The sequence below is a fragment of the Streptomyces sp. NPDC020917 genome, assembly GCF_044333795.1.
GTDB lineage: Bacteria > Actinomycetota > Actinomycetes > Streptomycetales > Streptomycetaceae > Actinacidiphila.
Genome location: NZ_JBIRRR010000011.1, coordinates 40,013 through 97,683 on the forward strand (window position 1 = coordinate 40,013; position 57,671 = coordinate 97,683).

The 57,671-nt window shown below is 74.1% G+C and carries 43 protein-coding genes (1 of these 43 cut by a window edge); 28 read left to right on the forward strand and 15 right to left on the reverse strand.

Translation table 11 applies throughout. The features are described from left to right. Positions 1–269: 269 nt before the first annotated feature. The 4 genes from ACH4TG_RS23255 to ACH4TG_RS23270 all read left to right on the forward strand — a co-directional run bounded on the left by ACH4TG_RS23255 (position 270) and on the right by ACH4TG_RS23270 (position 4,118). Positions 270–1,202, forward strand: a complete 933-nt coding sequence (locus ACH4TG_RS23255) for an aldo/keto reductase (RefSeq protein WP_398244527.1) — start codon at positions 270–272, stop codon at positions 1,200–1,202. A 136-nt stretch (positions 1,203–1,338) separates the two neighbouring features. After that, positions 1,339–2,691, forward strand: a complete 1,353-nt coding sequence (locus ACH4TG_RS23260; protein ID WP_398244366.1) for a glutamine synthetase — start codon at positions 1,339–1,341, stop codon at positions 2,689–2,691. 115 nt (positions 2,692–2,806) lie between these two features. Beyond that, positions 2,807–3,574 (forward strand): amidohydrolase family protein, encoded by a 768-nt coding sequence (locus ACH4TG_RS23265; protein WP_398244367.1) that lies wholly within the window; start codon positions 2,807–2,809, stop codon positions 3,572–3,574. A gap of 85 nt (positions 3,575–3,659) precedes the next feature. Next, positions 3,660–4,118, forward strand: a complete 459-nt coding sequence (locus ACH4TG_RS23270; protein WP_398244368.1) for a nucleoside deaminase — start codon at positions 3,660–3,662, stop codon at positions 4,116–4,118. A gap of 95 nt (positions 4,119–4,213) precedes the next feature. Here ACH4TG_RS23270 and ACH4TG_RS23275 read toward each other — a convergent pair whose 3' ends face one another. Further along, positions 4,214–8,281 (reverse strand): discoidin domain-containing protein, encoded by a 4,068-nt coding sequence (locus ACH4TG_RS23275; protein WP_398244369.1) that lies wholly within the window; start codon positions 8,279–8,281, stop codon positions 4,214–4,216. Positions 8,282–8,560: 279 nt separating this feature from the next. On the opposite strand from ACH4TG_RS23275, the gene ACH4TG_RS23280 reads away from it, so the two are divergent. Together ACH4TG_RS23280 and ACH4TG_RS23285 are read left to right on the forward strand one after the other, a co-directional pair. Further along, a complete protein-coding gene (locus ACH4TG_RS23280; RefSeq protein ID WP_398244370.1) occupies positions 8,561–9,250 on the forward strand; it encodes a DUF899 domain-containing protein in 690 nt (229 codons plus the stop codon). Between the two features lie 268 nt (positions 9,251–9,518). After that, positions 9,519–10,364 carry a hypothetical protein gene (locus ACH4TG_RS23285; RefSeq protein ID WP_398244371.1) on the forward strand — a complete coding sequence of 282 codons (846 nt, stop codon included), beginning with the start codon at positions 9,519–9,521 and terminating at the stop codon, positions 10,362–10,364. Between the two features lie 63 nt (positions 10,365–10,427). Here the strand turns inward: ACH4TG_RS23285 and ACH4TG_RS23290 are convergent, their stop codons facing one another. Then, positions 10,428–11,393: an SDR family NAD(P)-dependent oxidoreductase gene (locus tag ACH4TG_RS23290; protein WP_398244372.1), complete on the reverse strand. Its 966-nt coding sequence runs from the start codon at positions 11,391–11,393 to the stop codon at positions 10,428–10,430. Positions 11,394–11,622: 229 nt separating this feature from the next. Here ACH4TG_RS23290 and ACH4TG_RS23295 point away from each other — a divergent pair, with 229 nt between their 5' ends. Then, on the forward strand, positions 11,623–11,829 hold the full coding sequence (locus ACH4TG_RS23295; protein ID WP_398244373.1) for a hypothetical protein: 207 nt from the start codon (positions 11,623–11,625) through the stop codon (positions 11,827–11,829). Between the two features lie 172 nt (positions 11,830–12,001). Here the strand turns inward: ACH4TG_RS23295 and ACH4TG_RS23300 are convergent, their stop codons facing one another. Beyond that, complete coding sequence (locus ACH4TG_RS23300) at positions 12,002–13,153, reverse strand: acyl-CoA dehydrogenase family protein (protein ID WP_398244374.1); 1,152 nt, start codon at positions 13,151–13,153, stop codon at positions 12,002–12,004. A gap of 125 nt (positions 13,154–13,278) precedes the next feature. Here ACH4TG_RS23300 and ACH4TG_RS23305 point away from each other — a divergent pair, with 125 nt between their 5' ends. The 4 genes from ACH4TG_RS23305 to ACH4TG_RS23320 all read left to right on the forward strand — a co-directional run bounded on the left by ACH4TG_RS23305 (position 13,279) and on the right by ACH4TG_RS23320 (position 19,015). Then, positions 13,279–13,977: a TetR family transcriptional regulator gene (locus tag ACH4TG_RS23305; RefSeq protein ID WP_398244375.1), complete on the forward strand. Its 699-nt coding sequence runs from the start codon at positions 13,279–13,281 to the stop codon at positions 13,975–13,977. Positions 13,978–14,199: 222 nt separating this feature from the next. After that, complete coding sequence (locus ACH4TG_RS23310; protein ID WP_398244376.1) at positions 14,200–14,994, forward strand: class II fructose-bisphosphate aldolase; 795 nt, start codon at positions 14,200–14,202, stop codon at positions 14,992–14,994. Between the two features lie 347 nt (positions 14,995–15,341). Beyond that, positions 15,342–17,045 (forward strand): ricin-type beta-trefoil lectin domain protein, encoded by a 1,704-nt coding sequence (locus tag ACH4TG_RS23315; protein ID WP_398244377.1) that lies wholly within the window; start codon positions 15,342–15,344, stop codon positions 17,043–17,045. A gap of 146 nt (positions 17,046–17,191) precedes the next feature. Next, on the forward strand, positions 17,192–19,015 hold the full coding sequence (locus tag ACH4TG_RS23320) for a peptide-N4-asparagine amidase (RefSeq protein ID WP_398244378.1): 1,824 nt from the start codon (positions 17,192–17,194) through the stop codon (positions 19,013–19,015). Positions 19,016–19,267: 252 nt separating this feature from the next. Here the strand turns inward: ACH4TG_RS23320 and ACH4TG_RS23325 are convergent, their stop codons facing one another. Then, a complete protein-coding gene (locus ACH4TG_RS23325; RefSeq protein WP_398244379.1) occupies positions 19,268–20,005 on the reverse strand; it encodes an SDR family oxidoreductase in 738 nt (245 codons plus the stop codon). A gap of 128 nt (positions 20,006–20,133) precedes the next feature. Here ACH4TG_RS23325 and ACH4TG_RS23330 point away from each other — a divergent pair, with 128 nt between their 5' ends. Beyond that, positions 20,134–20,709 carry a TetR/AcrR family transcriptional regulator gene (locus ACH4TG_RS23330; protein WP_398244380.1) on the forward strand — a complete coding sequence of 192 codons (576 nt, stop codon included), beginning with the start codon at positions 20,134–20,136 and terminating at the stop codon, positions 20,707–20,709. 63 nt (positions 20,710–20,772) lie between these two features. Next, complete coding sequence (locus ACH4TG_RS23335) at positions 20,773–21,294, forward strand: hypothetical protein (RefSeq protein WP_398244381.1); 522 nt, start codon at positions 20,773–20,775, stop codon at positions 21,292–21,294. 352 nt (positions 21,295–21,646) lie between these two features. Here the strand turns inward: ACH4TG_RS23335 and ACH4TG_RS23340 are convergent, their stop codons facing one another. Continuing rightward, entirely contained in the window at positions 21,647–22,432 is a 786-nt protein-coding gene (locus ACH4TG_RS23340; RefSeq protein ID WP_398244382.1) for a GNAT family N-acetyltransferase, read from the reverse strand. Between the two features lie 372 nt (positions 22,433–22,804). Then, complete coding sequence (locus ACH4TG_RS23345; RefSeq protein WP_398244383.1) at positions 22,805–23,932, reverse strand: DUF3533 domain-containing protein; 1,128 nt, start codon at positions 23,930–23,932, stop codon at positions 22,805–22,807. Positions 23,933–24,302: 370 nt separating this feature from the next. Between ACH4TG_RS23345 and ACH4TG_RS23350 the strand changes: the two genes are divergently transcribed. After that, positions 24,303–25,439, forward strand: a complete 1,137-nt coding sequence (locus tag ACH4TG_RS23350) for an N-acetylmuramoyl-L-alanine amidase (protein WP_398244384.1) — start codon at positions 24,303–24,305, stop codon at positions 25,437–25,439. Positions 25,440–25,512: 73 nt separating this feature from the next. Here the strand turns inward: ACH4TG_RS23350 and ACH4TG_RS23355 are convergent, their stop codons facing one another. Next, positions 25,513–27,024, reverse strand: a complete 1,512-nt coding sequence (locus ACH4TG_RS23355; protein ID WP_398244385.1) for a glycoside hydrolase family 3 protein — start codon at positions 27,022–27,024, stop codon at positions 25,513–25,515. A 456-nt stretch (positions 27,025–27,480) separates the two neighbouring features. Here ACH4TG_RS23355 and ACH4TG_RS23360 point away from each other — a divergent pair, with 456 nt between their 5' ends. Genes ACH4TG_RS23360 through ACH4TG_RS23380 form a run of 5 tightly spaced genes read left to right on the forward strand, consistent with a single transcriptional unit; the run spans position 27,481 to position 32,854 of the window. Then, entirely contained in the window at positions 27,481–28,545 is a 1,065-nt protein-coding gene (locus ACH4TG_RS23360) for a phytanoyl-CoA dioxygenase family protein (RefSeq protein WP_398244386.1), read from the forward strand. Continuing rightward, positions 28,527–29,846 carry a DUF6271 family protein gene (locus ACH4TG_RS23365; protein ID WP_398244387.1) on the forward strand — a complete coding sequence of 440 codons (1,320 nt, stop codon included), beginning with the start codon at positions 28,527–28,529 and terminating at the stop codon, positions 29,844–29,846. Before ACH4TG_RS23360 ends, ACH4TG_RS23365 begins: the two co-directional genes overlap by 19 nt. Before the next feature lie 7 nt (positions 29,847–29,853). Further along, positions 29,854–31,080 (forward strand): type III PLP-dependent enzyme, encoded by a 1,227-nt coding sequence (locus ACH4TG_RS23370; RefSeq protein WP_398244388.1) that lies wholly within the window; start codon positions 29,854–29,856, stop codon positions 31,078–31,080. Then, a complete protein-coding gene (locus tag ACH4TG_RS23375; RefSeq protein ID WP_398244389.1) occupies positions 31,077–31,646 on the forward strand; it encodes a GNAT family N-acetyltransferase in 570 nt (189 codons plus the stop codon). Before ACH4TG_RS23370 ends, ACH4TG_RS23375 begins: the two co-directional genes overlap by 4 nt. A 5-nt stretch (positions 31,647–31,651) precedes the next feature. Then, a complete protein-coding gene (locus tag ACH4TG_RS23380) occupies positions 31,652–32,854 on the forward strand; it encodes an MFS transporter (RefSeq protein WP_398244390.1) in 1,203 nt (400 codons plus the stop codon). A gap of 213 nt (positions 32,855–33,067) precedes the next feature. Here ACH4TG_RS23380 and ACH4TG_RS23385 read toward each other — a convergent pair whose 3' ends face one another. Beyond that, positions 33,068–33,259, reverse strand: coding sequence for a DUF6381 family protein (locus ACH4TG_RS23385; protein WP_398244391.1), 192 nt, complete (start codon positions 33,257–33,259; stop codon positions 33,068–33,070). Positions 33,260–33,461: 202 nt separating this feature from the next. Here ACH4TG_RS23385 and ACH4TG_RS23390 point away from each other — a divergent pair, with 202 nt between their 5' ends. The 3 genes from ACH4TG_RS23390 (at position 33,462) to ACH4TG_RS23400 (ending at position 35,475) form a co-directional block, all read left to right on the forward strand. Further along, a complete protein-coding gene (locus ACH4TG_RS23390; protein ID WP_398244392.1) occupies positions 33,462–34,103 on the forward strand; it encodes an NAD(P)-dependent oxidoreductase in 642 nt (213 codons plus the stop codon). A gap of 5 nt (positions 34,104–34,108) precedes the next feature. After that, positions 34,109–34,921 carry a nucleotidyltransferase domain-containing protein gene (locus ACH4TG_RS23395; protein WP_398244393.1) on the forward strand — a complete coding sequence of 271 codons (813 nt, stop codon included), beginning with the start codon at positions 34,109–34,111 and terminating at the stop codon, positions 34,919–34,921. A 152-nt stretch (positions 34,922–35,073) separates the two neighbouring features. After that, positions 35,074–35,475, forward strand: a complete 402-nt coding sequence (locus ACH4TG_RS23400) for an SRPBCC family protein (RefSeq protein ID WP_398244394.1) — start codon at positions 35,074–35,076, stop codon at positions 35,473–35,475. Between the two features lie 38 nt (positions 35,476–35,513). On the opposite strand, the gene ACH4TG_RS23405 is transcribed toward ACH4TG_RS23400, so the two are convergent. Then, positions 35,514–37,016, reverse strand: a complete 1,503-nt coding sequence (locus ACH4TG_RS23405) for an FAD-binding protein (RefSeq protein WP_398244395.1) — start codon at positions 37,014–37,016, stop codon at positions 35,514–35,516. A 564-nt stretch (positions 37,017–37,580) separates the two neighbouring features. Here ACH4TG_RS23405 and ACH4TG_RS23410 point away from each other — a divergent pair. After that, positions 37,581–38,618 (forward strand): alpha/beta fold hydrolase, encoded by a 1,038-nt coding sequence (locus ACH4TG_RS23410; protein ID WP_398244396.1) that lies wholly within the window; start codon positions 37,581–37,583, stop codon positions 38,616–38,618. Positions 38,619–38,754: 136 nt separating this feature from the next. On the opposite strand, the gene ACH4TG_RS23415 is transcribed toward ACH4TG_RS23410, so the two are convergent. Next, on the reverse strand, positions 38,755–40,260 hold the full coding sequence (locus tag ACH4TG_RS23415) for an MFS transporter (RefSeq protein ID WP_398244397.1): 1,506 nt from the start codon (positions 40,258–40,260) through the stop codon (positions 38,755–38,757). Positions 40,261–40,388: 128 nt separating this feature from the next. Between ACH4TG_RS23415 and ACH4TG_RS23420 the strand changes: the two genes are divergently transcribed. Further along, the gene (locus ACH4TG_RS23420; RefSeq protein WP_398244398.1) at positions 40,389–41,000 is read left to right on the forward strand and encodes a TetR/AcrR family transcriptional regulator; all 612 of its coding nucleotides are present in this window, start codon (positions 40,389–40,391) and stop codon (positions 40,998–41,000) included. Positions 41,001–41,072: 72 nt separating this feature from the next. Here ACH4TG_RS23420 and ACH4TG_RS23425 read toward each other — a convergent pair whose 3' ends face one another. Then, entirely contained in the window at positions 41,073–44,309 is a 3,237-nt protein-coding gene (locus ACH4TG_RS23425) for a family 78 glycoside hydrolase catalytic domain (protein WP_398244399.1), read from the reverse strand. Between the two features lie 67 nt (positions 44,310–44,376). After that, positions 44,377–48,294 carry a family 78 glycoside hydrolase catalytic domain gene (locus tag ACH4TG_RS23430; RefSeq protein WP_398244400.1) on the reverse strand — a complete coding sequence of 1,306 codons (3,918 nt, stop codon included), beginning with the start codon at positions 48,292–48,294 and terminating at the stop codon, positions 44,377–44,379. Between the two features lie 533 nt (positions 48,295–48,827). On the opposite strand from ACH4TG_RS23430, the gene ACH4TG_RS23435 reads away from it, so the two are divergent. From ACH4TG_RS23435 to ACH4TG_RS23450, 4 genes are all read left to right on the forward strand, one after another. Next, positions 48,828–51,647 (forward strand): discoidin domain-containing protein, encoded by a 2,820-nt coding sequence (locus ACH4TG_RS23435; RefSeq protein WP_398244401.1) that lies wholly within the window; start codon positions 48,828–48,830, stop codon positions 51,645–51,647. 213 nt (positions 51,648–51,860) lie between these two features. Continuing rightward, positions 51,861–52,805, forward strand: coding sequence for a serine hydrolase (locus tag ACH4TG_RS23440; RefSeq protein WP_398244402.1), 945 nt, complete (start codon positions 51,861–51,863; stop codon positions 52,803–52,805). After that, positions 52,798–53,592, forward strand: coding sequence for a hypothetical protein (locus ACH4TG_RS23445; RefSeq protein ID WP_398244404.1), 795 nt, complete (start codon positions 52,798–52,800; stop codon positions 53,590–53,592). Before ACH4TG_RS23440 ends, ACH4TG_RS23445 begins: the two co-directional genes overlap by 8 nt. Positions 53,593–53,646: 54 nt before the next feature. Continuing rightward, on the forward strand, positions 53,647–55,719 hold the full coding sequence (locus tag ACH4TG_RS23450) for a prolyl oligopeptidase family serine peptidase (protein WP_398244405.1): 2,073 nt from the start codon (positions 53,647–53,649) through the stop codon (positions 55,717–55,719). 15 nt (positions 55,720–55,734) lie between these two features. On the opposite strand, the gene ACH4TG_RS23455 is transcribed toward ACH4TG_RS23450, so the two are convergent. The 3 genes from ACH4TG_RS23455 to ACH4TG_RS23465 all read right to left on the reverse strand — a co-directional run. After that, on the reverse strand, positions 55,735–56,541 hold the full coding sequence (locus ACH4TG_RS23455) for a trypsin-like serine peptidase (protein WP_398244406.1): 807 nt from the start codon (positions 56,539–56,541) through the stop codon (positions 55,735–55,737). 274 nt (positions 56,542–56,815) lie between these two features. Next, complete coding sequence (locus tag ACH4TG_RS23460; protein ID WP_398244407.1) at positions 56,816–57,319, reverse strand: DUF1990 family protein; 504 nt, start codon at positions 57,317–57,319, stop codon at positions 56,816–56,818. A 239-nt stretch (positions 57,320–57,558) separates the two neighbouring features. Beyond that, positions 57,559–57,671: the 3' end of a lectin gene (locus ACH4TG_RS23465; RefSeq protein ID WP_398244408.1), read on the reverse strand. 3,256 nt of this gene lie beyond the right edge of the window; only the last 113 of its 3,369 coding nucleotides appear in the window; the start codon falls outside the window, past its right edge — the gene reads right to left on this strand; the stop codon is at positions 57,559–57,561.

The window sequence follows — 57,671 nt, forward strand, 5'->3', positions numbered from 1 at the left end:
CCCCCGCCGCCGCCCCCGCCCCGCCCGCCCCCCCCCCCGGGGGGGGGCCCCCCCCCCCCCCGGGGGGGGGCGGCCCCCCCGCCCCCCCCCCCCCCCCCCCGCCCCGCCGCCCGCCCCCCCCCCCCCCCCCGCGGCGGTGGCCGGGACGGCGCCTGCCGGGCATCGGCGGCCGGGCGGGCTACGGTGATCATGCGGGACCCGTCCGCCCCCACGACCGTAAGGAGCCGCCCGTGGCCGCACCCACGCCCCCCGCGTCCGGGGTCCGCCGGATGGGCCTCGGCCTGGCCGCGGTCGGCCGGCCCGGCTACATCACCCTCGGCCGCGACCGCGACCTGCCGCCCGACCGCAGCGTGGCGGCGCTGCGGCAGCGCGTGCACGACCTGCTCGACGCCGCCTACGCCGCGGGCGTGCGCCGGATCGACGCCGCCCGCTCCTACGGCCGGGCCGAGGAGTTCCTCGCCGGCTGGCTGGCCCGCGCGGGCGACCGGCCCGGCCTGGTGATCTCCAGCAAGTGGGGCTACACCTACACCGCGGACTGGCAGGTCCACGCGGAGGCGCACGAGATCAAGGATCACGGTGTCGCGACGTACGAGCGCCAGCTCGCCGAGACGCGCGCCCTGCTCGACGGCCACCTGGACGTCTACCAGATCCATTCGCTCACCCCGGACAGTCCCGCCCTCACCGATAGGGACCTGCACCGCAGGCTCGCCGAGCTGGCCGCGACGGGCGTCACCGTCGGCGCTTCGGTCAGCGGGCCCGGGCAGGGCGAGGCGATCCGGGCGGCGCTGGCCGTCGAGGTCGACGGGCGGCCGCTGTTCCGCAGCGTCCAGGCCACCTGGAACGTGCTGGAGCCGTCGGCCGGTCCGGCCCTGGCCGAGGCGCACGCGGCCGGCTGCACCGTGATGGTCAAGGAGGGCGTCGCCAACGGCCGTCTGGCGGTGCCCGATCCGGAGCTGGACCGCGTCCTGCTCCCCCTCGCCGAGGCCGCCGGCACCACCCGGGACGCGCTCGCGCTGGCCGCCGCCCTCCACCAGCCGTGGGCCGACGTGGTCCTGTCCGGGGCCGCCACCGTCGACCAGCTCACCTCCAACCTCCGCGCCGCCGACGTCCATCTGTCCGCCGACGCCCTCGACGCCCTGTCGTCCCTGGCCGAGCCCCCGGCCGCGTACTGGGCCCACCGCTCCGCGCTGCCCTGGCACTAGACACAGGCACCGCGCGGCGGCAGGCGGGGCAGCAACGGGATGACAGTGGCGCCCGGCCGCGTGGGCGCCTTCGGGGGCGGGGCCCGGTCCGCTAGCGTGCGCGGAGGTCTTGCTCGCTTTCGGACTGGAGGCCCGTGTGCCGCTCACCGATTCCATGCCCGTGCTGACCGGCGCCGCGCTGACCGCGCGCCTGGCGGATCTGACCGGGAACGGCGTGCGGGTGCTCGTCGGTTCGGTGGTGGACATGGCCGGGGTGGCACGCGCCAAGACCGTGCCGCTGCGGCGGGCCGCGGCGTTCCACTCGGCGGGGATGGGCGCCGCCCCGTCCTGGAACGTCTTCTGCGCCGACGCCGCGATCGCCTTCACCGACCGGCTCGGGGTCGTCGGCGACCTACGGCTGCGCGCCGACCTGACGGCGGCGCGGGTGATCGGCGGCGGCTACGCCTGGGCGCCCGCGGAGTTCTTCGGGCAGGACGGCGAACCCTACGCGCCGTGCGCGCGGGGGCAGTTGCGCCGGGTGCAGTCCGCCGTGGAGGCGGCCGGGCTCAGCGCGTCGGTCGGCCACGAGCTGGAGTTCGTGCTCACCGACGCCGACGGGCAGCGGCTGCCGGAACGCCACTGGCAGCCCTACGGGCTGGGCGCGGTGCTGGAGCGCGGCGGGTTCGCCGCGGACCTGACGGGTGCGCTGGAGGACGCCGGGCTGCCGGTCGAGCAGCTCCACGCGGAGTACGGCACCGGGCAGTTCGAGGTGTCGCTCGGACCGGCCGAGCCGCTGGCCTCGGCCGACGCGGTGGTGCTGGCGCGGCTGCTGGTCGGCCAGGTGGCCCGCCGGCACGGCCTGCTGGTCTCGTTCTCCCCGCTGCCGTTCGCCGGCGGCGCGGGCAACGGCGCCCATCTGCACCTGTCCTTGCGGCGGGACGGCCTCCCGCTGCTGTCGGGCGGCGACGGCCCGCACGGGCTGACCGCGCAGGGGGCTGCCGCGATCGCCGGGATCGTGCAGGGACTCCCGGGCACGCTCGGGGTGTTCGCCGGGTCGGCGCTGTCGCCGCTGCGGCTGCAACCGGGCCGGTGGTCCGGGGCGTTCGCCTGCTGGGGCCTGGAGAACCGGGAGGCCGCGGTGCGGCTGGTGGCCGCGACCCGCGGCACCCCGCACGGCGCCAGCGTCGAGCTGAAGTGCGCCGACCCGTCCGCCAACGTCTACCTGGCGACGGCCGCGCTGCTCGGCCTGGCGCTGGACGGGATCGCCCGCGGCGCGCAGTTGCCGCCGGAGGTGACCGTGAACCCCGCGCAGGACCCGGCGGCCGAGCGCCTGCCGCAGGACCAGCAGGCGGTACTGGAGGCGCTCGCCGGCTCCGGCACCGCCCACCGGATCCTCGGCGACGAGGTCATGGCCGCGCTGCTGGCGGTCCGCCGCCACGAGCTGGACGCCTACGCGGGCACGGGTGTCGGCGACCTCACCGACCGCTTCCGGTTCGCCTGGACCGTGTGACCGGCCCGGCCCGTCGGCCCGCGCCGGCTCGACCCGGATCGCCCGCAGCCACGGCCACCGCTGCCACCGCCGCCATCGCCGCAATCGCCGCAATCGCCGAGGGAAGGACCCCGCCATGACGCTGGACGCCTACGCGGCGGAGCTGCGGCTGGTCGACCACCATGTGCACGGTGCGTTCGCCGCGGCGCCGGACCGCGCGGGGTTCGAGGAGGCGTTCCGCGAGCTGCTCCACGAGGCGTCCCGGGACGCCGTCGCCGTCAAGACGGTGGCCGCCTACCGGGCGGGCCTGGACCTGGACTGGAGCGCGCCGGAGCCGGCTGCGGTGCGGGCCGCCGCCGGGCGCTGGCTCGCGGAGGCAGAGCCGCGGCCGCGGCTCTGCGATCCGGTGCTGCTGCGCCACGGCGTCCACTGCGCGGTCGAGCGCGGGCTGCCGATCCAGGTCCACACCGGCTTCGGCGACCGCGACCTGGACCTGCACCGGGCCAACCCGCTGCTGCTCACCGGCCTGCTGCGGCAGCCCGCGGTGGCCGCGGTCCCGGTGATGCTGCTGCACTGCTACCCCTTCCACCGCGAGGCCGGCTATCTGGCGCAGGCCTTCGACCAGGTGTACTGCGACGTGGGGTTGGCGGTGAACCACGTCGGGGCGCGTGCGACCGCGGTGGTCGCCGAGTCGATGGAGCTGGCCCCGTTCGCCAAGCTCCTCTACTCCTCCGACGCCTGGGGTCCGGCCGAACTGCACTTCCTGGGGGCCGCGTTGTGGCGGCGGGCGACGGCGGCGGCCGTGCAGGCGTGGGTGGACGCGGGCGACTGGTCGGAGCCGGACGCCCGCCGGGTCGTGCGGATGATCGGCCGGGAGAACGCCCTGCGCGCCTACCGCCTGTGACCCGCGGGCCGGGCCCGCCGCCGTCCGCGACGCCGGCCGGCGTGTGTGCGTTGCGACCGGGCGCCGGCGCCGCGACAGTGGGGGCATGAGCGGATCTGCTGCACCCGACGACGCGGCGATGCTGGCCGTGGCCTTGGAGGAGGCGCGGGCCGGGCTGGCCGAGGGCGGTGTCCCGGTCGGCGCGGCCCTGTTCGGGCCGGACGGCCGGCTGCTGGGCCGCGGCCGCAACCGGCGGGTGCAGGACGGCGATCCGTCCGCGCACGGCGAGACGTCGGCGTTCCGGGCCGCGGGCCGGCTGCGCGGCTACGGGGACACCACGATGGTGACCACGCTCTCGCCGTGCTGGTACTGCTCGGGCCTGATCCGGCAGTTCGGGATCGGCGCGGTGCTGATCGGCGAGGCGCGCACCTTCCAGGGCGGGCACGAGTGGCTGGCCGAGCACGGCGTGCGGGTGACCGTGCTGGACGATCCGGCGTGCACGGCCCTCATGCGGGACTTCGTCGCCGCCCGGCCCGATCTGTGGTTCGAGGACATCGGACGGTGACGGCCACCCCGGCGCCGGGGTATGCGCCGGCGCCGGGGTGGGTCGGGGGGGAGCCCGCGGTCAGTGCCGCGGGGCTCTTCCGGCGGGCGGGGCCGTCAGCTCCGCACCACCGTCCTGCGGACGTTGTAGCCGTCCACGCGCAGCGACGGCTGTCCGGCGGTCAGGGCGGCGGCCGGCCAGGACAGGTCGACCGTGCGGGACTCGCCGGGCAGCAGCCACAGGTAGTTGTCGCCGTAGAGCGTCGGCAGCACCCGCTCGCCGCTGGTGCCGTGCAGCAGCGACAGCCGGACCATGGCCGCGACCGCGGTGCCGCGGTTGCGCACGGTCGCGGTCGCCGAGCGGCGGTCGCCGGAGCCGGTGACCCGGCCCAGCTCCGCGGTGACCTTCACCTGCGGGGCGCTGTTGAGCGCCCGCATGGCCGCCGCGTCGCGGTACCGCCAGTAGGTGTTCTCCGACAGGGTCGTGCCGGCCGCGTCCTGGAGGGTGAGCCGCAGCAGGTGCAGGTCCGGCAGGCCCGCGGTCCACCCGGCGGTGAACGCGGCGGCGCTGCCGGACGCGCCGACGTCGAGGGTGGTGCGCCGCGCGGTGCCGAGCTGCCGCCCGGACAGGTCCAGCAGGCGTGCGGTGACGGTGGCGCCCTTGAGCGCCCGCGGGGTGTGGTTGACGGCGAGGACCTGCCAGCCGACCGGGTCGGCCTGCACGTGGACCGCCTCGCAGCCCTTGCGCGCCCCGTAGTAGGTGCCGTTGACGTCGAAGTCGTAGTCGTAGGTCTGCCACACCGTGCTGTGCCACGCCGGGTGGGACATCCACAGCATCAGGCCGCTGGCGTCCTGCCACAGCCGGGCGTTCCACGCCTCGAACATCGCGCGGGTGTTCTCGTAGTTGACCAGCTGAGCCTTGCGGGCGAGGTCATCGAGGTCGCGGACGGTGTCCAGCCGGGCCTCGACGGCGGCCAGGTAGTTCTGCGGCGCCTGGTTCCCGCGGGTGCTCCAGTCGTGGTAGTACCAGGCGTCGCCGATCGGCCACTCCGGGGTGCCCGCGGTCATCGCGCGCAGGCTCTCGGCGGTGGAGACGACGGGCATACCGATCTCGGTGTGGAAGCCGAAGCTGCCGCTGCCGTAGGTGGCGGGGTCGAAGTACCGCTCGGGCGCCACCCATCCGTAGGGGCCGCCGCCGGTGACGACGCCGCCGGCCGAGTTGTTCTGGTACAGGATGCCGGGTGCCTCCTGCTGGACGGCGGTGCGCATGCCGGTGTCGATCGCGGCCGGCGGGTTGCCCTCGTTGGCACCGCACCACACGGCGACGCAGGGGTGGATCCGGTAGCGGCGCACGGTGTCCCGGGCCTGGTCGTTGAAGACCTGGTGGTCCGGCGGGTCCATGCCCCAGGCGTTGGGGAAGTCGTTCCACACGAGCAGCCCGTGCTCGTCGCAACTGGCGTAGAACTCCTCGCGGTTGCTGCAGCCGACCCAGTTGCGGATCATCGTGAAGTTCATGTCGCGGTGCATCCGCACGGCCGCGTCCATGCGGGCCGCCGGCATCCGGCGCAGCAGCTCGTCCCAGCCCCAGTTGCCGCCGCGGCAGAACACCCGGACGCCGTTGACGCTGATCTTCAGCGGGACGGGCGCGTTGTCGACGGTCGTCACGTCCGTCCAGGACGCGCCGTCGTCGGACACCTGGATCGTGTACGTCTTCGGGTACGCCGCCTCCCAGACGACGACCACCCGGTCGAAGGTCCGCGCCGAGCCCAGGTCCACCTGGATCCACTGGTCGTCGAGGTAGTCCGAGGACCAGCGGGTGCCGGAGTCGCCGTCTGTGGCGTTCGCCGCGGGGTTCGACGGGTCCTGGGTCGAGGCGGTGACGGCCTGGTGCAGCGCGAGGTCGGTGCCGGGGTTGCCGCTGTCGAGCACGGACAGGGTCCACAGCGAGTTGCCCCAGCTGGTGGCGCGGCTGTGGCACTGCAGCCGCACGTAGCGGGCGGTGCGCGCGGTGAAGTCCTCGGTCTGCAGGCTGGCGTCCCCGGTGTTGAACGGCAGCGGGACCGCGGTGTTGTCGACGGTCCGGACGTCCGTCCAGGTGCTGCCGTCGGCGGAGACCTGCACCACGTAGGTGCGGGCGTACGCCTGCTCCCACGTCAGGTCGACGCGGTCGAAGGCGGCCTGCGCGCCGAGGTCGACCGCGATCCACTGGTCGTCGTCGAAGGAGGACGACCAGCGGGTGCCGGGGTCCCCGTCGGTGACGTTGCCGGGCTGGTGGTCGGACTCGTCCACCGAGGAGGCGGTGGCCGGCCGGTGCAGCGCCAGGTCGGTGCCGGGGACCGTGCTGTCCACGACGGACAGGCTCCACAGCGACGAGCCCCACCCGGTGGCCCGGGTCAGGCAGCGGACCCTGACGTGCCGGGCCTGCTGCGCGCCCAGGGTGACGGTCTGCGTGTACGCGTCGGTGCCGGCGACGAACGGCAGCGGCGTGTCGTACTCGTAGCCGAACTGCCGGATGCCGAACCGGGTGGTGCGCCGGTCGCTCTGCCGGCCGCCGACCGAGGCGGTCAGCGCCAGGTCGTGCAGCTCGGGGCTGCCGTAGCCGTTGGGCCACCACAGGCGGGGGTTGCGGACGCGGAGGGCGGCGAAGGCGTCCGGGGCGAAGGTGACGTCGGCGCTCGCGCCGGCCCCGACGGTGACGGTCCGGGAGACCCGCACGTCGTCGAACGCTGCGGTGACGGTGATGTCGTGGTCGGCGGAGTCGGCGTTGCGCACCGGGACCACGATGGTGAGTTCCGCGGTGCCGGTGTCGGGCAGCGCGGGCAGCACGGTGTCGACCCGCGGGTCGCCGATGACGGCGTGCCCGGTGGAGCGCAGCCGCGCGTGATTCCAGATGCCGGCCGCCCGGTCGCGCACCGCCGGCATCCAGTCCCAGCCCGAAGAGGCCAGGTACGTGGGCGAGTTGCGGTTCATCGTGTTCGCGCCGGCGTCCACGAACGCCAGGCCCTCCGGCCCCTTGTCGCCGGGGCTGCCGGGGACCGGCATGGGCGTGATCTGCACGGCGAGCACCTGCTCGCCGGCGGCCAGCAGGCCGGTCACGTCGAGGGCCGCGCGGGCGAACGGGTGGGCGACCGCGCCGGCGTGCCGGCCGTTGAACCACACGTCCGCCTGGTGGTTGACGCCGTCCAGCTCCAGCCACACGTGCCGGCCGGCGCCGGTGTCCAGGCCGCGCGGGAGGGCGAACGCCCGCCGGTACCACCAGGCGTGGCGGGACAGCGCCTCGGGGACGTGCAGGTTGTTCAGGCCGGCCACCGGGTCGGGCAGGTGGCCCTGGTCGACCAGCGTGGCCAGCACGGTGCCGGGGACCGTGGCGGGCAGCCAGCCGCTGGTGTCGACGCCCGCGGCGGACAGGGCCGCGCCGTCCCCTCCGGCGCGGTCGTCCAGGGTCAGGGTCCAGCCCGACTCCAGGGGCACCGTCCCGTCGGCGGCGACGGCCAGGGCGGGTGCCCGGTGGTCGTGGGTGCCCCAGTCGGTCCAGCCGGTCGCGTCGGGGCGGTGGCCGGACGCGGTGCCGTACACCTCGAAGCCGTTCAGGCCCAGGGGGTTGGCGTTGGAGCGCTTGCGCACGGTCAGCCGCACCCAGCGGGCGGGGACCGGCGTGTCCAGGGCGATGTCCACGACGCCGCCGGTGCCGGAGGTGGTGCGGTGGATCGTGGTCCACGAGGTGTGGTCCAGCGACGTCTCGACGGTGAAGTCCACCGCGCAACTGGACAGGACCTCCTGCCCGGTGGTGCTGTCCCGCGGGTTGCCGCCCGAGGAGGGCACGAACACCGGGTCGTTCGCGGTGGCCTCGAACGTCAGCCGGACCGCGTCCACGGCGCACGGCCCCTGAAGGTCCACCGAGATCCACTGCGGGTCGCCCGCGCCGGCCCGCCACCCGCTGCCCTTCACCCCGGTCGAGGTGAGGGTGTCCACCGCGAACTCCCCCGGCGTCGGGGCATAGTCCGTGGACGACACCGCGACCGGGCGGTACGCGGCGAGCTCGGCGCGTCCCGCGGGCCGGGCGGCAGGGGCAGCCGCGGCCGCCCCTGCCGGCGCCGCGCCGAAGCCGAGGCCGAGCCCGGCGAGCAGGCCGGATCCTGCGGTGACGACAGCCCGGCGGGAGGGGCGGGGCGAGGGGTGCGGCATGTACGGCGGTCCATTCCCGAAGAGGCGCTGGGCTGCGCTCTGACAACGTTGCCATAGGCTCGTCCCCCGCTGGTGCCGCTGTCAAGAGCCGTTCTCCCGGCGGACAGTGGCCCGCCATCCGCGACAGCCCGCGCGGGGGGCGTCCGCGCACCGCGGAACCACGGGCGGCGGGTGCGCCGCGGAGGCCCGCGGACCCGTTGCGGCGGCACCGATGAGTTCGGCGTCGCGGACCGGTCTACCGCTCACAGTGCAAGCACTCGACCTGTTCAGTGAGGGACCATGACCACCAGCGCCCTACCGCCCGTCGTCGACACGGACACCTGGCAGCGGCAACTCGACCGGCTGCGCGCGCGGGAGAAGGCCGCGACGCGTGAACTCGACGCCATCGCGGCCGAGCGCCGCCGGCTGCCGATGGTGAGGATGCCCGACTACACCCTCGAAGGCGAGGCGGGGCCGGTCCGGCTCGCCGACCTCTTCGAGGGGAAGAAGCAGCTGATCGTCTACAACCACATGTGGTTCGAGGGCAAGGAGTGGCAGTGCCCGGGGTGCACGGGCTTCACCTCCCAGTTCACCCGGCTGGAGTTCCTGGACGCCTACGACGCGCGGTTCGTGATCGTCACCCAGGGCCCGATCGACGAGGCCCTCGCCTACAAGCACCGGGTCGGCAACAGGATGGCCTGGTACTCGACGGCGAACAGCACCTTCGGCTCCGACGTCGGCGCGCCGCCCGGTGGCGGTTTCGCCGTGAACGTCTTCCTGCGCGACGGGGACGCCGTCTACCGCACCTGGCACACCGACGGCCGCGGCACCGAGCAGATCAGCCACGCCTTCCCGCTCATCGACCTGCTGCCGTACGGACGGCAGGAGGAGTGGCAGGACTCCCCCGACGGCTGGCCGCAGTCGCCCACCTACAGCGGGTGGGCCTCCTCCCAGGACATCGCCGCGCTCTACGGCCCGGACAAGTCCTAGGGTCCGGACAGGCCATGGGGGTCTGGGCGGGGGTCTGGGGTCTAGGCGGGGCCTGGGTGTCCGGACGTGTCCTGAGGTCCGCCTGATGGCTCCCGCCGGGCCGGCGCGCAGGAGGGGCGCCCGGCCCGGCGGGTGAGTGAGCGTCACATGCCGGGCGTTCAGGCGGAGTTCGGGTTGGGGCCGTAGTGGCGGGTGGGGCGTCCGGGCTAGGGTGCTGGGTGCTTCGGGCCGCGGTGCCGGGCGGCCCCGACCACCCCTGGGGGTTTCCTTGAGCGCAACCGCACTGGGCCGCCGCACCGCCGTCCTGCTTCTCGCGGCCGCCGCCGTCACCGCCGCCGGACCCGGCTCCGCACGGGCCGACTCACCCGGCGGATGGCAGAACTCGGGCTCGTCGCTGGTCAGTTCGCTCACCGGCGGCGAGGGCCTCGCCACCCGGGCGGACGGCTCGCTGCTCACCCGCGGCCTCGGCTCGATCCCGCTGGGCCTGCGGATCAAGGGCTGGAACCACGTCGGCGACCCCGACATCGCCGGCGGCTACACCTTCGACGCCTACCAGGGCGGCGACAGCGCCACCTCCAAGATGTTCGAGGTCACGACGCCGTCCGGGCAGAGTTACGACTACACGCACCCGCTGGACGCCGGCGAGGCGCTCAACAACTCCTTCGCGGCGGTCTCGCCCGACGCCCAGTGGCTGGTGGCCGGGGAGTGGGGCACGATGAACCGGCTCCAGGTCTTCCCCGCTCCCCTCACCAACCCCGCCACCCCGGCCGAGGGCGGCACCCTCGCCCAGGCCGGCCAGATCTCCCTGGACCAGCCCGTCCAGGACGTCCAGGGCTGCGACTTCGTGTCCGCCACGCGCCTGGTGTGCGCGTCGGACGACGCGGCGAAGGACGTGCTGCAGGTGGACCTGCCGCACGCGCTCGACGGCACTCCGGTGGCCGGGCACGTCAGCACCCTCTTCCAGCTGCCGCAGGACAGCATCTGCTCGGGCACGTTCGAGTCCGAGGGCATCGACTACGACCCGGCCGCGCGCGTCCTGCGGGTGGAGATCGTCTCGCCCAGCGTCTGCGCGGTCACCACGACCGTCTACAGCTACCGCCCGGCCACGGGCTGACACCCGCGCCGCACCGCGGCCGCCCCCGGCTGTCCGCCGCCGAGGGCGACCGCCGGCCGGCCGCTACGCGGCGAAGGCGTCGACGCCGGTCAGCTCGGCGGACAGGGCCCACAGCCGGGCCGCCTGCTCGGGGTCGATCGCGTAGTCCTTGACGCCGCCGCGGCCGCCCTCGGCAGCCGCCGGACCGGCGACGTCGCAGTCCTCCAGGTAGACCCCGCCCATGCCGTCGAGCTGCGGGGAGGTCGCGGCCCAGACCTGGGTGGCGGCGCCCTGCGCGGGCGTCTTGAAGCCGGCCGGGTTCAGCGGGTTCCCGTCCTCGTCGATCCAGCCCCGCTCGACCATCTCGGACTTCTCCAGGTGCCGCTGCAGCGGGGTGAGAATGCCGCCGGGGTGGAGTGCGAACGCCCGCACGCCGCGGTCCCGGGCGAGCGCGTCGAGCTGGACCGCGAACAGCACGTTGGCCGTCTTCGACTGCCCGTAGGCGATCCACTTGTCGTAGCCGCCCTGCGCGAACTGCGGGTCGTCCCAGCGGATGCCGGACCGCTGGTGACCGCCGGAGGACACCGACACCACCCGGCCCGCGCCGCGCTCGATCGCCGGCCACAGGCGGTTGACCAGTGCGAAGTGCCCGAGGTGGTTGGTCGCGAACTGGCGCTCCCAGCCGGGGCCGACGCGCGTCTCGGGGCACGCCATGACGCCGGCGTTGTCGATCATGAAGCGGATACCGCGTCCCGAGGCGAGGAACCGGTCGGCGAAGGCCCCGACGCTGTCCAGGTCCCCGAGGTCGAGTTGGTCCACCTCGACCCCGTCGATGCCCGCGACGGCCTGCTGCGCGGTCTCGGGCCGCCGGGCGGGCACCACCACCTGCGCGCCGGCCCGCGCCAGCGCCCGCGTGGTCTCCAGACCGAGCCCGGAGTAGCCGCCGGTGACGACGGCGAGCGAACCGGTCAGGTCGATCCCGGCGAGGACCTCGTCGGCGGTGCTCTGCGCGCCGAATCCCGATCCGATGGACTTCTGAGGTGTGGTCATGGGACCGAGGCTAGGAGCTGGAGTCCTCTCGAAGGCAAGTCCAGGGCGGCGCCGAGGGGGCGCGCAGGCGCGCGTGCACGCCGTGCCGCGGCGGCCGGCCGCCCTCCGCTGCCGGTCCCGCCCCGGGTGACCTGGGGTGTCGCAGCGCCGGTGAATTGAAGGTCGGTGCATCCGGTGGCAGGCTGACATCCATACGGCACCGCCCACAGCACGACGAGGTGAGAAGGGCGTGGTGGACAAGCACGCCGAGCAGGTGATCGGCCGGGTCATGGCCGCCCGCGCGGCGCTGGAGGAGGCGGCCGCGGCGCCGGACTCCCCGGTGCTGCGGCAGGCGCTGGACGAGTTGGAGAACGCCCTGCGGCTGGCCCGGGAGAGCGGAGTGGAGGTTCCGCCGGCCGGGGAGGTCCGCCAGAGCGCCGGCGGAGCAGGGAACTGAGGACCCTTCCGATGCCGTGGCACCGGAAGGGCGGCGACGCCCTTGACCTGCACATCCGCTGCCAGTACCCCGGGAGCACCCGGGGTACTGAGTGCCGTGCGGTGCGCGCCGGGCCCGGTCCGCGGGCCGGCCGGGGTGCGCGGGCGGGCTCAAGGGGGGCGCAGGAGCGGGGTCAGGGCAGGTTGCGGGCCATGACGATGCGCTGGACCTGGTTGGTGCCCTCGTAGATCTGGGTGATCTTCGCGTCGCGCATCATCCGCTCGACCGGGTAGTCGCGGGTGTAGCCGTAGCCGCCGAGGAGCTGCACCGCGTCCGTGGTGATCTCCATGGCGGCGTCGGAGGCGTAGCACTTGGCCGCCGCGCCGAAGAAGGTCAGGTCCCCGTCGCCGCGCTCGGACTTCGCGGCCGCCGCGTAGGTGAGCTGCCGGGCGGCCTCCAGCTTCATGGCCATGTCGGCGAGCATGAACTGGATGCCCTGGAACTCCGCGATGGCCTTGCCGAACTGCTTGCGCTCGGCGACGTAGCCCTTGGCGTAGTCCAGCGCGCCCTGGGCGATGCCCAGCGCCTGGGCGGCGATGGTCACCCGGGTGTGGTCGAGCGTGCGCATCGCGGTGCCGAAGCCCGTCCCCTCCTCGCCGATCATCCGGTCGGCGGGGATGCGCACCTGGTCGAAGTACACCTCGCGGGTCGGCGAGCCCTTGATCCCGAGCTTGCGCTCGGGCGCGCCGAAGGACACGCCCGGGTCGTCCTTCTCGACCACGAACGCCGAGATGCCCTTGGAGCGCTTGTCGGGGTCGGTCACGGCCATGACCGTGTAGAACTCCGAGACGCCCGCGTTGGTGATCCAGCGCTTCACGCCGTTGAGCACCCACTCGTCGCCGTCGCGCACCGCGCGGGTCTTCATGCCCGCGGCGTCGGAGCCGGCCTCGGGCTCGGACAGGCAGTACGAGAACATGCCCTCGCGGCGGGCCAGCGCGCCCAAATAGCGCGTCTTGAGCTCCTCGGAGCCGGACAGCTGCACCGGCAGCGAGCCCAGCTTGTTCACCGCGGGGATCAGCGAGGAGGACGCGCAGACGCGGGCCACCTCCTCGATCACGATGACCGTGGACAGCGCGTCGGCGCCGGCGCCGCCGTACTGCTCGGGGATGTGCACCGCGTGCAGGTCGGCCGCCTCCAGCGCGTCGCGCGCCTCCTGCGGGAACCGGCCCTGCTCGTCCACCTCGGCCGCGAACGGCGCGATCTTCGACTCGGCCAGCGCGCGCACCGAGTCGCGGAGCATCTCCTGCTCCTCCGAGACACGGAAGAGGTCGAACGAATCGGACATCACGGGCTCCTCGTTTCGGCGTGGCGCATCCACGGTCACGGTCAGGGTACTCAGTTCCTAGTGAAATGCACACTCAGTGCCGTACTCGACGTTCGCGACCGCCTTCCTGGTGCTACGGTCCAGGCATGACGTCGGCACCCAAGCCCCCGATGCGCGACACGCTCGTCGCGGCCGCGCTCCAGCTCTTCACCGAGCACGGCTTCGAGCAGACCACGGTCGACGACATCGTGGCCCTGGCCGGCGTGGGGCGGCGGTCGTTCTTCCGCTACTTCCCCTCCAAGGAGTCGGTGGTCTTCCCCGACCACGAGGGCTGCCTGCGGGAGATGACCGAGTTCCTGGCCGACCCCGAGGGGGACGCCGCCGATCCGGTGGACCGGGTCGGGGACGCGGCCCGGCTGGTGCTGCGCATGTACACCGGCGACCCGGAGTTCTCCGTCCGCCGCTACGAGCTGACCCGGCAGGTCCCGGCCCTGCGCTCGCACGAGCTGTCCGTGGTCCGCCGCTACGAGCGCACGCTCGCCAACTACCTGCGGGCCCGGTTCGCCGCCCGCCCGGACGGCAGGCTGCGGGCCGACGTGATCGCGGCGGCGGTGGTCGCCGCGCACAACCACGCGCTGCGCACCTGGCTGCGCTCGGGCGCCACGATCGACCCGGACACCGAGGTCGACCGCGCCCTCCAGTACGTGACCGCGACCTGGTCGGACCGCGAGGACCGGGAGCCCGAGGGCGGCGACGTGCCCGACGACGACGTGGTGGTGATGGTCGCCCGCCGCGGCACCCCGATGTGGCGGGTGGTGCAGGGCGTCCAGGGCGTCCTGGAGTAGACCGCGGGCGCTGTCGACCCGAACCGACCCCGCCCCGAACCGGACCGGTGGGCGGGCCTGCACACGCCCGGAGCGCGCAACAATCTTGGCCTGCATGCTTGAAGTTGCTCAAAACACGGTTCTACGATGCAGGTGCGATCACGGCGGCGCTCGAAACGACGTGACGCCGGCACGACCTCACGATCACGCCTGAGCCTCCTGGGCCCTCACCACGGAGCACCCATGCCTCTCGCAGCCACCGGTTCCCTGCTCGGTGCGGCGGCCCGGCAGCGCCGCGCCGTCGCCGCCTTCGACGTCGTCACGCTCGACCACGTCCAGGCCGTGGTGTCGGGCGCGGAGGCGGCGGACGCGCCGGTCATCCTGCAGATCGGCGAGTCCGCGGTGCAGTACCACGACGGGCTCCTGCTGCCGCTGGCGCGGGCCGCCGCGGAGGCCGCGCGGGCCGCGGCCGTCCCGGTGGCGCTGCACCTGCACCGGGTCCGGCGCACCGCGCTGCTGGCGCAGGCCGCGCACTGCGGCTTCAGCTCGGTGATGTACGACGCCGCCCACCTGCCGTACGCCGACCATGTCGCCCACACCCGCGACGCGGTGAGCTGGGCGCACCAGCAGGGCCTGTGGGCGGAGGCCGAGTTCGGCCGGGGCGCGCGCACCGACCCGGCGGCGGCGCGCGCCTTCGTGGCCGCGACCGGCGTGGACGCCCTGGCCGTCGACGTCTGGCCGGACCGCCAGCTGCTCGCCCGGCTGCGGGCCGCCGTCGGCGTGCCGCTGGTGCTGCGCGACTCCGCGGGCCTGGCCGACGAGGACCTGGGCCGGGCCGCGGCCGCCGGGATCGCCAAGGTGGCGATCGGCCCGGCGCTGGACCTGGCCATGACCGCGGCCGTCCGCGCCCGCCTCGCCGCCGACACCGCCGCGGCGCCCCGCGACTGGCTCGGCGACGGCCGCCGAGCCATGGCCACCGCCGTGACCCGTCTGCTGACCGCACTGCCCCCACGCCTCCCGGCCACCGCCGCCCCCTGACCGGCGGCGGCCGGGACCCGCACCACCGCACCACCGTTCGCCGGACGCAACGCCCCACCGCGCGCCCGCCGTTCACGCACGACCACATCACCGCACACCGCACCACCGCACCACCGCACCACCGCACCACCGCACCACCGTTCGCCGGGCCCAACGCCCCACCGCGCGTTCGCCGTTCACGCACGACCGCACCCGCACGACGGCACACGCACACACACCCGCACCCGCACCCGCACGACGGCACACGCACCTCCGCGCAGGCGACAGGCCCGCGCACCTCCGCACAGGCGACAGGCACCTCCGTACGCGCGCTTCCGCGCGCCCCCCACCTTCCCGAGGAGTCCTCCGTGCCACGATCCCGATCTCCCCGTCGCGCCTCGGTCCTTGCCGCGGCCGCCGCCGCTCTGCTCCTGCTGCCGTTCGGCACCGCCTCGACCGCGCACGCCTCCCCCACCGCGACGTCCGGCGACGGCAAGGCGCTGGCCCTGACCCCGCCGATGGGGTGGAACGACTGGGCCCACTACCAGTGCGGCGTCACCGAGTCGATCGTCACCGCCAACGCCGACGCGCTGGTGTCGTCCGGGCTCGCCGCCAAGGGCTACGACACCGTGACCGTGGACGACTGCTGGATGACGCACGCCCGGGACGCGAGCGGCGCCCTGGTCGCCGACCCCGCGAAGTTCCCCCACGGCATGGCCTGGCTCGGTTCCTATCTGCACGCGCGCGGGCTGAAGTTCGGCATCTACGAGGACGCGGGCTCGTCGACCTGCGGCGGCTACCCGGGCAGCGGGCGCCCGCAGGGCGGCGGGGCCGACCACTTCGCCCAGGACGCCGCCACGTACGCCGCCTGGGGCGTGGACTACCTGAAGCTGGACGGCTGCAACGTGTACACCGCGTCCGGCCAGACGCAGGAGCAGGCGTACCGGCAGGCCTACGACGCGCAGGCCGCGGCGCTGCGCGGCTCCGGCCGCGACATCGTGTTCTCCGAGTCGGCGCCTGCGTACTTCCAGAGCGGCGAGTGGGGCAACGCCACCTGGTTCGACGTGCTGTCCTGGACCGGTTCGGACGGCCAACTGTGGCGCGAGGGCTGGGACATCGCGACCTTCGACGCGGCCCACCCCGCCAACAGCCGCTGGTCGAGCGTGCTCTCCAACTACGGGTACGACCGGTGGATCGGCCGCTACGCCGGTCCCGGCGACTGGAACGACCCGGACTTCCTGATCGCCGGCGCGGGCGGCATGACCGACGACGAGTCCCGCAGCCAGGTCGCCCTGTGGTCGATGCTGGCCGCCCCGATGATCCTGTCCTCGGACGTCTCGGCGCTCACGCCCGCCGCGAAGTCCGCCCTCGGCAACACCGACCTGATCGCGCTCGACCAGGACTCCCTCGGCCGCCAGGCCGGCGTGGTGTCCACCGACGGCAGTACCGACGTGCTGGCCCGCCCGCTGGCCGGCGGCGGCCGCGCCGTCGCCGTGCTCAACCGCGGCACGGCGGCACGCAGCATCACGACCGCGCTCGCCGACGTCGGCCTGCCCGGCTGCACCGTCACCGCCAAGGACCTGTGGACCGGGGCGAGTTCGACGGTCAGCGGCAGCCTCACCGCGACCGTGCCGGCCCACGGCACGGCGATCTGGCGGCTCACCCCGGGCAGCGGATGCGGCGCCGCCACGCCCACCGGCCAGCTCACCGGCAACGGCGCCAAGTGCGCCGACGTCACCGGCAGCGGCACCGCCGACGGCACCCCGGTGATCCTCTACGGCTGCACCGGCAACGCCAACCAGCGCTGGGCCCTGGCCGCGGACCACACGGTCCGCACGCTCGGCAAGTGCCTGACCGCCGGCGGTACAACGGCGGGCGCCTCGGCCGTCCTGTCGGCCTGCACCGGCGCCGCCGCCCAGCAGTGGACGGCCGCCGCGGACGGCACGCTGGTCAGCGCGGCCTCCGGACTGTGCCTGGACGTCCACGGCGGCGGCACCGCCGACGCGACGCCGCTGGACGTCTGGACCTGCGGCCACCTGCAGGCCAACCAGGTCTGGTCGCTGCCGTCCTGACGCACTGTCATGGCAGACCAGTGGGGGTGGCCCGCACCCCGGGAGTACGATCCGGCGACCCTGTCGATCGTCCACCGGTGGCGCGAACCACCCCCACCGCCCTGCCTGTTGCGGCGATCACACCCGAACTCCCGTGAAGGAGAGGCATGCCAGAGCGCACACCAGCCAGCAGCCCGGCCGCCGCGACCCGGCGGAACACGGCGCGCGGCACCGGGCGGGCGACCGCCGCCCTGCGCGGTCTGCGGCGCACCGCGCGCACCCTGCTCGCCGCCGGCGCGGTGCTGGCCGCGGCGACCGCGGGCCTGACCGCCGCACCCGGACCCGCGTCCGCCGCGTCCCCGGCGGACACGCCACCCTCGTACGTGGAGAGCGGCTACCAGGACCCGGTCACCGCGCTCCCCCCGGTAAGCCGCCCCGACACCCCGCACTGCTCGGTCACCGTGATGCGGCACGACTTCGCCAACTCCTACGGGCAGCCGTACACCGGCACCGTCACCCCGCCGTCCGCCTGCCCGGGACCGTGGGCCAAGGTCGTCCTCACCTGGTCCGGCAGCGTCGCCGGGCGCCAGTACGACCGGCTGGCCGGGGTGTGGATCGGCGGCGCGGAGGTCCTGCGGACCAGCACGCCCGAGCCCGACGACGACGGCATCACCTGGCACGTCGACAAGGACGTCACGTCGTTCACCCCGCTGCTCCGCGACCCGCAACCGCTCGTCGCGGACCTGGGGAACATCGTCAACGGCACCTACACCGGCGTCTACCACATGACGCTGACCCTCACCTACTACCAGGCGGACCACCGGCATCCGGCGCCCGCCGTGGCCGACCAGGTGCTCCCGCTGTCCACCGGCTCCTCCCCCGGCTGGTACAGCCTGTCCCCGGGCCAGTCGGCGACCCGGAGCGTCGTCTTCCCGCGCAACCTGGTGCACGCGCGGCTGGAGGTGTATGCGCGCGGCGGCGGCTGCGACGAGCAGTGGTTCGACGCGTCGCCCGACGACCTGGCCGCGAAGTACCCCGACTACCTGTGCGGCGGCGGACCGTACCGGGAGGTGCAGGTCTCGGTGGACGGCCGGCCCGCGGGCCTGGCCCAGCCCTACCCCGTGGTCTACTCCGGCGGCATCGTGCCCACCCTGTGGCGGCCCATCCCGGCGGTGGACCAGTTCCTCACCCTGCCCTACGACATCGACCTGACGCCGTTCGCCGGGCTGCTCGTCGACGGGCAGCCGCACGCGATCACCCTCACCCCGTACGGCGCGGCCGACACCTGGACCGTGGACGGCACGCTCTTCCTCGACACCGACCACCACGCGGCCCGCACCTCCGGCGCGCTCACCGGCGACACCCTCGGCGCGGACCCGCACGTCGCCACGACCGAGCAGCCGGGCGACGGCGGCGCCGCCGTGCACGTGTCCGCCACCCGCGACTGGTACACCGAGGGCTACCTCAACACCTCCGCGGGCCGGATCACCACCCGCGTCCAGCAGCACGTCGCCTACACCAACGACAACACCGTCACCGGCGGCGGGCAGCACCAGGTGGTGGCCCAGCGCGACGCCGGGACGACGACGGTCACCACCACGACCGCGCCCTCGCACGGCGCCGGCCACGGCTCGGTGCGCGCCGCCCGGCACACCTGGTCGTACCCGATCGACGTCGACATGTCGATACCGGTCTACACCGACGGCAACAACTACGACCTGCGCGGCGCGGTCCGGCAGCAGCGCGTCCTCTCCGACCTCACCCGCAACGGTCCGGCCGGGCCCTGGCGGCCGCTCTCGCAGACCGACGACACCGTCACCGCCACGGGCGTGCTGGCCCGCACCGGCGGAACGGTCGTGTCGTCCGACGGCACCGGCAGCGAGAGGTTCGTCGGGACGACGGACACGGGGGGCTGCTACCAGCGAGTGCTCGCGGCAGAGCATGGCTGGGTGACCAGTGATGTGGTTCGGGGGTGCGGTGTGCTCGGGTAGTCCCCGGGTGCCCGTCGGCAACCGGGGTGCCCCGCGGGGTGCTTTGCCGCCTGCGGCGTCGTCTCGGCTGTTCGCGCAGTTCCTCGCGCCCCTGGCGGTGCACCTTCGGTGGGGGGGGCCGCCACGGGAGTGTCTCCTCGGAACTGTGCGTGCGGCCCTTTCCGTGAAGTGGGGCGGGGGGATGCACAGTTCCTGCGGGGACACTCCCGCACCGTCCCCTCCGGGGGGACCCCGGGTGCGGGTGGGCGGGGGTCAGGCTTGGGCGGTGGGGCGGACGACGACCTCGCTGATGTCGACGCCGGCGGGCTGGTCGATGGCGAAGGCGATCGCGGAGGCGATGGCGGAGGGCGGGATGGCGATCTCGTCGCGCTGGCGGACCATCGCCGCCGCCGTTTCGGGGCTCGCTCCCTTGCCCACGCCCTCGGTGTTGGTGAACCCCGGCGAGACGAGGGTGACCCGGAGGTCGGGCCCCGACTCCTGGCGCAGGCCCTCGGTCAGGACCTTGACCGCCGTCTTGGTGGCCGCATAGACGGCCTGGGGAGACTTCACCACGTACGCGGCGGTGGAGGCGACGTTGACGAACTGGCCGGAGCGCTGCCGGCGGAAGACGGGAAGCGCCGCCCCGATGCCGTTCAGCAGGCCGGTGATGTGGGTGGCGACCATGGCGTCCCAGTCGTCCTGGCGCAGCTCGTCGAACGGGGACACGGCCATCGTGCCGGCGTTGGAGACCAGGACGTCGAGCCGGCCGAAGCGGTCGACCGCCGTGTCGGTCAGGCGCTGGAGGTCCTCCCGGCGCGTCACGTCCACGACGGCCCCGACGGCCGAGCCGCCCTTCGCCGTGATCTCCTCCACCACCTCGTTGAGCCGGTCCTCGCGACGGGCCCCGAGCACCAGCCGGGCGCCCTTCTCGGCGAGGTGGACCGCCGTCGCCGCTCCGATGCCGCTGCTGGCACCTGTGATCGCCACGACCTTGCCCTCGATTCCTGACATGATCGACGTCCTTCCAGGGGATATACGCAGGTCACACCATGACCTAAAGTGAAATGGGGCCGTCACCACTTACGCCAGACTAAGTGGGGGCACCTCCGTTTAGCAACAGGAGAAGGGAGCGGGAACCGGTGACGGACGGCAGTGCACCCCGCCCGCTGCGCGCTGACGCGCGGCGCAACAGGGACAAGATCCTCGCGGCCGCGGTGCGGATGTTCGCCGAGGAGGGGCTGGACGCCCACCTGGAGCGCATCGCCAAGGAGGCGGGTGTGGGCAGCGCGACGCTGTACCGGAACTTCCCCACCCGGGAGGCGCTGATCGAGGCCGTCTACCGCAACGAGGTGGTCCAGCTCTGCGACGCCGTGCCCGACCTCCTCGCCGCCAAGCCGCCCTTCGAGGCCCTGCACGCCTGGACGCGCCTCTTCCTGGACTACGTCACCGCCAAGTCGGGCATGGCCGACGCCCTGCGGGCCATCGCTGCCACGGGAAGCAACCCGTACGGCCACAGCAGGGAGATGATCCAGACCGCCGTCACCGCGCTGCTCGACGCGTGCGCGGCCGCCGGAACGATCCGCACCGACATCGGCCCCGCCGACCTGGGCGCCGCCCTCGAAGGCATCGCCCTCACCTCGGGCAGACCCGAACAGCGCGAACGCGCGGAACGCCTGCTCGACCTCACCCTGGACGGTCTCAGGCGTCGTCCCTAGCCGGACTCCCCGACAGGGCTACGCTGCGGGCGAGACCGACACCCCCGCGACGAGAGCAGGCCCGTGAGCCGACCTCTGCTGTTCCTCGATGTCGACGGCCCCCTCAACCCCTACGCCGCCCAGCCCGAGCGGCGCCCCGAGGGCTACGTGACGATCCGGGTCCCCTGGGAAGGGGACGGGCTGCGCTCCCCCGCACGGCTGCTCCGCGTCTGGCTCAACCCCGCCCACGGCCCGGCCCTCATGGACCTGGACTACGACCTGTGCTGGGCGACCACCTGGATGGAACGGGCGAACCAGTGGATCGGCCCCGTCCTCGGGCTGCCCGAACTCCCCTTCGTCGACTTCGGCGACAGGCTCTTCGCCCTGCGGCCCGACGGGGTGCACTGGAAGGCGGAGTCCCTCGTGGCCTACGCCGCCGGGCGGCCCTTCGCCTGGGTCGACGACGAACTCACCGATCCTGACCACGCGTTCGTCTCCGCCGCCCACCCCGCCCCCTTCCTCCTCCACTTCGTCAACCCCCGACTCGGCCTCCTCGAGGGGGACTTCCACCTCCTCTCCACCTTCGCCGCCACCCTCACCTCCTGACCCCCGCACCCGGGGTCCTGCCCGAGGGGACGGTGCGGGAGTGTCCCCGCAGGAACTGTGCATCCCCCCGGCCCACTTCACGGAAAGGGCCGCACGCACAGTTCCGAGGAGACACTCCCGTGACGGCCCCGACCCCACCCACCGAAGGTGCACCGCCAGGGGCGCGGGGAACTGCGCGACCAGGCGGGACGATGCCGCTCGACGGCAAAGCACCCCCGGGGGCACCCCGAACCCCGAAGGGGCGCGAGGTCCCCCAGCGCTTCGCCTGGGAGGTACCCCCAGCGCGACAAGCCACGACGAACCGTACGACGGCAACGCACCCTGGGAATCACGTCGGTTGCCGCACCCCGCGTCACGAAGAAGCGTCGGGGAGCGAGAGGTAGAGGCGGACGCCCTGGGGCCGGAAGCCGAGCCGCTCGTAGACGCGGCGCGACCCCTCGCCGGCGGACTCGAGCCACACCGACTCCGCGCCCTGCGCGAACATCGCGGCGGCGACCTCGCCGGTGACGGCCGCGGCAACACCCCGCCCGCGGAAGGCCGGCCGGGTACCCACACCCGCCACCTCCCCCGTGCCCGCGGCAGGCGCCGAGCACGACGCCGCACCCGCGCAGCCGCCGTCCGGCGCCGGCATGAACCGGACGGCCCCGCCGCTCTCCTGGGTGCGCCGCAACCGGGCGGCCCCTTGCGGCGACGCCTCGAACTCGCCGCCGAACGCCTCGGCGAGCGCCGCGTCGATCGCGGCGAACTCCTCGTCGGTGCGCGGGGCCCGCGGCCGCGGCACGAACCCGCCTCCGTCCGGCGCCGAAGTCAGGTGAGGCAGGACCAGGGACCGCGGCGTGCACACCAGGTACTCGTGCACCTCTTCGGTGGTGAACCCGGCCGCCCGCAGCGCGTGTTCGACGGCGGGCGCGGTCGCCACCGCGAACTCCACGCGCGGGGTGAGACCGCGTTCGCGGAACTCGGCGACCAGGCGGGCGACCTCGCGGCCGGTCGGCTCGGCCCCGGGAAGCGGGGTCGCGTAGTTGATGTACGGGCTGGGGGTGCCGGGATCGAAACCGGCGACGAAGCTCGGGTTCTCGATGACGAGCGGGCGCCGGCGCAGGTTGGCGACGGCGAAGTTCTGGACGGTGATGTCCACGGTGACGGCCTCACGGTGATGGCGTGGTGGAACGCGGCTCGGTCCCGTTCGGGACGTGGCGAACCGCGCGGACGGGTCGCGCCCGGCTGCGCGCCGGTGCGTGGGTCTCCGCGTCGGAGACGGGCGGTGCACGGTGCACCGCGGTGGGGCCGCCGTGAGGAGCAGGGCGCGGCACGGCACGGAGCCTGGTTGAGCAGGTCCGTTCAGTGCCGGCGGCGGCCGCTGAGGCACGCCGGGGACATTGGCGTCAGTCCTTTGGCAGGAGGGCGTACTGGCTGAGGAAGCGCAGGCGATCATGCCATGGGACGCCGCGGGCGGCAACGGAGTTCCGCGCACCGCCGGGCACGGACCGGCGGCCGTAGTCGTGGGGGGTCAGCGGGCCGTCGCGCGCGGCCCGTGGGCCGTCGCGCCGCGCCGCCGGGCGATCAGGACGGACGCGGCGATCGAGACGAGGATGCCGGCGGCCGCGTACACGCCGAGGGTCCACAGGGGGCCGGTGGTGTGGTGGCCGGTGAAGTAGACGGTGTTGCGGACCGCGGTGGTGCCCGCGCCCGGCGGGAGCCAGGGTCCGATGGAGCGCCAGAACGGTGGCAGCAGGGTGTTGGGGTAGGCGCCGCCCGCGCTGGGGTTGCCGAGGACGACGAACACCAGGATCGCCACGCCGATGCCGGCCATGCCGAACAGCGCTTGCAGTGCCACGGTGGTGGCGGCGACGGCGTAGACCAGGAGCGTGCCGATGGCGAAGAGCGCGCCGAAGTGCCCGGGAAGGGCACCGAGGATGGTGCCGGCGATGAGGGCGCCGCCGAGCCCGGAGATCATCGCGTAGGGGACGAGGGCGCCGAGCCGGATGAAGGTGCGGTGCAGGTTCGCGGGCCGCGCGCCGCCCGCGGTGCCGAGGATCGCGGCGGCCAGGTACCCGCCGACCATCCAGCCGACGACCAGGTAGAAGGAGGACAGGCCGCGGCCGTCCTGGGGGTTGGGGGCGCGCAGGTCGACGACGGTGAGCTGCCGGTTCCGTCCGACCTCGATGGTCTGGGCGATCTGGGTGGTGACCGTGGACACGGACGGTCCGCCGGCGGAGGCCACCAGCAGCCGGTCGCGGGTACCGACGAGGTCCACGACGACGGCGGCGTCCACGTCGCGGTTGAGGATCAGGGTGCGGGCCTGCCGCTCGTCGGACGCCGTCCTGGCCCGGAAGGGGGTGCCGGGCAGGGCGTTGAGCTGGGCGGTGAGCGGGCCGCTGAGCGTTGCGGGGGCGACGACGGCGACGGGGATACGGTGCGGCTTCGGCGCGTGGAAGGCACCGATGTACGACAGGATGAAGCCCAGTTGCAGGACGAGGACACCGGTGACCAGGAGCAGCGCACGCCAGCTGAGCGCGTCCAGCAACTCGTCCTTGAACCCGCGGGAGGCCGGCGGGGATCCGGCGGCCGCCGCGGGCTGCCGGCCGGGGCCCTCGCCGGGCGTGCGGGCGGGGTCGTGCGGGGTGTCCGACGGCATCCTTGGTCCTCCTCGCTGTCCTGCCGGCCGGGTCACGGCGCCCCGCGGGGCGCCACGTCCGGAATGCCTGCCCCCTCGGAAGGCGGTACGGACGCGGCGGCCGCGGAATGCCATCCGACGGGTGACGTGAGGCCGTCACCGGCGTGTGTCACCGGAGGCGGGGGTTCCACCGGACCCGGTCCCGGCCCCTGCGGCGTCGCGGAGATCCTGCTCCCGCGGAGGCGCGCCTGCGTGGAAAAACCTGTGAGTTGACGGTGGAGCAGGAGACAACACGGCGACACGGTCGGTTTCCTGGCGATGTGTCAGTGCGGTGCATATCCTCCGAGGGCCAGCGCAGCCGGAAGTGGCTGCCCCTGCCTCCGGAGCATGCATGGCCATACACGAGCACGAGGTCGACCGGCGCACCCTGTTCAAGGCCGGGCTGGGTACGGCGGTCGCCGCCGTCGTGGGGACGGAGATCGCGTTCCCGGTCGCGGCCGGTGCGACGCCCTCGCCGGAGTTTCCCTGGATCATCGACTGCGACACCTGGGGCGCCCGCCCGCCGTCCAGCCCGATCCAGATCACCGGCAACACCACCAACAAGATCATCCTGCACCACATGGCGTTCCCCAACGTCACGGACTACTCCCGCGAGCACGCCGTGCAACTGGCCAAGGACTGCCAGAACCTGCACATGGACAAGAACGGCTGGGCGGACACCGGGCAGCACTTCACGGTCAGCCGCGGCGGCTACGTCCTCGAAGGCCGGCACCGCAGCCTGGAGACCCTCGACGCCGGCCAGCACCAGGTCAGCGCCGCGCACTGCCCCGGTGAGAACGGCAACGCCATCGGCATCGAGAACGAGGGCACCTACATCACCGAGACGCCGCCGCAGGCGCTCCTGGACTCCCTCGTCGAACTCTGCGTCGCGGTCTGCCAGAAGTTCCGCCTCAACGCCTGGGACATCTTCGGCCACTGGGACTTCTACACGACGGACTGCCCGGGCATCGCCTTCTACGCACAGTTCCCGCAGGTGCGCACGCGTGTCCTCAAGGCCCTGGGCGTGCCCGCGTCGGCCGCGCCCGCGCGCCGCTGGCCGGACATCTGGCGCTTCGTCGACGGCCCGGTCGTCGAGGTGGCGCAGTACCTGCTGGTGAACGCCGGCTACACCGACCTGGCGATCGACGGCGTGTTCGGCTTCGACATGAACCCGATGGTCGCGGACTTCCAGACCGCGCACGGGATCCCGGTGACCGCGGACTGCACGTTCGACACCGCGACCTGGGAGGCGCTGGCGCCGGTCCTCTACCAGGACGCGACCGGACTGCCGGTGCAGGCCGTGCAGTTCATGCTCGCGCGCAAGGGCTGGGCCGACACCGTGAGCATCACCGGCGCGTACGACCACACCACCATGAAGGCCGTCCAGGACGTGCAGCGCCTGCACGGCCTGCGCCCCACCGGCAAGGTGGACCTGAGCACCTGGTGCGCGGTGGTCGGCGGCACCGTCCGCGAGTCGTTCGCCGCCTGACGCCGGCTGCCGCCCCGGGTCCGGCGACGACCGCCGGACCCGGGCGCGGTCCGCGCCGTGCGCGGACCGGCGTTCAGCGCCCGCCGACCAGCACCTCGGCCGCGGCGACACCGGAGGCCGCCGTGGCACCGTGGGTGAAGATCTGCACCGCGCCGGGGGCGCCGGGGCCGGGCAGGCCCATCTCGACCACGATCGCGTCCGGCCGCGCGGCCGCGAGGTCGGCCAGCGCGGCACCCATCCACTTGTTGCGGGAGGCGTCGCGGACCACGACGACCATCGGCCGCCCTGAGGCCGGGGTCAGCGCGAACTCCTGCAGCACGGCGGGGCTGGCGGCCAGCTGCTGGTGGTGGACGCGTACGAACGTGGTCCCGGGCAGCCGCTCGCGCAGCGGCACCGCGACACCCCACGGGGTCTCCTTGCCGATGGCCAGGTTGGTCGTCGGGACCAGTTCGACGACGTGCGGCGGGGCGGACAGCGGCAGCACGTCCTGCGCGGCGCCGCTGAGCCTGATGGCGCGGCGGGCGGCGATGTAGCCGATGTCGCCGCTGACCGGGTTCACCGGGACGGCGCGGCCGATCCGGCTCGACCAGTCGGCGAGCGCGGCCACCCGCTCGGACGCCTCGACGAGCCTGTGCTCGGCGAGTTCACCGCCGGCCACGGCGCTTTCCAGGGCGTCGGCCAGGAGTTGCGCGGTGGCCTCGTCGGCGTTCTCGCCGCCCACGCAGACGGCGTCGGCACCGGCCGCGAGCGCCCGGACCGTGGCGCCCTCGATGCCGTAGCGGTCGGTGACCGCGCCCATCTCGATGGCGTCGGTGACGATCACGCCGTCGAAGCCGAGTTCCTTGCGGAGCAGGTCGTCCAGGATGCGGCGGCTGAGGGTGGCCGGCAGGTCCGGGTCGTAGGCGGGGACCAGGAGGTGGCCGCTCATCACGGCGCGCACGCCGGCCTCCAGCGCGGCACGGAACGGCGGCAGGGCCTGCGCGGCGATGTCCTCCAGGGTCGCGTCGTAGCTGGGCAGGCCGTGGTGGGAGTCGACGGCGACGTCGCCGTGCCCGGGGAAGTGCTTGGCGCAGGCGGCGACGCCGGCCGACTGCAGTCCGCTGACCCAGGCCGCGACGTGCCGGGAGACCAGGGCGGGGTCGATGCCGAAGGAGCGGACCCCGATGATCGGGTTGTCCGGGTTGGAGTTGACGTCCGCGCTGGGGGCGTAGTTGAGGCTCACGCCGGCCGCGTGCAGCTGGCGGCCGAGGTCGCGGGCCACGGATTCGGTCAGCTCGGTGTCGTCGACGGCGCCGAGGGCGAAGTTGCCCGGGCGGGTGGAGCCGGTGGCGGACTCCAGCCGGGTGACGTCGCCCGCCTCCTCGTCGATGGCGATGATCAACGACGGGTTCTCCGCGCGCAGTTGGGCCGCCAGTCGGGCGACCTGCTCGGGCGAGGCGATGTTGCGGGAGAAGAGCACCACGGATGACAGGCCGTCAGCGATGGCGCGCAGCACCCACTCCGGGGCCTCGGTTCCGACGAAGCCCGGCTGCAGGACGGAGAGCGCGAGCCGCCGCAACTCCTTGCTGTGCTTGCTGGAGGACATCGGCTGGGGGCCTTCCGGGTAGTGCCGAAGGAACGGTCGCACGGGTGAGCTGTGGTACAGACCAATCGATACTCGCCCAGCCTGATCGGCAGTGTCAAGAAGATCGCCTGCCGCACCGCGACGCGCACCGGCACACCCCTGCCGGCACCCTCGCCGGCACCGCTCGGCGCGCCGTCTTTCACGCCGCCCCCAACACCCAATAAGGGCAGGCGACTTGACCACCGGATCGGTTCACGGCGTTGGTTGACATCCGCCGTTGGTCTAGTCCAGCTTAGTGGGGCGCAAGTTCAGCAAGGGGTGCAGGTGACGCACTTCCGCCGGGGGACGATCATGCACGGGCAGCGGACTGCCCTGGTCAGCCATGGTTCGGCAACGTTGTCCGTCACCTTCCGTCAGCGCTCCTTCGCCGAATGCACCGACGCACCCCAGCACCACCGCAATCGTTGGAGCAACCGCATGGCGCCGAACCAGCACTATCTGCACCGGGCCCCGTCAGACGTCCCCTACTTCAGCTCGGACGCGGAGACCTATCTCGCCCGAACCCCACTGCGCGATCTGCAGAAGACGAAGGAACTCCGGGTGTTGACGCCGGAGGAGTTCGCGTTCTGGCAGACCTACGGATACGTCGTGGTGAAGGAGGCGATACCCGCCGAGTCCGCGGCCCGCCTGCTGGAGTTCACCTGGGACTTCCAGGGCCTGGACCCGTCCCGCCCCGAAACCTGGTACGACGACCGCGAGTTCAGGTCCGACCTGGACCGGGAACTGCACGTCTACGGATTCGTCGAGGCATACCACCACCAGCTGATCTGGGACAGCCGGCAGGCGCAGCGGGTCCACGGCGCGTTCGCCGACGTCTGGGACTGCGACGAGCTGTGGGTCTCCCTGGACCGGCTCAATCTCAACCCGCCCAACATCAAGAACCGCGACCGCGGGCTGATCACCCCCACCGAGCGGGGCTTCGACATCAACCTGCACTGGGACATCGACACCACGCTCGGGGTGCTGCCGCAGCGGGTGCAGGGCATCATCGCGCTCAACGACACCGAGGAGGAGCTCGGCGGTTTCCAGTGCTCGCCCGAGCTGTTCCGGCAGTTCGAGCGCTGGCGGGCGCTGCAGCCCGCCGACCGGGACCCGATCAGGCCGGCCGTCGACCGCGCCGAGTTCCCGGTGGTCCGCCCGCAGCTGGCGGCCGGCGACCTGCTCATCTGGAACGGCCTGCTGGCCCACGGGGTCGCGCCCAACACGTCCCAGGACGGCGTCCGGGCGGTCCAGTACCTGGCCATGATGCCGGCGCTGGAGTCGCACACCGCGCTGCGCCGCTCCCGGATCGACTCCTGGCGCACGCTGAGCACCCCGGAGTGGAACGCGACCCTGGTGGGCGACGCGACCCGCCACGAGTCGCTGCGCTACGGGCCGGCCGCCCTCACCGGCCTGGGCGAGCGGCTGCTCGGGCTGAAGTCGTGGCACGAGCAGGGCGACGCGACGCCGAGCGGAGAGCGGACATGCGCCGAATCTGCCTGACGCTGCCGACCAACCGGGCGTGCGCCGCGACGATCGCGGCCGTGGGAGAGGAAGCGGCCTACGCCGCACGGCGGTTCGGCGTCGAGGTCCACCTGCTCGTCCTGGACTCCTGCGACGCCCCCGAGTTCGCCGAGCACGCCCGCGCCGTCCGCGAACTGCCCGCCGTGCCGGGCGTGGTGGCGCACCACCTCGGCGAGGCCGAGCAGTGGGAGTTCCTGCGCCGCGTGGTCGACCTGGCCGGGGTGACCAAGCCCGAGCTGGTGCTCGACCTGATGCTGCCGGCCGCCGTGTCGTACGGCGCCTGCACCAACCGGGCGTTCCTCATCGCCGCGGCCCTGGGCTGCGCGTCGGTGCACCGCAGGGACTCCGACAGCCGGTACCAGTACGCCGGCGGCGAGCCGGTGTTCCCGATCCGGCACGAGCTGATGTCGCTCGGCAGACGGGCCGGCGACGCGGCGTGCGGGGTGGACGCGTCCGCGCTGGAGCCGGCCCACGCCGGCAAGCCGGTGGCCATGGTGGGCGCCTCGTTCATCGGCGAGATGTCGGTGGACATCGAGGAGATGCACCGGCTCGACCCGGACGTCTACCACGAGGTGGTCGGCCTGTGGGCGCCGGCGGACTGGTCCGCGCGGCAGAAGCACGAACTGGCCGCGGAGTCGTTCCGCGGCGCCGGCACCGAGCCGTTCACCCGCGACCACGCGCTGCTGGGCCATGTCGACCCGATGCGGGTCGACATGTGCAACATCGCCTTCCACCAGGTGCACGAGGACGTGCCGCTGCCGCCGGCGACCGACACCATCGGCAGCGACTACTTCCTGATCCACCTGGTCCACGACGCGACGCTGCCGGGCGTCCTGCACAACCGGCACATCGTGAACTACCACACCCCGGAACGCAGGACGGACGCCGGCTTCACCGCCTACCAGACGCGGTTCGCCAAGTTCCTCCTGTCGATGCTGTACTTCAACGCCGTCTACGCCGCGATGGCGGAGGCCGGCGACGCGCTGCTCGACGAGCGGAACCGGGTACGGGCCCCGATGGTCGCCGGCTTCGTGCGGGAGAGCACCGCGCTCGACCACACGGAGAACGTCGAGCGGCTCGACCGCCTGGACCGCTGCTACCGCGAACTCGGCGGCCGGTACGCGGAGTTCGCCGACCTGCTGGTCCCGCGGCGCGAGCGGCTGCTGGCCGAGGCCCAGCAGGACGCGGCCGACTTCGCCCTGCTGGTCGAGTCCTGGGCGGCGCTCGTCGAGGCGAGCCGGGGGACCGATCTCCACCTGGTCCAGCGGCGGCCCGGCTGATCCGCCGATGACGCACCACGACGCGGCCCTGCTGGCCGCCCTGGCCGCTGCCGACGAGGACCGGGTCGTCTTCGACCTCGCCGGCATCGAGGCCCGCCACGACAGCCTGCTGCGTGAACTCCCCGGCGTCGCCGTCCGTTTCGCCATGAAGGCGTGCCCCCTCGACGAGGTGGTCGCCTGCCTGGCGGAACGGGGCGCCGGGGCGGACGCGGCAAGCCCGAACGAGATCGCGCAGGCGATCGCCGCCGGAGTACCCGTGCAGCGGATCCACTACGGCAATCCCGTCAAGTCCGACCGCACCATCGCGCAGGCCCACCGGCTGGGCGTGCGGGACTTCGCCACCGACAGCGTGGAGGACGTGGCGGCGATCGCCCGCCACGCCCCCGGGTCGCGGGTGTTCTGCCGCCTGGCCACCGACGGGGCCGGGGCGCTGTGGGGCCTGAGCGAGAAGTTCGGCTGCTCGGCCGGCGACGCGGTCCGCGTGCTGCGCGCGGCCCGGCGGGCCGGCCTGACACCGTCCGGCCTGTCCGTCCACGTCGGCTCGCAGCAGATGACCCACGAGGCGTGGCAGCGCGCCTTCGAGCTGCTCACCGAGGTGCTGGAGGAACTGGCGGGGCAGGGCATCGCCCTCGACCACGTCAACCTGGGCGGCGGCCTGCCGGCGCTCGGCTACCTCGACCAGCACGGCCGGCCGCTCGACCCGCCGATCGACAAGATCTTCGCCGTGGTGCGGGAGGGCATGGAGCGGTGCGCGCAAGTGCCCGGCCACCGGCTGCGGTTCGTCATCGAGCCCGGGCGGCACCTCGTCGCCGACCACGGCGCGGTGCGGGCCCACGTCGCGCGCCTCACCACCCGGCGGGACGCCGGCGGGCGGCCGGTGCGCTGGCTGTACCTGAGCTGCGGGAAGTTCAACGGCCTGTACGAGATGGACGACGTGCGGTACCCGCTGGTCTTCCCCACCCACCCCGGCGGGCCGCGGGTGCCCGCCGTCGTCGCGGGACCGACCTGCGACAGCGCCGACACCCACACGCCCGGGCGGCCCCCGGTCCTCGTCCCCGAGGCGCTGGCGTCCGGTGACCCGGTGTGGGTGATGTCCAGCGGCGCCTATGCGGTCAGTTACATGTCCCAGGGGTTCAACGGCTTCGACCCGCTCCCCCACCGGTGCGTCCGCGGTGCGGGCGCAAGCCTGGGCGAGGGCTCCGGTACCGGCGGAAGTTTCGGTGAGGGCGGATGAGCCCCGACGTCCGCGTCCGGTCCATCGTCGAGGGCGACTGGCCGGGGATCGTCGCGCTGGAGGGCCGCGCCTACGCGCCGCTGGGGCTGTCGGAGGAGCCGTCCGCGCTGCGGTCCAGGGCCCGTTCGTCGCCGGCCACCTGCTTCGTGCTGGAGGCGGGCGGCCGGCTCGCCGGGTACCTGCTGGCGCTGCCCTACCCGGAGTCCGCGTACCCGGACCTGCGCCGCGGCGAGGTCACGGCGTTCCGGTCGCGCAACCTGCACCTGCACGACCTGGTGATCGCCGAGGACCTGCGCGGCCGGGGCCTGGGCCGGCGGCTCCTGCACCGCCTCGCGGCGACCGCACGGTCGTCGGGGTACGAGGAGATCTCGCTGGTGGCCGTCGGCGGCAGCGACGCCTTCTGGTCGGCGAACGGCTTCACCGCCCGTGCCACGCGGGTGCCGGCGCAGGGCTACGGCGTGAATCCGGTGTACATGTCCCGGGCGGTCCGCGCGGACCGGCCCGGCGACCCGCATCCGACCAGCGGTCCGCTGCGCGGGTGGTCATCACAACACGAGGTGGGCTGATACCGATGTTCCGCGTGCACGATCCCTTCCGCCGCGGCCAGTTGGCGATCGCGGCGCTGTTCTGCTCGCTGGGGTTCCAGTACGCGACCTGGGCGTCGCGGCTGCCCGCCATCAAGGCGCACCTCGGGCTGAGTTCGGCGGAGGTCGGCCTGCTGCTGATGGCCACCGGCGTGGGCGCGGCGGCCTCGTTCCCGCTGGTGGCGGTGCTGATGCGGCGGATCGGGTCGCGCCGGCTGTCGCTGGTGTCGGCGCTGTGCCTGGCGCTGCTGCTGTTCGCGATGGCCGCGGCACCGGACTACCCGGTGGCACTGTTGGTGATGGCGTGCGACGGCGTGCTGGTGGGCTGCCTCAACGTGGCGATGAACGCGCAGGGGGCGGCGCTGGAGGCCCGGCACGAGCGCAACGCCATGGCGCGGCTGCACGCCACGTTCAGCGCAGGTTCGCTGGGGGCGGCGCTGCTCGCCTCGGGCATGAACGCGCTGACGTCCACGGTGGCCGTGCACTTCGCGGTCGCCGCGGTGCTGCTCCTGCTGCTCCTCGGCTCCGCCAGGTCCGGCCTGCTGGCCGACGACCTGGCGGCTGCCGGGGAGAAGAAGGAGGCGGCGGGCAGGAAGCCCGGCGGGTGGGCGTTCCCGGCGGGGATGACGCTGTGGATGGGGCTGGCCATGGCGTTCGGCACGGTGACCGAGGGCGCCATGAACGACTGGTCGGCCCTGTACATGAAGGACGTGGCCAAGGCGTCGGCGGAGCTGGCGCCGATGGGCATCGCCGTCGTCTCGGTGATGATGGTGCTGGCCCGGCTGTTCGCCGACGGATGGCGCAGCCGCTGGGGCGACGGCCGGATCGTCCGGGCCGGCAGCGCCCTGGCCGGGGCGGGCCTGGCGCTCGCGCTGCTCAGCGGCGGTGTGGTCCCGGCGCTGCTCGGCTTCGCCTGCGTGGGGCTGGGCATCGCGGCGGTGACGCCGTGCGTCTACGTGGCCGCGGCCGGGCAGGGCTCGGACGCGCTGACGCTGGTCGCCACCATGGGCACCACCGGCCTGCTGGCCGGCCCGCCGGTGATCGGCTTCGTCGCCAACGCCAGCAGCCTGGTGTGGGGGCTGGCCGCGGTGGCCGGCTCCGCCTTCGTGGTCTCGTTGTGCAGCACGCGGATCCGCTGGACCGCGCCGGAACCGCAGGCCGCGGGAGAGCTGACGCACGAGCCGGCGTAGCTGCCGGCCGGGGCACGGGACGCCCGAGGAGGGAGTAAGAGGGAGCGGTAAGGCGGTCCGCGAAGGGCCGACGCGGCGGCATTCAGGCGCGCACCGATCCCGGGCCGCCCACTCTGCGGGTGGCCGGCTGCTCACTCTCCGGGGTGGCCGGCTCCCCGCAGCGCCCGCGCGCTCACTCCGTGGGGTGGCGGCATCCCGCTCGTGCCCGCGCGCTCACTCCGTGGGGTAGATGTCCCCTGCCGCCATCATGCTCTCCTGCTCGCAGTCGAACTCCAGCTGCCTGACCCGCTCCTGGAGGCGCCTGCGCTCCTCGGGGTCCTTGCTGCGCTCGGCGTCCGCCTCCAGCTCGACGGCCTGCTCGCGCATCTGCTGGAGGTGGCGGTGGGTGTCGCCTGTCGCGTTCATGATCGACCCTCGCTCCGTACCGGGAGACCTGCCCCCTACCAGCGAAACAGGCCGGGCCGCCGAGTGCCAACCGGCGGCGGGGGCGATGAGGCGGGGACGGACGCGGGCCGCCGGCCGGGCGAGGGTTGTTGCCCGGCTCCTGCCCCGCTGACAGGATCTTGGACATGCCCGCGTCTCCCACCGTACGAAGGACGGCCCGCGTATGAGGATCCTGGTACTGGGCGCCACCGGCCTGACCGGCACCCAGGTGGTGCGTCGCGCGTTGGGCGCCGGCCACGAGGTCACGGCGCTCGTCCGCGATCCGGCCCGGCTGGAGGTGAGCGGTGCCGCGCTGCGGGTGGCCGTGGGCGAGGTGACCCGCGACGTGGCGGCCGTGACCGCCGCGGCCGGGGGGTGCGACGCGGCGATCAGCGCGCTGGGTTCCGGCCGCAGCCTCAAGAGCGTCCTCGCACCGGCCGTGATGGCCGAGGCGATGCCGGTGATCGTGCGGGCGCTGGACGGCGCCGGCGTCACGCGCCTGGTGTTCCTGTCCTCGCTGGGCGTCGGCGACTCCTGGGCCCGCACGCCGGCGGCGCTCAAGGCGATGTACCGGCCCGCGTTGAGCCGGGTGTTCGCGGACAAGGCCGCCGGGGAGCGTGTGCTGCGCGCCAGCGACCTCGACTGGACCCTGGTCTGCCCGCCGCTGCTGAGCAACGGGCGCTACACCGGCCGCTACGCCGCGGGCACGGACCTCGAACTGAGCGGTGCGCCGCGGATCAGCCGCGCCGACGTCGCGGACTTCATGGTCGCGCAGACGGGGAGCGACGCCTTCAGCCGGTCCACCGTGTTCCTCGCGCCCAGGTAGCCGGCATGGACCGCTGGAACGCGATGGCTCAGGAGCTGGCACGTGTCGAGGGCGTCGTCGGTGTGTGCCTGGGCGGCAGCCGGGCGCGTGGCGCGCACCACCCGGGCTCCGACGTCGATCTGGGCCTGTACTACCGGGCCCCGCTGGACACCGCGGCACTGCGGCGGCTCGCGGCCGAACTGACCGGCGCCGAGGTCGAGGTGACCGAGCCGGGCGGCTGGGGGCCGTGGGTGGACGGCGGGGCGTGGCTGACCGTGGACGGGCAGGCCGTCGACTGGATCTACCGCGACCTCGACCGGGTGCGGCGGCTCTGGGAGCAGTGCGCGGCGGGCCGGTTCGAGATCGGCGTGCAGCCGGGGCACCCCCTGGGCGTCTACTCCCACGCGTACCTAGGGGAGTTGGCGATGGGCCGCGTCCTGGCCGATCCCCAGGGCGAGGTGCTGGCCCTCCAGGAGCAGGTGCACGTGTACCCGGAGGCGCTGCGCAGGGCGCTGCTCGACGCGCGTTGGGAGGCGGGGTTCATCGTCGCGGGCGCCCGCAAGGGCGCGGCGCGCGGTGACGCGTTCTTCGTGGCCGGCTGCCTGTTCCGCGCCGTCGGCGTGCTCGTCCACACCCTGCACGCACACGAGCGCCGCTGGGTGGTCAACGAGAAGGGCGCGGTCGCGTCGGCGGACCGACTGCCGTCCGCGCCACCGGACTTCGCGCTCCGCGCGCACGCCCTGTTCGCCACGGTCGGCACCTCCCCCGACGAGCTGACGGCCGCGCTCGACGCGGCGGACGAGCTGGTCGCCGAGGTCTGCGCGCGCGTGGAGGCATGACGCCGGCACCGTGCCGTCGACCGAGGGCCGTGCGCCCGGGAGTTGCGTCGAGGCGGCCCCGCTTTCGCCCCCGCAGCGCCCGCCGCGCAGACCACACGGATGGCTCGCCGCCGCGCGCCGGGCCGGCGTGCCGCCCCTGCGAGACTGCCGCCATGACCACCACGTCACGCCACATCAGCGTCTGGATCGACCGCCCCGCCGACGAGGTGTACGACTACGCCTGCCGCCCGGAGAACCTCCCGGCGTGGGCCGCGGGCCTCGGCAGCTCCGTGGAGGAGATCGACGGCACGTGGGTCGCCGACTCGCCCATGGGCCGCTGCGTCGTCCTCTTCGCCCCCCGCAACGAGTTCGGCGTCCTCGACCACGACGTCACCCTCCCCACCGGCGAGACCGTCCACAACCCCATGCGCGTCCTCCCCGACGCCCCCGGCAGCGAACTCGTCTTCACCCTCCGCCGCCGCCCCGGCGTCTCCGACGACGAGTTCGCCCGCGACGCCGCCGCGGTCACCGGCGACCTCGCCACCCTCAAACACCTCCTGGAGGGCGGGACCTGACCGCCCGGGCCCGCCTGCGCGGGCCCGGACGGCTCTCGTCAGGCCGGGAAGACGTTCTGGCCGGGGGCGAGGAGGTTGTGCGGGTCGTAGCGGTGCTTGGCGGTGGTGAAGGTGGGCCAGGTGCGGCCGTACTGGGCGCGCCAGTCGTCGGGGGTCATGGGGATGGTGCCCACGGGGTACTGGGTGCCGCCGGCGGCGCGGACGAGTTCGTACGCCTCGTGGTTGGCGGCGGTGCGCGCGGCGATGGCGTCGGGGTCGGCCGGGTCGAGGGTCCAGAGGACGGCCAGGAGGTAGGGGACCGGGTCGTCGGGGGTGCGCAGCAGCGGCGCGTGCAGGCGGGCGCCGGTCAGGGGGTAGAGCAGGACGACGCCGCCGGGGCCGACCTGCTGGCCGGCGAGCTGGTCGAGCAGGGTGCGGGCGAGGCCGGCGACCCGGTCACCGGGCAGCAGGAGGTTCAGCCAGGGGTGCGCCCAGGACCAGAGGCCGGCCTGCTCCAGGGCGGCGACGCCGCCGGCGAGCCGGTCGAGGAAGTCGAAGTAGCCGAGGGTCTCGGCGGTGACCGCCCCTGACCTGTCGTAGCGCAGGCCGGCCAGCAGCGCGGCGTCGTCCGGCTCGGGCCCGGCGGGCGGACCGTACGCGACGGCCTCCAGGACGTACCCGGTGAACGCGCCGTCCGCGTCGGGCGCGACCTCGCCCTCCACGTAGGCGAAACGATTGTCCGCGGCGAGCCGCCGCTGGTCGTCCACGAACGTGGCCAGGTCCGTGTACGGCAGCAGGAAGTGCCGCACCGAGGTGGGCGCCGTCACCAGCCGCAGCGTGGCCGACACGATGACCGCGCACTGGCCGAGCCCGGCCAGCACGGCCTGGAAGAGGTCGGCGCGGCGGGACGGCGAGCAGGTGACCAGGTCTCCCGCGCCGGTCACCACCTGGAGCTCCGTCACGTTGTCGACCTGCGCACCGTACAGGTGCGACTGCCCGCCGAGCCCGCCGACCGACAGCGTGCCGCCCACGGACAGTTCGAGGTAGTCGGTGAAGACCGGCGGCGTCAGGCCCTGGGCGAGGGTGGCGTGCACGACGGCGCTCCACACCGCGCCCGCGCCGACCGTCACGGTGCCGGTGCCCGCGGGGCCCGCGCAGACCGGGCCGATGCTGTTCAGCGGCGTGGTCTCGATGACGAGCCCGCCGTCCACCTGGGCCTGTCCGTTGGTGCCGTGGCCCTGGCCGCGCGCGGCGATCCGGATCCCGTGGGCGTTGCAGAACCGGACCATCGTCACGATGTCGGCGACGGACCCGGGCCGCAGCACGGCGCCCGGGCTGCGGTGCACGATGTGCCCGAAGTCGTCGGCGTCCGCGGCAAGGGAGGCCGGGTCGGTCAGCAACGTGCCGTCCAGCGAAGGGACATGGGCGAACGGGCCGCCGGACCCGTCCTTGGGGGCGGTCGTGCCGGTGACCCAGGAACGGGTCAGCGGGTCGAAGGCGATCACCCCCACCCCCGCGGCCAGGCCGTGCAGAACGTTTCTTCGGGTGGGCTGCGGCAACATGGGGTCCCCCTCCTCGGCAGGTCGCGACCTGACGGCGCGTCAGTTAGGCGGTACGGCGGCGGCACGGTGGGGCCGCGGCGCCGGAGACCAGCGTGATGCTACCGGCGTGCGGATCATGATGCAGCGTCATGTGCCCGATTGGCGCGGGCGCGTCGCGCCGCTACCTGGGGCGAGCGGCCGAACACGGGCCGGGGTGGGGCGGGCCGCGCAGGGGGACGGGCCTCGGCAAGCTCGTCCTGCGAAGGCGGTGCGGTACGGCGGAGGGCTGCCGCCACCCGGCACCCAGGGCGCGGGGCAGGGCCGGCCCACATCCGACGCGTTTGCCGAACCGGCAACAAATGTCGCCCGCGTCGTGCGCCGCGCCGCATGCTCGCTGTCGGAGCCGCACACCGCGCGGCAGGTCAACGGCCGCGCGGACGCGACGCCACCGCAGCAAGCAGCACGCCGACAACGCACCACCCCACACGTCGCCAGGCGCACACGAACCGAACCAACGGATCGCGGGGACCGACGGATCACGGACCGCCGGGACCTCGCCGCGCGACCGCACCCCCGGGAGGACCCATGCCCCAGCCCGCAGACCCGACCCGACAGGCCACGCACCGCCTGGTGCCGGGACCCGCCGGCCGCATCCACCTCGTGGAGCAGGGAACGGGACCGCTGGTGCTGCTCGTCCACGGGTTCCCCGAGTCCTGGTACTCCTGGCGCCGGCAGCTGCCGGCGCTGGCCGCGGCCGGCTACCGCGCGGCCGCCGTGGACGTCCGCGGCTACGGCCGCTCGTCCCGTCCGGCCGAGGTGTCCGCCTACCGGATGCGGGAGTTGGTGGCGGACGCGGCCGCCACCGTGCAGGGCCTGGGCGAGGAGACCGCGGTGATCGTGGGCCACGACTGGGGCGCGGGCATCGCCGCGAACTCCGCGCTGCTCCGGCCCGACGTGTTCCGCGCGGTCGGCATGCTGAGCGTGCCGTACACGCCGCGGGGCGGCCCGCGTCCCAGCGAGGTCTTCGCGCAGATGGCGGGCGACACAGGCGACGCGGACGGCGGCGGAGCCGGGGCCGCCGGGCCGGCGCCCGACGAGTTCTACGTCGGGTACTTCCAGGAGCCGGGACGCGCCGAGGCCGAGATCGAGCCGGACGTCCGCGGATGGCTCGCCGGGTTCTACGCCGCGCTGTCCGCCGACACGATGCCGGACTCCGGAGCCGCCGACCCGCACTTCGTCCGCCGGGGCGGGACGCTGCGCGAGCGGTTCCCCGCAGGCGTCCTGCCCGCCTGGCTCGGCGAGGACGAACTCGACGTCTACGCCGGGGAGTTCGAGCGCACCGGGATGTCGGGGGCGCTCAACAGGTACCGGAACATGGACCGCGACTGGGAGGACCTCGCCGACGTCGACGGCGCCCCGATCCCCCAGCCCTCGCTGTTCGCGGGCGGGTCGCGGGACGCCTCCACGATGTGGCTGGCCGACGCGATCGCGGCGTTCCCCGCGACCTTGCCGGGCCTGGTCTCCTCGCACGTCCTGGAAGGCTGCGGCCACTGGATCCAGCAGGAGCGCCCCGAGGAGCTGAACCGGCTGCTGGTCCGCTGGCTCGACGCCCTCCCCCGCTGACGCCGCGCGCACCCGGCGGCGCCCCGGGACCGGGACGCCGCCGGGTGCCTCCCGGGTCGGGAGGCCGGCGGGCTGACGTCGTGCACGGCGCAACGCCGCGCCGCCATTCTCCGCGCCGGCGGAGCCCACCGGTTCCTCACCCGTGCCCGTGCTGCTCCTCCGGCGCCCGGCGCGGCAGCAGCCCGACCGCGGGCAGGCACAGGGCGGCGACCGCGAGGACGATGACGAGGCTGATCGTCATGGCGTGCGCCTGGCCGCGTCCGGCGTTCTGGAAGAAGACCGACGTGACGGCGGCGGAGCCGATGCCGGCGGCGAGCTGCTGGACGGCGCTGAGCGAGCCGCTGGCGCTGCCGGCCTCGTCGGCGGCGATGTCGCCGAGCGCGATGTCGAAGATCGTGCCGTAGCAGGCGCCCATGCCCAGGCCGGTGAGGAAGACCGCGGGCGCCAGGGTCCACAGGCTCAGGCCGGTGCCGGAGTGTGCGACCAGGGTGAGGAGCCACCCGCAGCCGGCGAGCACGAGGATAAGGCCGACGCGGATGAGGGTGCGGCCGAGCCGCTTGATCAGCGCCATGCACGCGCCCGCCGAGACGATGATGCCCAGCGTCAGCGGCAGCAGGCCGAGCGCGGCGCCCCGCGGGCTGGCGTGCAGGGCGCCCTGCATGAACAGCGACAGCACGTAGACCAGTCCGCTGGTGGCGGCGAACACGGCGAGCCCGAGCAGCATGCCGGAGGTGAAGCCGCGGTTGCGCAGCAGCGTGGGCTTCAGGAGCGGCTGGGCCGCGGTGTTCTGGCGCCGGGCGAAGGCCGCGAAGAACAGCGCGCCCGCGGCGAGCGAGCCGATCGGCAGCGCGGTCCAGCCGTTGGTGGAGCCTTCGATCAGGCCGTAGAGCAGCCCGAACATGGCGGCCCCGAGCAGGCCGGAGCCGATGCCGTCGACGACGGTGTCCCGGCGGGCGTCGCGGTCGCGCGGCAGCAGCCGCAGCGCGAGGACCAGGCCCACCCCGCCGAGCAGCAGGTTGATCAGGAAGACCGGCCGCCAGGACAGGCCGGCGATGTCGGCGTGGATGACGAGTCCGGCGAGGATCGGCCCGCCGACCGAGGCCAGGCCGAGCAGCGGCCCGAACATGCCGAACGCCTTGCCGAGCATGTCCCGGGAGAACGTCCTGGTCATGATCGCCATGCCCTGCGGGATCAGCAGCGCGCCGAAGGCGCCCTGGGCGACACGCGCGACGATCAGCAGGCCGGGGTCGGGCGCGAGTCCGCACACGGCGGAGGCGGCGGTGAACCCGGCCATGCCCGTCAGGAACAGCCTGCGCTGCCCGAACTTGTCGCCGAGCCGGCCGCCGACCACCAGCAGCACGCCCATGGCCAGGGCGTAGGACGAGCCGAGCCACTTGACGAGGCCCTGGCCGCCGCCGAGGTCCGCGGCGACGGTCGGCGCGGCGATGGTGGTCACCGTCGAGTCGATCATGTCGAGCGCGTCGGCGAGCAGCACCAGCGCCAGGATCGCCCACATCAGGCGGGTGGACGGAGGCGTGGCCGGGGCTGCGTCGCCGCCTGCCGGGGTGGGCGGCGGGGCCGTCGGGGCGTGGGCCTGCGGCTGCGCCCCGGGCTGCTGCGGCGGGTGCGTCGTGGCATCCATGGCGGGCTCCTTCCGTGCGGGCGGGTGCCGGACCGGGCGGGCCGGCTCCCCCAGCATAAACAGAGTCACTCCATTTTCATAATCACTCTACTTTCGTAGCGGTCTCGGGATCGGACTACGATCGGGGCATGACGACTCAGCGTGCGGTGGACGCGGCGGACCCGGCCGCGGGGATGGGGCGGCGCGAGCGCAAGAAGGCCCGGACCCGGCAGGCGCTGGCCGAGGCGGCGCTGCGGCTGTTCACCGAGCGCGGCTACGACCAGGTGACCGTCGCGCAGATCGCCGAGGAGGCGGACGTCGCTGTCGCCACGCTGTTCAAGCACGTGCCGGACGGCAAGGAGGCGCTGATCTTCGACGACGGCGTCGAGCGGCGCGAGGGCCTGGTGGCGGCCGTGCGGGAGCGGCCGGAGGGGCAGTCGATCATCACGGCACTGCGCGCGTTCATCGGCGGCCGCGGTCCCTTCATGGCCGACCCCTCGCCGGAGTTCCGGCGCAGGACCGCGCTGATCACCGGCACGCCGGCGCTGCGCGACCACTCCCGCAAGCTGTGGATCGCCAGCGAGGACGCGCTGGCCGAGGCGGTGGCCGCCGAGTCCGGCCGGGACCCGGCCGACATGACCGTGCGCGCGCTGGTCCGGTACGCCCTGGAGGTCCCCGACCTGGCCGGCACGGCCGCCGACCCGCGTGCCGCCATGGACGCCGTCTTCGACCTGCTCGAAGCCGGCTGGCCCGGCCCCTGATCCCGCGGGTACGGAGCGCGGCCCCCGCCCGTTCCCGGGCGGGGGCCGCGCTCCTGCGGTCGTGCGGGGCCGTCAGCCCACGTGGAAGTGCCAGGTCCCGGAGCCGACGCGGTACGCGGCCCCGGCGTCCCCGCCGACCCGGACCGCACCGGCCGGTGCCTGCACCGTGCCGCCGCTGACGGCGGCGGGCAGCCGCACTTCGGCGGTGGTGTTGGCGGGCAGCGTCACGGTCAGGTCGAAGGACGTGCCGTCGTGCACCCACGCGCTGCCGATCCGGCCGCGCACGGTGTCCTGCGTGACCGAGACCCGGCCGAGCCCGGCCGGCACCTGCGGGGCGATGGTGACGTCGCGGTAGCCGGCGGCGGCCGGCTGGATGCCGCCGAACACGGTGTACAGGGAGGCGTTGATGCCGCCGAACATCGCGTGGTCGTGCGTCTCCATGCCGGAGCTGTACAGCCACTCCTCCCACGACGACGTCGCGTTGTGGGCGATCTCGAACCCGAACCCGGGGTAGTCGGTCTTGTCGAGCACGGTCATCGCGACGTCGGTGCGCCCGATCGCGGCGAGCGCGTCGACGAGGTAGCGGGTGCCGAAGATGCCGGTGTCCAGGTGGCCGCCGTTGGTGGCGGTGATCGTGTGGACCAGCTGGGCGCCGACCGCGGCGACCTTGTCCTGCGGCACCATGCCGAAGGCCAGCGGCAGGATGCTCGTCACCTGGCGGCCGTCGCCGTAGGTGTCGCCCGCACTGTTCAGGAAGTGCGCGTTGAACGCCTGCTTGATGTCCCCGGCGAGAGCGGCGTAGTGCGTCGCGTCGTCGCCGTGGCCCAGCGCCCGGGCGGCCTTGGCGACGTCGGCCGCCTGCAGGTAGGACAGCGCGGTGTTGACCAGCGACACCTCGCTGAAGCAGCTGCCCGCGCCGGGGCTGCCCATCCCGTCGTTGGTGCCGGGGCCGTAGTAGGGCGGGCACCAGTCGCCGAATCCGCGGTTGTCGGGCCAGATGTGTCCGGGCACGCCGGTGGCGTTGGCGTCGACGAACGTGCGCATCGCGGGGTAGGCGGATTCGAGCGCGGCCCGGTCGCCGTACTGCTCGTACAGCGTCCAGGCCAGGGAGATCTGGTCGCCGCCCATGTCGGGCTGCTGGGCGTTGCCGGCGTCGTTGGGCAGCGCGGTGCCGGGCGGCATGTCCTGGAGGTACTTGGCGTAGAAGCCGTCCATGCCGAACTCCCGTACCGCGGCGTCGTGGTACGCCTGCACATCCATGCCGGGCGGGGTCCGCTCGTCGCGCACGGGGTTGTCGGTGGGGGTGCTCATCGAGTTGTTGAGCATGCTCCAGCGGTTGTTCTGCCAGATCTGGTTCAGCAGCGGGTCGGAGGAGTCGAAGGTGCCGGTGGAGGCGACGTCGGCGTGGACGACGCGCCCGGTGACGTCGGCCGCGGTCGGGGTGCCGGGGTAGCCGGTGACCTCCAGGTAGCGGAACCCGTGGTAGGTGAACCGGGGTTCGTAGGTCTCGGTGCTGCCGGTGCCGGCCAGCACGAAGGTGTCGGTGGAGGCGGCGTTGCGGTTGGTGGTGGTGTCCAGGGTTCCGTCGGAGGAGAGTTCCTCGGCGGTGCGCAGGGTGATGGCCGTGCCCGCGGGCCCGCGGGCACCGATCCGCTCCCAGCCGGCGAAGTTCTGCCCGAAGTCGTAGACGTAGGTGCCGGCTCGCGGCTGGGTGACCTTCACCGGGCGCAGGTCCTGGACCACCTTGACCGGCGGCAGGGTGCCGGCCACCAGGCTGCTGCTCGGCGCGGCGGCGGTGGTGACCGGGTGCCAGGTGGAGCCGTCGAACGACGCGGTGTCCCAGCCCTGTTGGACCGCGCGGGCGTCGTACACCTCGCCGTCGTACAGGTCGTCGGAGAGGATCGGGCCGGTGGACCAGGTCCACGACGGGTCGGTGGTGACGGTGGCCTGCGTGCCGTCGGCGTAGGTGACGCGGATCAGCATGATCGCCTGCGGCGGGCCGGACCAGCGGAAGCCGTACGGGCTGAAGTGCGGGCCGTAGCCGGTCCCGAGCCAGATGCCGACGGCGTTGCCGCCCTGCCGCAGCGCCGACGTGACGTCGTAGGTGTCGTACAGGTTCCGCTGCGTGTAGGGCGTGTTGGCGGGGGCGAGCACGTGGTCGCCGACCTTGGCGCCGTTCAGGTGGAGTTCGTACAGGCCCAGGCCGTAGACGTAGGCGCGGGCGCTGGCGATCCTCCCCTTCAGCGTGAAGGTCTTGCGCAGCATGGGCGCGGCGGCGTCGCGGTCGAGCAGGGTGGGGTCGCCGGTGGGCTCCAGCTGGCCGCCGGTGACGGCCGTGCCGGGGAACGACGGATCGGGCGACGTCGAGAAGTCGTCGCTGAACAGGGTGGATCCGTCCAGGCCGTGCACGGTGAGGTTGTCGTAGAGGCTGTCCTCCTGCCGGCCCGCCGTGGTGGACTGGCGGAACCCGATGGTGCCGCTGGTCAGCGAGGTGTCGGTGAGGGTGTCCACCTGGGTGCCGTCGATCCAGGTGGTGATGGTGCTGCCGTCGGCGACGATCCGCAGGTGGTGCCGGTCACCGGCGTTGGCGGGAGTGAGGACCGGGCTGAGGTCGACCTCCTTGAGAGTGGTGAACCGCCCGCCCAGGTTCACGTGCGGCCGCAGCATGACCTTGCCGGGCGAACTGGCCGTGTTGATCTGCCACATGTAGTAGTCGGAGGCGTCCTTGGCGCGGAAGACCACGCCGGCGGCCGCGTACTTGACGGTGAAGTCCGTGTCGAGCGCGAAGTCCGACCACGTCGAGGTGCCGCTGCGGTCCGGCGTGATCCACTGGGCGCCCTGCCAGTCGGCCGGACCGGCGAGGGCGGTGTCCCAGGTGGCCGCGGGGCTCCAGTCGGACGTCTCGCCGTGGTTGTCCCAGACGCGCACCTTCCAGTAGTAGCGGTGGCCGGAGGCCAGCCGGGGGCCGCCGTAGGGCACCCGGACCGACTCGCCGGAGGCGACCTTCCCGCTGTTCCAGACGTCGGCGTGGCCGGGCGACAGCAGTGAGGCGCTGCCGGCGACCAGGATCTGGTACGCGGTCTGGGCCTCGTCGCTGCGCCGCGACGTCATCTGCCAGCCCAGGCCGGGGGTCTGGCTGGTGACGGCGAGCGGGTCGGGGGTGCCGTCGACGACCGGGTTGAGCACGGTGAGCCCGCCGGGGTCGGCGTGGGCGGGCGGTGCGGTCAGCAGCGCCGCCGCCAGCACCGGCACGGCCGCCAGGAGGGCGGCGGCCCTGCGGCGCAGGAGCGGAGGACGGGATCCTGGCATCGGTAGTGCTGCCTTTCTACGGGGAGGTCGGGGGTGCCGGGTGCCGTGCGGCGGCCTGCGGCGTCGGTCAGGGAGTGAGTTCGGCGACCCGGGTGAAGCCGTCCTGGGTCCCGGTCACCGTCAGGCGGACCTGGGAGGTGGTGATCGCGGAGCCGAACGGGATCCAGCGGTAGACCGCGGAATTGCCGGTGACGGTGGCCTGGGTGACCCAGTTGCTGCCGTCCCAGGTCTGCACGGTGAAGTCGGTCGGGACGCCGTCGCTGAAGGAGGCGAAGCCGACGCCGTGCAGCGGGACCGCCGCGGGTGCGGTCACGGTCAGCGTGTCCGGGTACTGCCCCTGGGTGTCGTCGTTCCAGAAGGTGCCGAGGTCGCCGTCGACGGCGTTGGCCGGCACGTAGGTGCGGGTGGCGCCGTTCACCACGTTGGGCGCGTGCCAGCTGGACGCCGACGCCGTGGTGCCCTGCGCCCAGCGGCCGAAGACCGGCACGTCGATGCTGGTGGTGGCGGTCGTCCCGTCGGGCGCCCGCACCTTCAGCGCCACCGGGTACACGCCGCCCGCGGTGCCCTGGGGCACGCCGATCCGGATCGTCGTGCGGGTCTCGGTGGCGCCCGGGGTCAGCGGGATCTGGGCGGGGTCGGGCGTCGCCGTCCAGCCCTCGGGCACGTCCGCGCTGACAGCCGACGCGCCGCCGCCGGTGGAGTGCTGCTCCACGACCGCGGTGAGCTCGCCGCTGCCGCCGGCGGTGACGGGCGCCGCGGCCGCCTGGGCGGCGGTCACCGACACCTGGGTGAACGGCTTGGCGGGCGGCACCACGGTGAAGGTGTAGTCGCCGGAGCCGGCGGTCAGGGTCAGCGTGTCGCCGTTCGCCCGTCCGACGGTCAGACCCGGGTCCTGCTGGGCGGTGCCGCCGGCCGCGTAGACGGTCCGGCCGCTCTCGCGCACCACCGATCCGGGGCCGCCGAGCAGCGGGAGTTCGATGGTCGCGGTCGCGCCGACGGGGATGGCGGCGTGGTAGGTGAGGGTGCTCCCGTCGCGCTGCCAGTCGCTGACGACGGTGCCGCGGGCGGTCTCCTGGCGGGCCGAGGCCCGGGTCAGGTCGCCGACGACGCTGGGGGCCAGCGTCAGGGTGCGGTAGCCGCCGCCCGAGGTGCCCGGCTGGATGCCGCCGAGCTGCTGGTAGAACCACTGCCCGATCGAGCCGCCGAGGCCGATGTGGTCCTTGGACGACGTCCCGTCCGGGGCCGAGGAGTTCGGCCACTTCTCCCAGATGGTGCCCGGGCCCTGCTGCACCATGTAGCCGAAGCTCGGGTAGTCGGTGCGCTGCGCGACGGCCAGGGCGACGTCGTTGCGGCCGTAGGCGCCGAGGGCCTGGAAGACCATGGTGGAGCCGACGAACCCGGTGGTCAGGTGGTCGTCGTGGGCGGCGATGTCCTGCACCAGCCGGTCCACGGTGGCCTGTTCGCGGCCGGCCGGCACGATGCCGAGCATCAGCGGCATCGCGTAGGCGAGCTGGGTGCCGTTGGCGTACACGCCGGTGGCGGCGTCGTAGTAGCGCTTGGTCAGTCCGGCGGCGACGTCGGTCGCGAGCGCGCTGTAGCGCGCCGCGTCGGCGCTGTTGCCGACGACGCGGGCCATCTTCGCCAGCAGTTGGGCGTCGAGGTAGTAGAAGCCGGTCTGGAAGTAGTCGTGCGGGGTGCTGACGGAGGCGACCCAGTCGTCACCCCACGAGGTCGGCGAGTGGACGACGATGTGGTCCGCGTCGCTGATGGTGCCCAGGTAGTCCACCCATGCCTTCACCTGGGCGTAGTGGTCGGTGATGGGGCGGGTGCTGCCGTAGCTCTGGTAGGCGTCCCAGATGATCTGCGGGTAGGCCGAGCCCCAGGCGGGGTCGGTGCGCCAGGAGTTCTGGCCGCCGTTGGCCGGGGCGACCGACGGGATGCTGCCGTCGGGGTTGATGCTGGTCGCCACGTCCCCGAGCCACTTGGCGTAGAAGGACTGCATGTCGAAGTTGGCCATGGCTTCGACGTCGGAGTCCCCGGCGTCGCCGAGCCAGCCGTGCTTCTCGCGCGTCGGGCAGTCCAGCGGGATCGACTGCAGGTCGTTGAGCTGGGTCGAGGCGACCGCGTCCTGGATGGAGTTGAGCAGCGGGTCGGAGGTGCTGAAGCTGCCGGTCGTGGCGACGTCGGTGTGCACGACCTGGGCGGTGACGGTGATGTCCGCGTCGTCGGGCAGGCCGGTCACCTCGGCGTACCGGAAGCCGGAGTAGTTGAAGTGCGGCGCGTAGCTCTCCTTGCCGGTGCCGGCGAAGGTGTAGTGGTCGGTCTGGCGCGGCGGATCGCTGGCGGAGAAGCTGATGTTGGCGGTGGTGACGTGCCCGCCGGAGTCGAGGATCTCGCCCTTCTTGACGGCGACGGCGGTGCCGGCCGGCTGGGTCGCGGTGAGGGTCACCCAGCCGGTGACGTCCTCCCCGAAGTCGTAGACGCGGGAGCCGGCGGCGGGCCGGGTCTGCTTCACCGGGGTCAGGGTGCGCACGACCCTGGTCGGGGGTGCGCTGTCGGCCTCCAGCCGGGTGAACGCGGAGTAGCCGGTGGCGGGCTGCGCGCCGTAGACGCCGAGCTCGGCCAGCCGGAAGGTGCAACTGGTGCCGATGCAGGGCAGCTTGGTGGCGGTGACGCGCACGTACCGGGCGGTGGCGTCGGCGGCGAGGGTGACCGGCTCGGTGCCCGGTGACGGCTGGTCGGCGTCCGTGCGGTCGGCGACGGTGGTGGCGGTCGCGAACGACGGGTCGTCGCTGACCTCGACCTTGTAGCGGACCGGGAAGCCGGCGGCCTTGAAGTCGCCGGCCGGGTCGTTGGTCGGGCGGGCGGGGAACAGCCGGATCTGCCGGACGGCGCGGTCGGCGCCGAGGTCGGTCTGCACCCACTCGGTGTGGTCGGCGCTCTGCTGGATGGCCGAGTGGTAGCCCTGGGAGGCGTCGGACGAGCCGTCCACGCCGTCGGTCAGGGCGGCGGGCGACCAGCCGCAGCAGGAGGTCGTGTCGAGGGCGGTGACCGGCCTGCCCTGCGCGAGGCTGACCGGGTGGGCGGCGGGGGCTATGGCGCGGGCGCCGGCCCACGACGTGTCGTCCAGGCCCGGGGCGTCCCAGCCGGCCACGGCCCTGCGGGCGTCGTAGGTCTCGCCGTAGTAGAAGTCATCGCCGGTCACCGGGCCTGGGGTGGTCTTCCAGCCGGGGCCGGTGCCGAACACGGTCTGCGAGCCGTCGGCGTAGGTCACGTCGAGCTGGGCGACGACCGCGGGACGCCCGGTGGCCTGGCCCTTGCCCGCCATGAACGCCAGGGTGTTGGCGCCGCGGCGCAGCAGGGTGGTGACGTCCAGGTCCCGGTACAGGGTGCGGGTGGCGTAGTCGGTGACCGAGGAGTCGAGGACCTCGGTGGGATCGACGACGGCGCCGTTCAGGTGGGGTTCCGCCAGGCCCTGCGCGGCGAAGTACAGCCGGGCGCGGGCGACGGGGCGGTCGAGGTCGACGTCGCCGCGCAGCAGCGCGCCGTCGTCGGCCTGGATCCACCACGCGGACCAGTCGGCGGGGTGCAGCAGACCGGTGTCGAAGGTGGCGGGTGCCGACCACGGGGACGGCCGGCCCTGGCTGTTCCAGGTGCGCACCGACCAGCTGTAGCTGCGGTCGCTGCTCAACTCCGGGCCGCCGTAGGCGACTCCGGTGGACTCCGCGGAGGCCGTCCGGCCGGAGTCCCACGTCGCGTCGTGGCTGTGCGGGCCCGGCGTCCCCGGGGCGGGGCCGAGCCGGATCTCGTAGGCGGTCTGCGCCTGGGCGCGGCCGGTGTCGTGGAGCGTCCAGGACAGCGTCGGGCGGCCCTCGCCGGCCGGCAGCCCCGGGCCCTGCCCGTCGACCCGCAGGCCGGTCGGCGCGAGCGGGCCGGAGTCGCCGGTGTCCGCGGGCACGGCGGCGGCCGCCGTTGCAGCGGGCACCGCCAGTGCTGTGGCGACGAGTGCGGCTCCCGCCGCGAGGGCGACCGCGGCGGTCGCAGCGCCGCCGGCGCCGCGGGACCGTCGTGCTCGCCGGAGCCCAGGCCATGGCATGGGACACCCCTTCCTCAGGGACTGGAAACGATTCAGCCAAGTGGCGCTCCGCCTGCGGCGGTTGCGGCCCGCACCGGAGTGCCCGGTGGCGGCCGCGTCGACCGCCGTGGCAGCTCACGGACGGTCATATAACGATTCAAGTCAGTGCCCGAGAACTTAGGCTCGCCGCTGACTCATGGTCAAGAGGTGTGCACGGCCCAAACTCGGCCGATCCGGCGGACGGCGAATTGAAACGTCTTCCATCGCATCGAGGCCGCTTCGGGATCGCGCCGGTGGCCGCGGACCGTTCCGCACCGGGTCGCGCGAACCCGTGCCGCACCCCTTGACCGTGCACAAACCGCTCCGTATATTCCGCGGCGTATTCCCGGAGATGAAACGTTTCACTCCGGTGTTCTTTCCCTCTCGGCCCTCTGGAGCTGTTCATGGCCACGCCTCACCCCGCGGTCCGTCCGCGCGGCCGCAGACGTCTCGGCATCTGCCTGGCACTCGCCGGCATCACGCTGGCCGGGCTGCCGGCGGCCGGCGCCACCGCGTCCGCCGCATCGACCGCCTCCGACGCCCCGCCGGGCAGCCCGGCCGCCGCCGCGTCGGCGCGGCCCGGGGACTCCCCCAACTTCGCGCCGGCGAGCCGCACGGTCACGCCGGTCCGCGTGACGCGGACGACCGGCTCGGTCACCGACCCGGCCGCCGTGCTCGACGGGCGGCCCACCACGCTGACCGGCGCCGACTCCTCGCTCACGCTGGACTTCGGCAAGGAGGTCGGCGGCCTGGTGAGCCTGCGGTTCACCGGCGCCGACACCGCGGGAACCCGGCTGGGCCTGGCGTTCACCGAGTCGTCGCAGTACATCGGCACCACCAGCGACGCGAGCAACGGCGGGTCCGGCAGCGACGGCGCCATCTTCGCCGACGTCACCGCGGGTTCGACGTGGACCATGCCGGCGGCGTCGCTGCGCGGCGGGTTCCGCTACCTCACGCTCTTCGGCACGTCCGGCACGCCGGTGACCCTCGACCAGGTCTCGCTCGCGATCACCTTCACGCCGACCATGAAGGACCTGCGGGCCTACGACAACTCCTTCTCCTCCAGCGACCCGCTGCTCAACCGCATCTGGTACGCGGGTGCCTACACCGTGCAGGCCAACACCATCGCGCCGACCTCCGGCCGGGTGTGGGGACCGCCGGCGACCGGCTGGAACAACGGGGCGACCGTCGGCACCGGCGACACGGTGCTGGTCGACGGCGCCAAGCGCGACCGCACGGTGTGGCCGGGCGACCTGGGGGTCTCGGTGCCCACCGAGTACGCCTCGCTCGGCGACCTCACCCCCACCCGCAACGCCCTGACCACGCTGTACCAGCACCAGGCCGCCTCGGGTGAACTCCCCTTCGCCGGACCGCAGGTGAACTTCTACGGCTCGGACACCTACCACCTGTGGACGCTGATCGGCACCGCGAACTACTACCAGTACGCGCACGACAAGGCGTGGCTGGACGGCGAGTGGGCCGCGTACAAGCGCGCCCTGGCCTTCTCCCTCGCCAAGGTCCAGCCGGACGGGCTGATGTCCGTGACCGGTACCGCGGACTGGGCGCGCGGCGGTCAGGGCGGCGAGAACATCGAGGCGAACTCGCTGCTCTACCAGGCCCTGGTGACCGGCGCCGCGCTGGCGGGCGTCGAGGGCGACGCGCAGTCGGCGTCCAGCTGGTCCGCCACCGCGGCCACCCTCAAGGACGCGGTCAACTCCCGCCTGTGGGACGACGCGGCGGGACAGTACCGCGACAACCCGGCCAGCTCCCTGCACCCGCAGGACGGCAACTCCGCGGCGGTGTGGTTCCAGCTGGCGCCGCAGGACCGGGCGCGCCGGGTGAGCGCCGCGCTGACCCGCAACTGGAACGCCTACGGGGCCACCACGCCGGAGAAGAACGGCGAGATCGGCACGTTCCCCGGCTCGATGGAGCTCCAGGCCCACCTGGAGGCCGGTGACGCGACCCGCGCGCTGGACCTGATGCGCCGCGAGTGGGGCTACATGCTCAACTCGCCGCTGGGCACCGGCAGCACGTTCTGGGAGGGCTACCTCGCCAACGGCCAGTTCGGCTACGGCGGCGCGTACATGAGCGCCGCGCACGGCTGGGCCACCGGCCCGACGTCCGCGCTGACCTTCTACGTGCTGGGCATCCGCCCCCAGTCGATCACCGGCGGCTACGCCCTGCGTCCCCAGCCGGGCGATCTGGCGTCCGCACAGGGCTCGTTGAAGACCCCGCTCGGCGACATCCGGCTGTCCTGGCACCACGACGTGTCCGACCGGACGTTCACCGAGAAGGTGGACGCGCCGGCCGCCGCGGTGGCGGAGGTCGACGTCCCGACCTTCGGCGCCAGGACCCGGGTGACGGTCAACGGGCAGATGGTGTGGAACGGCCGCAGCGGGCTGGCCTACGGCGCGCACACCGAGGGCGACTACGTCGTCCTGCACGGCGTGCCGGCGAAGGCCGACATCGAGAGCCAGGCTCTCGGCCGGGTGGCGACCGCACTGGGCGCCGAGGTCACCGCCGCGCCCACCGCGCCGCTGCAGGCGGGCAGTTCGGTGACGGTTCCGGTCACGGTCAGCGCGACCGGCGACACCGTGGTGCACGGCTCGGTCGCGGCGGACCTGCCCGCCGGATGGACCGCGGACCCCGCGGACTTCACCCTCGACACCCGCAACGGCCCGACCGACACCGTCGTGCCGGTCACCGTCCACGCGCCGGCCGGGGCGGCGGGCGGACCGCAGTCCGTCGCGTTCACCGCGTCCGGCGGCGGCGCGACCGCCCGCGCCACGGCCCAGTTGCTGGTGTTCGGTGCCTGGCCGAAGGGCACGACGGCCACGGCGTCCAGCTTCCACGCACCGAACGTGTACGAGGGGCAGACGCGCACCTACGCCCCGGCGAACGCCATCGACGGCGACCCGGCCACCTTCTGGAACGACGACACGTCGGGGGCGTACCCCGACACGCTCACGGTGACCGCGCCGGACCCGGTCACCCTGCACGGCGTCGGGTTCGCTTCCATGATCGACGGCGTCCCGACCGACTTCACCGTGCAGACCTTCGACGGCTCGTCGTGGGTGACCCGGGCCGAGGTGACCGGCAACTCCGCGCTGGACCGCTGGATCCCGTTCGACTCCCCCGTCACCGCCACGGCCGTCCGGCTCGTGGTGACCGCCGACCAGACGCAGAACGGCGCCTTCACCCGGGTCGCCGAACTGACGCCGTAGGCCGGGTGGTTGTCGCGCCCGCCGCGGCGACCACTGAGGACCGGGCCCGCCGCGTGCAACCTTGCGGCGGGCCCGTTCGTCATCTCGGGGGGCGGGCCGGCGTACGCGGCGGCGCGCCGCAAGGGGGTGCGGGGCGGGCTCGCGGGCAGGGGAGGCACGCGTGGGGGCCGTGCCGGTGTACCCGGTCACGACGAGCAGAACGGAACCGAGCCCATGCGTCCACGCCCGGCATCACGCGGCGCCCGAAGAGCGCTGCCCCTCGCCATAGCCGCCGGCACCCTGCTGCCGCTCATCGCGGAGGCCGTGCCGGCCGCCGCCGCGACCCCGCAGGTGGTCTGCTCGTCCGCGCGCGCCAGGATCGCGCCCAGCCTGGCCAGGGACATCACCGCGGCCCTCCACGGGCGCCGCAGCACCACCGCCGTCGCCCTCTACGACCGCACCACCGGCACCAGTTGCACGCTCGACGCGAGCCGCCGCTTCGACTCGGCCAGCGCCGTCAAGGTCACCGTGCTGGCCGCGCTGCTGCGCCAGGCCAAGGAGGCGGGCCGCTCCCTGACCTCCCGCGAGGTCAGCCTCACCACCGCGATGATCACCAGGTCCGACAACGACGCGACCACCGCGCTGTGGAGCCAGCTCGGCGTGAGCCGTATCAAGCACTTCCTGTCGCTGGCGGGCATGACGCAGACCACGCCGGGCGCGGACGGCTACTGGGGCCTGACCCAGATCACCGCGCGCGACGAGCTGAAGCTGATGGCCCTGCTCACCTCGACCAACTCCGTCCTGGGCGCCGACTCGCGGTCCTACGCCCTGAACCTGATGAACAAGGTGGTCTCGTCGCAGCGTTGGGGCGTGCCGGCCGGTACCCCGGCAGGCGTGACCGTCCACGTGAAGAACGGCTGGCTGCCGCGCGCCACCCACGGCTGGCGGGTGCACAGCGTGGGCGCGTTCACCGGCGGCGGGCGCGACTACGCGATCGTCGTCCTGACGCAGGACGACAGCACGATGGACTACGGCATCGCCACGATCGAGGCCGTCGCCCGCGTCGTGCACCGCGACCTGAACCCCAAGTCCGCGGCCGGAAAGCCGTACGGCCGCCCGGCCCGCCCCGTCCACACGCCCGGCACCCTGAACCGCCCGGCGGCGGCCGCCCGTGTCTGACACTCCGGCGCCGCCGTCCGCGCACCCCGGCTTCGGGGAGCCGCTCGGACGACTGCTGCGCCACCGGGGGCTCGGCGCGGGCGCGTTGGCCGCCCGCGCCGGGTGCGAGGAGGCCGATGTCCGGGCCGCGCTGTCCGGGGAGACCCCGCGCGAGGAGGCGCTGCGGCGCCTGGCTCCCGCGCTCGGGTACCACGCGGTCGACGTGTTCGTCCTCGCCGGGGTGCCGGTGCCGGAGGACCTGGCGCCGCTGGACGCTCAGGCCCACCGATGGGTCACGTCCCTGGCCTACGACGTCGTCATGCGGCTCTCCTCGGCGGAACGGCGCGAACTCCTGCTCGCGGCACGGTCGTTGCCGCAGAAGGACCGGGGTGGGCCGTTCGCCCCGAAGTGGCTCCAGCAGCCGACGGGCGATCCCGGCAACTGGATCGTCCGCATGCTCCGGTACCGCAACCTCGGCCCCATGGGCCTGGCACAGACCATGGCCCTGCTCACGCCCACCTGCCTGTCGGCGTCCACCTACCAGCTCATCGGCTCGAACCGCGCGGAGCTCACGCCCCGGCGGGTGACGGACTTCGCCCATGTGCTCGGCATCGACCCACCGGAACTGGCCGCACTGGCGGACGTCGTCCTCGACGAGGTGCCGCCACCTCCGTCACCCAAGGTTCTCGACACGCGCGAACTGTACTGGGAAGCGCGGCGGTTGACCTCGGCGCAGGTCCAGCTCCTCGCGGAGATGGCGCGGGACATGGCCAAGGAGCACCGAGGGGCCGCGCAGGCCGCCGACTGACCACGGCGACTCGAACACTTGTCGCATTCCCGTGCCTCGTGACAGGCTGCGGGAATGGCCACCACGGACGCGGACTCCCTGCCCGAACAGCTCGTCCGGACGCGGCGGTTCACGCTCGGGCATCCCCGGCGGTTCACGGTGTCCGCGGACGGCGGGACGGTGCTGTTCCTGCGCAGCCGGGCGGGGGACGATCCGGTGGCGTGCCTGTGGGCACTGGACGTCGGGACCGGGGTGGAGCGGGTGCTCGCCGACCCCGCGCAGCTGTGCGGCGGGACGGCGGGGCAGGGCATCGCCTCGTACGCGGCCGACGAGAGCGGCGCGTCGGCGGCGTTCACGATGGCGGGCGGGCTGTGGGTGGTGGACGTCGGCGGGGGGCGGGCGCGGCAACTGCCGGCCGTCGGCCCGGTGGTGGACCCGCGCCCCGATCCGGCCGGGCGGCGGGTGGCCTACACGGCGGGCGGCGCCCTGCGGGTGATCGAGGCGGACGGGACCGGGGACCGCGCGGTCGCCGAACCGGACGGCCCCGACGTGGAGTTCGGCGCCCGCGAGCACACTGCGGATGTCGCGCCGGGCGACCCGCGCGGATTCTGGTGGGCGCCGGGCGGCGACCGGCTGCTGGTCGCGCGCGTGGACTCGGCCCGGGTCCCGCTGCGGCAACTCGGCGCCCCCGCCGGTCCCGGAGCGCGACCGCGGGCGGTGCGCTACACGGCTCCGGGCGAGCCGTGCGCCGAAGTGACGCTGTGGGTGGCCTGCCTTGACGGGACCCGCACCCGTGTGGACGTCGATCCTGCGGAGTTCCCCTACCTGGCGGGCGCCGGATGGGACCGGCACGGCCCGTTCGCGGCCGTGCAGTCCCGCACGCACGACCGGCTCCGCACCGTGGGGATCGACCCGGCGGACGGCCGTACCGCGGTCCTCGCCGAGCAGCACGACGCGCCCTGGGTGCACCTGGTGCCGGGTCTGCCGGCGCGCACCTCGTCGGGCGCGATCCTCGCCCATCAGGACGCGGGCGGCACCAGGTTCCTCACCGTGGACGGGATGCGGATCACCCCGCCCGGTCTCCAACTGCGCGCCGTGCTCGGCGCGGACGGCGGCGACGTGCTCTTCACCGCCTCGGACGACCCGGCGCAGACGCACCTGTGGCAGTGGCAGGCCCGGACCGGCCGGCTGCGGCGGTTGAGCGGGACGCCGGGCGTGCACTCAGGAGCCCGGCGCGGCGGCACGCTGCTGCTCTTCGCCGACGGCGTCCGCCCGCACGGGCGGGCCACCGTGGTGCGGGACCGGCAGCCGCCGCGGCACGTGGCGTCGGTGGCCGAACACCCCGCAACGCGGCCGCGGGTGACGCGGCTGGAACTCGGCCCGCGCGCGCTGCGCGCGGACCTGTACCTGCCGTCCTGGCACGGCACGGGCAGCGGGCCGCTGCCGGTCCTGCTCGACCCCTACGGCGGGCCCGGCCGGCAGCGGGTGACCGCGGCGCCGGACTGGCGCGTCCCGCTGTCGCAGTGGTTCGCCGAACAGGGCTTCGCGGTGCTGGTGGCCGACGGGCGCGGCACGCCCGGCCGCGGCCCCGACTGGGAACGCGCCGTGCACGGCGACCTGTTCGGGCCGGTCCTCGACGACCAGGTGACGGCCCTGCGGGAGGCGGCGGCGCGCTGCCCCGACCTCGACCTGGGCCGCGTCGGCATCCGCGGCTCCTCCTTCGGCGGGACCCTCGCGGCCCTCGCCGTCCTGCGCCGCCCCGACTGCTTCCATGCCGGGGTCGCCGCCTCGGGGGTCACCGACCCGCGCCTTTACCACGCCCGGTCCCGCGAGCGGTTCCTGGGCCTCCCGGACGCCTTCCCCGAACGGTACGACGCGGGGGCGCTGGCGCCGGACGCGAACGGGCCGGCCCGCCCGCTGCTGCTCGTCCACGGGCTCGACGACGCGAACGTGCCCGCGTCCCACACCCGGAGGCTGTCCGCCGCGCTGCTGGCCGCGGGGCACCCGCACGAGGTGCTGCTGCTGCGCGGCGTCGGCCACCAGGTGCTCGGGGCGGTCACCACCGGCTACCTACTGCAGCGCCAACGGGACTTCCTGCAAAGGCACTTGGGGGTGGATGCCGCTCGCGCCGGCGGCGGCCCGCGGTGACGGCGCCGGGAGCGGTCAGCAGCCGTCGCTGCCGGCGACCGGTACGACGTCGGGCTTGAGTCCGAGCGTGGCCCGCAGGACGAGCCGGTAGGCCTGCCAGGTCAGGGCCGGGGAGTACGAGGTGTACTCGTAGCAACCCCCCTGGTGGAGGCCGCCGATGAGGCCGTCGACCTCGGTGAGGCCGGTGCCCGGGACCTTGGCGAGCCAGGGGCTTCCACTGCTGCCGCCCACGTAGCCGTGGCAGTTGAAGCCGGGGAAGCCGTCGGTGTAGTAGACGGAGGTGGTGCACTTGATCGGGCTGTCGTCGATGCCGGCGTTGTAGGCCACGTCCGTCACGGTCTGGCCGGCGCGCGGTGCCTGGCCGAGGACGTTGCCGCCGGTCACGTCCTGCAGGGCGGTCCGCCGGCCGTCGACGGACTGCTCGGCGACCTGGAGGATCGCGTAGTCGTACTGCGGGTCCTGGCTGCTCATCCAGCGCGGGTCGACATAGGCGCGGGTGACGGTCCACACGCCGTACGGGGTCTGGCCGTTGCGGTAGCCGGGGGCGAACTGCCAGCCGGCGGCGGTGCCGGACACGCAGTGCGCGGCGGCCAGCAGCAGGTCACGGCCGGGGCTGGCCACGACGCTCGCGGTGCAGCCGTGGTTCTGGTCCAGTCCGTGGCGGAACAGCGGCCCCACGGTGGATATGCCGTCGAACGAGGTGGCGGTCGGGGTCCCGGGTGGCGCCGGCGGGTCGGCCAGGGCGGGGGCGGCCGCGATCCCGGTCGCCACCAGGAACGGTGCGAGGACCGCGAGCACTCGCGCACGGGAGAACCTGAGCATACGTGGACCCTTCGTCGGAACGGCCGCCTCGGCGGGGACCCGCGGGCCGGCCGCACCCGGCGGCCGGAGGCGGCGCGACCGGGGAAGGCTACCCCCTTGATCGGTTCGCGGAACAGGGCCGGGGGTGCGGTTCACAGGGTCGCGGCCGCCGCTCCCACAAGGGAGTTGTGCCCGGCGCCCCCGGTCCCGGCTCCCGCGGGGACCCGGCGCCGCCCCGTCCCGCCTGTCACAGCAGCCCGACGCGTACCGGGCCCGGCTCCCCCGGGCCCGGCGTTCACGGCCCGCCGGCCACCGCGCGCATCGCGCGGCCGTACTGCCAAGCGATCGTGCGCTGGAGCCGGCGGCCGAGGGGGCCGGCGGCCCGCGCGTACCAGGCGGCGGGACGGCTGACGGCGACGACGGTGAAGACCACCGGGCCGCCTGTTTCCGCACGGCTGAGCACGAACGCCTCCTCGCCGGACTCCGGATGGCCGGGCAGGGTGCCGTAGGCGAAGCCGGCCCGGTGCTCGTCGCGGACCGCCCACACCACCCGGCACGGCGCCGCGACCGGCCCGAGGCGCAGCAGCACGCCCACGCCGGCGGCGGCCTGCGGCTGTTCGGGAACGACCGTCAGCAGCGGCACGGCCCGGTGCATACGCCAGCCGAGGAGCGCGTCGGCGGCCGACTCGAACGTGCCCGGCGGCAGCGCGGTCCGCAGCCGCAGCGCATGGAATCCGGCCGGGGCCGGCCGCTCGTCCTCGGCGGTGATGCCGGGCCAGGGGTAGGTCAGGTCCTGCATGCGGGCACCGTACAGCGCGCCACGCCCCCAGCCGGGATTGACCCCGGGCCCGGGACGTGGCGCGCGTGGCGGTGCTGGTGGAGGTGCGCATCGCGCACCTCATGGGTCGTGAGGGGGGAGCCTGTTCCCCGCGGGGTGTGGTCGCGGGGAACAGGCTCCGGTTCGCGGGGCGCCGCCGGCGGGACGGGCCGGCGGCGCCCAGGCCGCGCGCGGGGCCGAGGGCCCCGGCGCGGCGTGGATCACTGGCCGTAGCCCAGCGCGAACAGGTGCACGGTGCCGCTGGCACCGGTGACCGGCAGCGTGACGGAGGCGACCGTCTTCGACGCGTCGAGCGGCACCTTCACGGCGAAGA

What these genes read in the sequence shown, in the direction of transcription:
- ACH4TG_RS23380 (WP_398244390.1), top strand. Translation starts at nt 31,652, where the DNA reads ATGTTCCGCGTGCACGATCCCTTCCGCCGCGGCCAGTTGGCGATCGCG.
- ACH4TG_RS23275 (WP_398244369.1), bottom strand. Translation starts at nt 8,281, where the DNA reads ATGCCGCACCCCTCGCCCCGCCCCTCCCGCCGGGCTGTCGTCACCGCA.
- ACH4TG_RS23415 (WP_398244397.1), bottom strand. Translation starts at nt 40,260, where the DNA reads ATGGATGCCACGACGCACCCGCCGCAGCAGCCCGGGGCGCAGCCGCAG.
- ACH4TG_RS23365 (WP_398244387.1), top strand. Translation starts at nt 28,527, where the DNA reads ATGCGCCGAATCTGCCTGACGCTGCCGACCAACCGGGCGTGCGCCGCG.
- ACH4TG_RS23270 (WP_398244368.1), top strand. Translation starts at nt 3,660, where the DNA reads ATGAGCGGATCTGCTGCACCCGACGACGCGGCGATGCTGGCCGTGGCC.
- ACH4TG_RS23450 (WP_398244405.1), top strand. Translation starts at nt 53,647, where the DNA reads ATGGCCACCACGGACGCGGACTCCCTGCCCGAACAGCTCGTCCGGACG.
- ACH4TG_RS23345 (WP_398244383.1), bottom strand. Translation starts at nt 23,932, where the DNA reads ATGCCGTCGGACACCCCGCACGACCCCGCCCGCACGCCCGGCGAGGGC.
- ACH4TG_RS23350 (WP_398244384.1), top strand. Translation starts at nt 24,303, where the DNA reads ATGGCCATACACGAGCACGAGGTCGACCGGCGCACCCTGTTCAAGGCC.
- ACH4TG_RS23280 (WP_398244370.1), top strand. Translation starts at nt 8,561, where the DNA reads ATGACCACCAGCGCCCTACCGCCCGTCGTCGACACGGACACCTGGCAG.
- ACH4TG_RS23310 (WP_398244376.1), top strand. Translation starts at nt 14,200, where the DNA reads ATGCCTCTCGCAGCCACCGGTTCCCTGCTCGGTGCGGCGGCCCGGCAG.
- ACH4TG_RS23395 (WP_398244393.1), top strand. Translation starts at nt 34,109, where the DNA reads ATGGACCGCTGGAACGCGATGGCTCAGGAGCTGGCACGTGTCGAGGGC.
- ACH4TG_RS23410 (WP_398244396.1), top strand. Translation starts at nt 37,581, where the DNA reads ATGCCCCAGCCCGCAGACCCGACCCGACAGGCCACGCACCGCCTGGTG.
- ACH4TG_RS23300 (WP_398244374.1), bottom strand. Translation starts at nt 13,153, where the DNA reads ATGTCCGATTCGTTCGACCTCTTCCGTGTCTCGGAGGAGCAGGAGATG.
- ACH4TG_RS23265 (WP_398244367.1), top strand. Translation starts at nt 2,807, where the DNA reads ATGACGCTGGACGCCTACGCGGCGGAGCTGCGGCTGGTCGACCACCAT.
- ACH4TG_RS23305 (WP_398244375.1), top strand. Translation starts at nt 13,279, where the DNA reads ATGACGTCGGCACCCAAGCCCCCGATGCGCGACACGCTCGTCGCGGCC.
- ACH4TG_RS23420 (WP_398244398.1), top strand. Translation starts at nt 40,389, where the DNA reads ATGACGACTCAGCGTGCGGTGGACGCGGCGGACCCGGCCGCGGGGATG.
- ACH4TG_RS23455 (WP_398244406.1), bottom strand. Translation starts at nt 56,541, where the DNA reads ATGCTCAGGTTCTCCCGTGCGCGAGTGCTCGCGGTCCTCGCACCGTTC.
- ACH4TG_RS23460 (WP_398244407.1), bottom strand. Translation starts at nt 57,319, where the DNA reads ATGCAGGACCTGACCTACCCCTGGCCCGGCATCACCGCCGAGGACGAG.
- ACH4TG_RS23355 (WP_398244385.1), bottom strand. Translation starts at nt 27,024, where the DNA reads ATGTCCTCCAGCAAGCACAGCAAGGAGTTGCGGCGGCTCGCGCTCTCC.
- ACH4TG_RS23360 (WP_398244386.1), top strand. Translation starts at nt 27,481, where the DNA reads ATGGCGCCGAACCAGCACTATCTGCACCGGGCCCCGTCAGACGTCCCC.
- ACH4TG_RS23325 (WP_398244379.1), bottom strand. Translation starts at nt 20,005, where the DNA reads ATGTCAGGAATCGAGGGCAAGGTCGTGGCGATCACAGGTGCCAGCAGC.
- ACH4TG_RS23440 (WP_398244402.1), top strand. Translation starts at nt 51,861, where the DNA reads ATGCGTCCACGCCCGGCATCACGCGGCGCCCGAAGAGCGCTGCCCCTC.
- ACH4TG_RS23435 (WP_398244401.1), top strand. Translation starts at nt 48,828, where the DNA reads ATGGCCACGCCTCACCCCGCGGTCCGTCCGCGCGGCCGCAGACGTCTC.
- ACH4TG_RS23400 (WP_398244394.1), top strand. Translation starts at nt 35,074, where the DNA reads ATGACCACCACGTCACGCCACATCAGCGTCTGGATCGACCGCCCCGCC.
- ACH4TG_RS23405 (WP_398244395.1), bottom strand. Translation starts at nt 37,016, where the DNA reads ATGTTGCCGCAGCCCACCCGAAGAAACGTTCTGCACGGCCTGGCCGCG.
- ACH4TG_RS23390 (WP_398244392.1), top strand. Translation starts at nt 33,462, where the DNA reads ATGAGGATCCTGGTACTGGGCGCCACCGGCCTGACCGGCACCCAGGTG.
- ACH4TG_RS23320 (WP_398244378.1), top strand. Translation starts at nt 17,192, where the DNA reads ATGCCAGAGCGCACACCAGCCAGCAGCCCGGCCGCCGCGACCCGGCGG.
- ACH4TG_RS23375 (WP_398244389.1), top strand. Translation starts at nt 31,077, where the DNA reads ATGAGCCCCGACGTCCGCGTCCGGTCCATCGTCGAGGGCGACTGGCCG.
- ACH4TG_RS23385 (WP_398244391.1), bottom strand. Translation starts at nt 33,259, where the DNA reads ATGAACGCGACAGGCGACACCCACCGCCACCTCCAGCAGATGCGCGAG.
- ACH4TG_RS23255 (WP_398244527.1), top strand. Translation starts at nt 270, where the DNA reads ATGGGCCTCGGCCTGGCCGCGGTCGGCCGGCCCGGCTACATCACCCTC.
- ACH4TG_RS23290 (WP_398244372.1), bottom strand. Translation starts at nt 11,393, where the DNA reads ATGACCACACCTCAGAAGTCCATCGGATCGGGATTCGGCGCGCAGAGC.
- ACH4TG_RS23370 (WP_398244388.1), top strand. Translation starts at nt 29,854, where the DNA reads ATGACGCACCACGACGCGGCCCTGCTGGCCGCCCTGGCCGCTGCCGAC.
- ACH4TG_RS23425 (WP_398244399.1), bottom strand. Translation starts at nt 44,309, where the DNA reads ATGCCAGGATCCCGTCCTCCGCTCCTGCGCCGCAGGGCCGCCGCCCTC.